Below are 56,472 nucleotides of genomic sequence, written 5' to 3'. Positions count from 1 at the left end.
TGGCCGGGGTGCCGGTGGCGGCCTCGCCCAGCGACCGGGCGGCGGTCCGGGCCGCGGTCGCCGACGTCGCCGGCTGCGAGGTGCGGCTGGTGGAAGAGCCGCTGGCAGCCGCCGTCGGCGTCGGCATCGACGTGCTCGATCCGCGTCCCTGCCTGCTGCTGGACGTCGGGGCGGGCATCGTCGAGGCCGTGGTGATCCGCGCGGGAGTCGTGACGGACGCGGCGGCACTCCAGCTCAGTGCCACGACCGGCGCGGGGCTGGCCGCGTACGCGCTGGAGAGCGTCGTCGACATGACGGCGAGCCTGCGACGCCGCCTGCCCGAGGACGCGCGCCCGGCCGCGCAAGCCAGGGGGCTGCTGGTGACGGGCGGTGGTGCGCAGCAGGAGTTGTTACTGCGCCGGCTGCGCGCCGCGCTGCGGCTGCCGGTCAGCGCGGCGCCCCAGCCGCAGCACGCCACCATCCGCGGCCTGATGCGGCTCTGCCTGCAACCGGAGCTGGCCTCCGGCCTGACCCTGTCCACCCGCTGACCGGCCGCGACGCGGGACACCTTCGCGGGCGGGGCACCTCGCCCCGCACGTACGTGACGCATACCCTTCGCAGAAAGGACCACCTGGTCATGACCGACAGTCACACGACGCCACACCTCAGCACCGTCCAGCTCCAGGCGCTCCGCCAGGACCTGGAGGAGCAGCTGGAGCAGCGGACGAGACAACTGAGCAGCCTCCGCGTCCAGGAGCAGGACGGCAGCGGCGCCGACGGCACCTGGCAGGAGCTGATCGTCTCGATCACCACCGCCGAGCGGGCCATCGCCGAGCTGTCCCAGGCCTTCGCCAGGCTGACGAACGGCGAGTACGGCCGCTGCGCCAACTGCGAGAGGGCCATCCCGTTCGAGCGGCTCAAGGTCCGGCCGCTGGCCCGTACCTGCATCGACTGCCAGCGGCGGCGCGAAGCCGCCTGACCTCACGGAAGGGGGCGGGGAGCCCCCGCCCCCTTCCGGCGACCCGGAGCTGATGATGATCACATTGGACCGTCTGGTGAACGTGCTCGGCGGCTACGGCGTGCGCCTGTGCGGCCGTCCCGAGGCGCGCACGATGTGGCTGCGCGGCGTGGCGATGCCGGAGACCGCCGACCGCCACGCCGCGGGCGACCTGCTGCTGGCCGTCGGTGCTCCCGGCCTCGGCGAGGCCGTACGGTGGGCGGCCGCGGCCAAGGCCACGGCGGTCCTGGTCCGCCCCGAGGCGGCCGCCGCCGGAGAGGAGGGAGACCTCGAACGGGAGGCCGCCGCGCTCGGCGACCGGCACGGAGTGGCCGTGCTGCTGGCCGACCCCGCCGTCTCGTGGAGCCAGCTGGCCGGCATGGTGTACGGCCTGGTGCTGGAGAGCCGCGAGACCGCCTCGGGCCGGGGCCCGACCGACCTGTTCGCCCTGGCCGACAACCTGGCCGACGTGGTCGGAGGCGCGGTCACCATCGAGGACCGGCACTCGCGGGTGCTCGCCTACTCCCGTTCCCAGGAGGGCGGCGATCCGGCCAGGCTGGAGACCATCCTCGGCCGGCGCGTCCCCGACCGGCTGCGCGAGCTGCTGCAGCGGCGGGGCGTGTTCGCGCACCTGGCGGCGACGGACGAGCCCGTGTTCGTGCCCGCCGACGCCGCGAACGGCCTGACCGGGCGGATGGTGGTGGCGGTCCGGGCCGGCCGCGAACTCCTGGGCTCGGTGTGGATCGGCTGCGCCAGTCCGCTGACCGGCGCCCACCGCCGCGCCCTGGCCGACGGCGCGCGTACCGTCGCCCTGCACCTGCTGCGCTCCCGCGCCAGCGCCGACCTCGAACGGCAGGTGGAGTCCGACCTGGTCATCCGGCTGCTGGAGGGCAGCGCCGACGCCGCGACGACGGCCAGCCGGCTGGGCCTGGCGCCGCAGGGGCTGCGCGTCATCGCCGTACGCGCCGACACCGCCGACGACCGGCACGCCGCGCTGCTGCTCGCCTTCGAGCAGGCCACCACCGGCTTCGGCTGGTCGCGGCCGGGACGCAGCGCGCTGCTCGGCGACACGCTCTACACCGTCCTGCGCGCGGAAGAGGCCGGCGCGGCCCGGCAGTGGATCACCGCGCTGCGCGCCGAACTGCCCGCCTGGGTCCGCGTCGCGGCCGGGATCGGCGCGCCCGCCGAGGTGGCGGAGCTGCCCGCCGGCCGCCAGGAGGCGGACGAGTGCCTGGCACTGCATGAGAGCGCCGCACCCGGCTCCGTCCCGCCCGCCTATGACGAGTCCTGGGACGACCTGCTGCTGCGCCGGCTCCGCGCCGCCGCGCGGACCGGCAGGACGCCCGCGCGCGGGCCGGTCAGCACGCTGCTGCGGCACGACACCTGGCACGGCACCCGTTTCGTCCCCACGCTGCGGGCCTGGCTGGAGTCCCAGGGGGACCTCACCCTGGCGGCCGAGCGCCTCCAGGTGCATCCCAACACCGTCCGCAACCGGCTGCGCAAGATGGCCGAGCTCACCCCGCTCGACCTCGACGACGCCCGCCAGCGGCTGGCCATGACGATCATGCTGGCGGCCATGGAGGACGAACTCCGGTTGTAGCCCGTCCACAACGGCGGCGCCGCGATTGTCGTCCGCCCACAACGCCGCCGGCCGCCGCCGGGGTGATGCTGTCCACGGCAGCGGTAATCACCTGGAGCGTTGGAGGACGTCATGAGCGGCAACTGGCCGCGGTCGGTGGTCGTGGTGGGCGCGGGCATCGTGGGCCTGTCGACCGCCTGGTTCCTGCAGGAGCGTGGCGTGCGGGTCGACGTGGTCGACCGCGGCGGCGTGGCGGCCGGCGCGTCCTGGGGCAACGCCGGCTGGATCGCGCCGGGCCTGGCCGTCCCGCTCAACGAGCCCGCCGTGCTGCGTTACGGCCTGCGCTCGCTGCTCAACCCGGCGGCGCCGCTGCACGTGCCCGCCAGCCTCGACCCCGGCCTGTGGGCGTTCCTGGCCCGGTTCGCCGCCAACAGCCGGTGGGCGTCGTGGACCCGCGCGGCGCGGGCCAACCTGCCGCTCAACGACGAGGCCGTCGAGGCGTACGAGGTGCTCGCCGCCAACGGCGTGTCCGCGCCCGTCGTCGCGGCGCCCATCACCGCCGCGTTCCGCACGCCGCGCCAGGCCGGTAGCCTGCTGCGCGAGCTGCGCCGGCTCCAGGACGCCGGGCAGCGGGTCGAGCACACCGTGCTCGACCGGGACCGGCTGGCCGAGCAGGTCCCGCTGGCCGGCGAGGCGCTGACGGCGGGCGTACGCCTCGACGGGCAGCGTTACGTCGACCCGGGCGCGTTCGTGCACGCCCTGGGCCAGGCCGTGATGAAGCGCGGCGCGACCGTGTACGCCGTCGAGGTCGACGAGGTGCGCACCGACGACAGGAAGGCCGTCGTCCGCTCCGCCAAGGGCACGGTGCTGTCCGCCGACGCGGTGGTGCTGGCCACCGGCGCCTGGCTGCCGCGCCTGGCCAGGCAGTGGGGCGTGCGTGTGCCGGTGCGGGCGGGCCGCGGCTACTCCTTCACCGTGCCGGTCGACCACCCGGTGCCCGGCCCGATCTACCTGCCCGACGTGCGGGTCGCCTGCACGCCGTACCGCGACGGGCTGCGGGTGGCGGGCACGATGGAGTTCCGCGACCCCGACGCCCCGCAGGTGCCCGCCCGGCTGGACGCCATCATCGCCTCCGCCGAGCCGCTGCTGCGCGGGGTGCGCTGGGAGGAGCGTACCGACGTCTGGGTCGGCCCCCGCCCCGTCACCCCGGACGGACGGCCGCTGGTCGGCGCGACGATCGCCCCCACCGTGTACGTCGCGGGCGGGCACGGCATGTGGGGCATGGCCCACGGCCCGATCACCGGCCGGCTGCTGGCCGAGCAGATCACCACCGGCAAGCAGCCCGCCGCCCTGGCCGACTTCGACCCCCTCCGCTGAGGATCCCGTCCGCGTGCACAGCGCGGCCGGCCTCCTCAGCCCTTGATGGCGCCCTGGGTGATGCCGCTGACGAAGCTGCGCTGGAAGACGAGGTACACGACGACGATCGGCGCGATGACGATCAGGCAGGCCGCCGCCAGCAGCGGGATGTCCGTCGTGTACTGGCCGACGAAGAGCCCCAGCCCGCTCGGCGCCGTACGCCGGTCCGGGTCCTGCATCATGACCAGCACCAGCATGAACTGGTTCCACGACCACATGAAGTACAGCACGGACAGCGTGGTGACCGCGGGCCACGAGATCGGCAGCAGCACCCGCGCCAGCACCACGAGATCCCTGGCGCCGTCGATGCGGGCCGCCTCGATCAGCTCCTCGGGCACGTTCGAGAAGTGCGTCTGCATCCAGTACACCCCGAACGGCATGAACAGCGCCGCCTCGGCCAGGATGACGCCCACGTACGAGTCGGTGAGGCCGACCTCGCGCAGGTTGAAGTAGAGCGCCACCACGATGACCTCGATCGGCAGCGTGAGCCCCATCACGAACGCGAACGACAACGTCCGGTGGCCCCACACCCTGAGCACCGCGAGACCGTAGCCGGCCAGCGTGGCCATCACCACCGCGAGCGGCACCACGAAGACCGCGATCAGCACGCTGGAGCGCATGAGGTTGGTGAAGTTGCCCCGCTCCCAGGCCAGCGCGAAAGTCTCCCACGACCACCGGTCGGGGATGCTCAGCCCGTCGAGCTGCGCGCCCGACGGATGCAGGGCGGCCAGCACGATGCCGGCGAAGGGCACCAAGACCATCACCGCCAGCAGGACGAGGACGCCGTACCGGAGACTGACACCGCCGCGCATGCTCAACGCTCCTCATCCCTGGTGAAGTATCGGACGGCGGAGACGACCGCGATCACGATGACGGTCAGCACGACCGCCAGGGCGCTGGCGCCGCCGATGTCGCCCTCGTTGAAGGCCAGCCGGTAGACGAGCAGGCCGGGCACGTTGGTCTGCCCCGCCGGGCCGCCGTTGGTGGTGACGAAGACGAGGTCGAAGCTGGCCAGGGCGGCGATCGTGGTGATCACGCCGGCGACCGTGATCTCCCTGCGCACCCCGGGCACGGTGACGTGCCGGAACTGCCGCAGCGCGCCCGCGCCGTCGAGCCGGGCCGCCTCGTACAGGGACGGGTCGATCTTCTGTGCGCCCGCCAGGAAGAGCATCATGCACAGGCCGCTCATGACCCACGTCCCGATGAGGCCGAGCGCGATCAGGGCCAGGCCGTAGTCGCCCAGCCAGGCGCGGGTGACGGAGGCCAGCCCGATCGCGTCGAGGAGCTGGTTGACGGCGCCGTTCTCGCTGTAGAGCCAGCGCCAGGTGATGCCGACGGCGACGAGCGGCAGGACCTGGGGGAGGAAGAAGACGATGCGGAAGAACGTCATGCCCCGGCGCACCTTGCCCATCAGCAGCGCCGTCATGAGCAGGCCGACGCCGATGGGGATGACCGAGAAGAAGACGATCAGGGCGAGGCTGTGCAGGATGGCCTCGTACAGCGCCTCATCCTGAAAGATCTTGACGTAGTTGGACAAGCCCGCCCAGACCGGCGGCAGGATGCCGTCCCAGGTGAGGAGCGACAGGCGGAGCGTGTTCAGCGCCGGCCAGATGGCGAAGCCGAGGTAGACCGCGAGCGCGGGCAGCACGTAGAGCCAGCCCCGCGCCCGCCGTCCCAGCCGGCGCGGCGGGCGGGCGGGGCCGCCGGCCGTCTCCGCGCCGCGGGCGGGAGCGGCCCGCGGCGGGGAGACGGCCGTGCTCGGCTCACGAGCCATGATGCGCTTCCCACGACTCCTGGAGGGACGTCAGGAACGCGTCGGGCGTCATCTTGCTGTTGATCAGGCCCTGGATGCCGGGAGTCAGCTTGTCGATCATGCCGGGGGAGGCGTAGTCGGGGAACGGCACGATCCCGTTGCCCTGCGCCACCGGCGCGAAGACCTTCGCGATGTCGCCGCGCAGCCCTGTGGCCCCGAGTTCGGCCTTCGTGTCGACCGGCATGAACCCGCCGTCGAACTCGATCTTCGCCGCCTCCGGCGAGCTCAGGTAGTCGAGGAACGCCGCCGCCACGTTCGGGTGCTTCGACTTCGCCGAGATCGCGTACGCCACGCTCGCGCCCGAGGCGACCTGGGCCGGCTTGTCCGCGGACGGCGTGGGCATCAGGAAGAAGCCCACGTCGTCCTTCATCTCCGTCTCCAGCGTCTGGGCGGCCCAGTTGCCGGTGATGACGAACGCGGTGTCGCCCTTGGCGAAGCCGGCCAGCGCGTCGGGGTCCGACGTGGCGCTCGCCCCTGAGGGGATGTATCCCTTCTTGGCCCAGTCGGTGATGGTCTGGGCGGCCTGCCGCGCGGCCGGGTTCACGATCGTCCCGCCCGGCTTGCCGTACACCCACGACCGGTAGGCGTCGACGTCGCCGGTCACGTTGAGCAGCGCGTTCCACAGCTGGAAGCCGCCCACCTGGAGCGCGCCCATGCTCAGCGGGGTCCGGCCGGCCTCCTTGGCCTTCGCCATCGCGGTCTCGAAGTCGGCCAGCGTCTTCGGCACCTCGGTGACGATCTTCTTGTTGTAGAAGACGCCGAGCACCGACAGGCCGCCGGGGACGGCGTACAGGCTGCCGGTGCCGAACTGCTTGGCCGACTTGTCGGAGCTGAGCACCTCCAGGCTGGCCGGCGGGAACTTCCCGCTCCAGCCGTACGCCTGGGACCACGGGCTCAGGTCGAGGATGAGACCGGCCGGGACCAGGGAGTTCATCGCGCCCGGGTTGTACTGGGCGATGTCCGGCGCCGAGTCGGACGACATCGAGAGCTTGATGGACTTGATGTAGTCGTTGAACGGCGTCATCTGGGGCTTGATGGTGACGTTCGGGTGCTTCTTGGTGAAGCCGTCGATGAGCGTCTTCGTGGGCGGGTCGTTGCTGTAGGCCAGGGTGAGCGTCACCGGGTCCTGCGGGATGGTGGTCGACACCTCGATCTTGGGCGCCGTACCTCCTCCCGAGCTGCTCGCGCCCGCGCAGGACGTCAGCGCGAACGCCGTCGTGACGCTGAGCGCCACGGCCGCCGCGCGCCTGGCCGGTCTCGTCATCCTGGGCATGACTTCTCTCCTCAATCCGGTCTCCTCAATCGGGGGCGCGTCGTGCGCGCGACGGTGCTCATGACGGGGGCGCGTCGTTCGCGTGACGGTGCTCATGACGGCCGTTCCTCACCAGGCCGAGCCCGGTCTCACCAGGCCGAACCTGGTCCGTTCGATCTCGGCCAGCGAGTGGAGCAGCGCCCCGTGGACGACGGCGTCCTGCCGCAGCGCCGAGACCTCCAGCGCCGGCTGGTCCAGCGGCTCGCCCGCCAGATGCCGCCGCAGCGCCGCGAGCAGCGGCTCGCCGCACCTGGCCAGGGGCCCGCCGATGACCACGAGCCGCGGGTCGAGGATCGCCCTGATCGCGGCGATGCCCTTGGCGAAGCGGCGGGCCACCACGTCGATCGCCTCCAGCGCCGCCGGGCTGCCCGTGACGACGGCGTCGAGCACGGCTTCGAGGGCGTGCTCGCCCATGGCCTCGATCCGGGACAGCAGCGCCTCGTCGCCGGCGCGTCCCGCCGCCGCGGCGGCCTGGCGGACGATCTCCGCGCCGCCGACCCGATCCTCGAACGGCCCCAGACCCTGCGGGGACCGGGCCGTGCCGGGCGAGTCGGCGCCGAGCAGGTCGAGGAACCCGACGTCGCCGGAGTCGTTGGACGCGCCGCGGTAGAGCTCGCCGTTCAGCACGATGCCGGCGCCGACCCGTTCGCCCCAGTGGATCATCACCAGGGAGTCCTCGCGCCGGTCCGCGTCGCGCCGCCGCTCGCCCTGCGTGGCCAGCTTGACGTCGTTGTCCAGGTAGACGGGGCAGCCGAGCGCCTGCGTCAGCCGGCGGACGAGGAGGTCGCCGGCCAGGCCGGGCATGCTCGGGATGAGTTTGATGAGGCCGGCCGCCGGGTCGACGATGCCGGGGGTGCCGACCGAGGCGAACCAGAGGCCGCCGGCTGTGATGCCCGCTGCGACTCCGGCCGTGCGCAGGGTGCCGTCCACCGTGGACAGGAGCGTCTCCACGACCTCCGCACCGCCGAGGCCGGCGGCGAGCTGCACCGCGTCGGTGGCCGTGACCGCGCCGGACAGATCCGCCACCGCCACGCGCACGTCCTGCGGGCTGATCGACACGCCGAGCACGTGACCGGCCTCGGCCCTGAACCGCACGAGCTGCGCCGGCCGCCCCGCCCGGGTGGAGTCGCGATCGACGGGGCCGAACTCGACCAGGCCCTCGGCGGCGAGCGCGTTGAGCGAGCGGGTGACCGCCTGGCGGGAGAGCCCCACCGCCTTGGCCAGCGCGGAGACGCTCATCCTGTCCTCGGTCCGCAGCCGGCGCACGACGGCGACGGAGTTGACCTCACGCATGAACTGCGTGCCTGCGGCCACGACCTGTTCCATGCTCTGTCTCCTCGCGTCCGGGTGCCGTAGGGTAATAATTATGGACCGTACGGAACTAATTAGTCGAGGGGTGTGAGCCACAGATGTCGTCAGGTGACGGCCCGGCGTGGGCGGACACCGTCCGCGGCCTGGCCCGCCGCGTGATCGGGCCCGCGGCCGAGCCGGTCCGGTTCGCCGCCCGCGACGGCGGCGAGCGCGCGTACGCCTACGAGGCCGCCGCGGGCGTGCTGACCATCGCCGCCACGGACGGGGTGAGCGCCTCGGTGGCGCTGCACCACTACCTCCGCGAGCGCTGCGGCGTCTCCGTCGGCTGGGACACGGTGCTGCCCCTCGGCCTGACGGCCCTGCCCGACGCCCCGCCGAGGGAGGGCACGGCGCGGGTCGGGGAGGGCTACTACTTCAACTTCTGCACCTTCAGCTACACGATGCCGTACTGGGACTGGGCCGACTGGGAACGCGAGATCGACTGGATGGCCCTGCACGGCATCACCATGCCGCTCGCCGTCACCGGGCACGAGGCCGTGCTGCACGCCGCCTACTCCGCGCTCGGCCTCGACGACGAGCGCATCCGCGCCTTCCTGGGCGGTCCTGGCTACCTGCCGTTCCAGTTCATGGGCTGCCTGGACGGCTTCGCCGGCCCGCTGCCCGCGTCCTGGCTGGACGGCCACCGCGAGCTCGGGGCGCGCGTCCTCGACCGCGAGCGCGCCTTCGGCATGACCCCCGTGCTCCCGGCCTTCACCGGGCACGTCCCGCCCGAGCTCGCGGCCACGGCACGGGCCGGCCGCCGCACCTGGCAGGGGTTCGAGACCTGGGTCCTCGACCCGGCCGACCCCCTGTACGAGCGGATCGGCGCCGAGATCACCCGCGCCCAGATCGAGCTCTTCGGCACCGACCACCTGTACGCCGCCGACCCGTTCATCGAGATGATCCCCATCGACGCCGACCCCGCCTTCCCCGGCGCGGTCGCGGCGGCGACGCTGGCCGGCCTCCAGGCCGCCGACCCGGACGCGGTCTGGCTCATGCAGGCCTGGCCGTTCTCCTACCAGCGGGACTTCTGGACCGAGGAGCGCGTCAACGCCTTCCTCGACGCGATCCCGGACGAGCGGATGCTCGTGGCCGACCTGTGGGCGGAGTACGACCCGCTGTGGGGCCGCTTCCGCGAGTTCTCCGGCAAGCCCTGGCTCTGGTGCGCGCTGCTCAACTTCGGCGGGCGCACCGATCCGGGGGCCGACCTGCGGAGCCTGCCGACCGGGGTGGACGGGGCCCTGGCGGCGCCGAGCCCGCCGGTGGGGATCGGCCTGTCCATGGAGGCCACCCGCAACAATCCCGTCTTCTTCGAGCTCGTCGCCGACCAGATCTGGACCGAGGTGCCCGATCTCGACGCCTGGCTCGACGCCTTCGCCGCCCAGCGGTACGGCACCGGGGGACGGTGGGCGGAGGAGCTGCGGGCGGCCTGGCACGGGCTGCTCGGGACCGTCTACGACGCGCGGGGCGTGCGGATCGCCCCCGACCAGTTCAAGGGCGTCATCACCGCCGCCCCCTCCTACGCGTGGATCCCGGACGGGCCGGCCGAGCTGCGTGCCGACGCCGCCCGCGTGCTCTGGTACCGCCCGGAGGCGCTGGCGCGGGCCTGGGAACGGCTGATCGAGGTGGCCGAGCACGACCGCGACCTGCTGGCCGGTCCGCTCGGGCACGACCTCGCCGAGGTGGGTGTGGCCTATATGGCCAGGGTCGCCGACCGCTGCCACCTCGACGCCGTCGAACGGTCGATCGAGCTGGGCGCGGCCGCCGGGCCCGAGCTCGACCGGTTCCTGCGGGTCTTCGACGACCTGGACCGGATGCTGGCCTGCCGTCCCGAGTACACCTTCCAGCACTGGGAGTCCAAGGCGCTGGCGCACGCCGCCGACGCCGCGGAGCGCGAGCTCCTGGCCGACAACGCCCGCCGCATGATCACGGTGTGGGGCACGTCGGACAACCCGCTGCTCGACGACTACGCCGGGCGGCACTGGAGCGGGCTCGTCGGCGGCTACTACCGCGACCGCTGGGCGTTGTGGGCGACCGGCCTCGACCAGGCCCTCCATCGCGACCCCGGCCGGGCTCTCTCCGGGCGTGACGCTCCGGAGGCCGAGCTGCGGGAACGGCTGCGCGAACGCGCCGAGCTCTTCCTCCGGGAGGGCCCGCCACCGGCGCCGCGCGACCTGGGCGACCTGGCCACGGAATCACGCCGCCTCTTCACCGCGTACGCGGGCCAGACCAGCCCGCTCGCCCGGCCCGCAGACCACGACCGATGAGCACGATGCCCGCGGGCCATGACCGATGAGCACCATGTTCCCTCCGGACCTCGACCGATGAGGAGCCCGATGCCTCCGCACCACGACCGATGAGGAGCCTGATGCCCGAGCCGGCCCCACCCACCGAACGCCGCAACCCGCGCACCACCGGGATCGACACCCTGGAGCCAGAAGCCGTCCTCCGGCTGCTGCTCGACGAGGACACCAGGGCCGTCGAGGCCGCCCGCGCCGCCACCGGGCCGCTCGCCCGGGCGGTGGAGGAGACGCATCTCCGGCTGACCCGCGGCGGCGACGTGCACTACTTCGGCGCCGGCGCGTCGGGACGGCTGGCGGTGCTCGACGCCACCGAGATCACGCCGACGTTCGGGGTGGCCCGTGACCTGTTCACGGCCCACTTCGCCGGCGGGCCCGGAGCGCTCACCGACCCGTCCGTCGATCGGGAGGACGCCGCGGAGCTCGGGGCCGCCGACGCCGCCGGCGCCGGGCTCGGCCAGAACAGCGTGGCCGTGGGGATCACCGCGTCGGGCACCACCCCGTACGTGGCCGGGGCGCTGCGGGCGGCCCGCGCGGCGGGCGCGCTCACCGTGCTGATCACCTGCGCCCCCGGCGCGCCGCTGCGCGAGTCGGCCGACCTTCTCGTCCTCGCGGACACCGGCGCGGAGGCGCTCACCGGCTCCACCAGGCTGAAGGCGGGCACGGCCACCAAGGTCCTGCTCAACGCGTTCTCGACGGCACTCATGATCAGAGCGGGACGTACGTACTCGAACCTCATGGTCGGGCTCGTCGCCACCAACGCCAAGCTGGAGACCCGAGCCGTGAACCTGCTCGTCGAGGCGACGGGAGAGGACGCCGAGGTCTGCCAGGCCGCCCTGGCCGAAGCCGGCGGCCGCATCCCGGAGGCGCTCGTCCGGCTGCTCACAGGCTGCCCGCCCGACCAGGCCCGGGCCGCGCTCGCCGCCCACCCCGGCGTCCGCGTGGCCGTCGCCGCCCTGGGCGGGCACGCCGGATGAGCGGCCTCGGCCTCGCGGGCGTGGACGTCGGCGGCGGCGGCATCAGAGCCCGCATCGAGACCGACGACGGGCCCGCGTACGGCGAGAACACCTCACCGGCGCCCCGCACCGGAGGCCGGGTGGACCTCGAACGACTGGCCGCCGAAATCACCACGGTCATCGAGAACGCCACCCGCGCCGGCGAGCAGAGGGACGCCGGCCGGATGACCGGCGGCCGGGCGGACATGACCCGGGGGCCGGAGCGGTTGGCCGGGATGGCCATCGGGGTGACCGGAATGCCCGGCCTGGTCAGGGAGCCCGAGCCGCTGTGGCACGCTCTGCGCGAGCGCTTCGAGCTGGGCGCGCTCGCGGTCGCGGGCGACACGGTGACCACGCACGTCGGCGCGCTCGGGTTCCGGCCGGGAGTCGTCGTCGCCGCCGGGACCGGCGTCATCACGCTGGGCACCGACCTGGCCGGCGTCTGGAACCAGTCCGACGGCTGGGGACACCTGCTCGGCGACCACGGCAGCGGCGCGTGGATCGGCATGAACGGGCTCCAGGCCGCCCTGCGCGCTCACGACGGCCGCGGCGGCGGGTCGCCCGCCCTGCTGGACCGCCTGACCGCCCGCTTCGGCCACCCCCTGGACCTGGTGGCGCTCGTCTACGAGTCGGCCTCGCCGGCCCACCACCTGGCCTCCTTCGCCCCGTCCGTGGCCGACGCCGCCCACGAGGGTGACGCGGTCGCGCGGGCCATCTGGGACGAGGCCGGACGGCAGCTCGCCCAGGCCGCCGTCGCCGCCGCGACCGGGATCGAGCCGGTCATCTCCTGGGGCGGACGCCTCTTCGACGCCGGTGATCTGCTGATGGAGCCGTTCCTGGCCACCGTACGAGCCCTGCTGCCCGAGGCTCGCCCCACACCGCCGCTGGGCACCTCGGTGGACGGGGCACTCGCCCTGGCCAGGGCCGCCGCCCGGGGCGAACTGCGTTCGCGCCACCCGTACCTCTACGTCTTCACCGCCGACCGCAGCGCGGATCGCAGCGGCACGCCCTCGCCGCGCACCCACTGATCAGCGCTACCCCGCTCATCACTCGGCGATCTCATCCACCAGTCGAGTCCAGAACGACGTCAGCTCGTCGCCGATGTAGCGCTGATAGTGGATGCGGACATGGCCGCCGCCGTCACCCGCCCGATAGACCGACACCTCCGTGTACGGCGTGCCGTCGTCGACGAAGCCCGTGTACAGGTGGGCCCAGTCGCCGCTCTGGGGCGTCCAGTCCGTGAACGCGAGCTGGGCGGCGTGGTTGCGAAGGGCGCTGAGCCACCGATCTTCCCTCGATGTTCGCATACTCCACGGTGGCAGGACAGGCACCAAGAGCAGGCAAAACACGGCCGTCCGCAACACCAGCCGCCGAAGAACGGCCCGGACGGAAGTGACCAAGGTCCCGGCCCGCGCGGGCTGTACGGCACTGCCGCGCGGGCCGCGCGCGGGGTGTGCTTGGGGTGACAGCGAAACGGTAGATCACCCCTTGGAAAGGGGGCCGTCATGGCCGCCACCATCAACAGCCCCGTCGTGAACGCCACCACCGCGACGCCCCGCCCCGCCGCCGGCTACGTCTGGGCGCTCGCCCGGATCTCGCTCGGCTGGATCTTCCTGTGGGCGTTCCTGGACAAGACCTTCGGCTGGGGCTTCGCCACCCCGGCGGCCAAGGCCTGGATCAACGGCGGCAGCCCGACCACCGGCTTCCTCAAGGGCACCGGCGAGAACGCGCTCGGCGGCCTCTTCTCGGCCCTGGCCGGACAGGCGTGGGTGGACTGGCTGTTCATGGCCGGTCTGGCCGGCGTCGGCCTGGCACTCATCCTGGGCATCGGCACCCGCATCGCGGCCGGCGCCGGCACCGCGATGCTGCTGCTCATGTGGGCCGCCGAACTGCCCCTGACCACCAACCCGTTCATGGACGACCACATCGTCTACGCCATCGTCCTCGTCGGCCTCGCCCTCACCGGCGCCGGCACCACCCTCGGCCTCGGCAACCTCCCCATCGTCCAGCGAAACGGCTGGCTGAAGTAGTGCGGATGACCCCACGCCCACCCCCGGTTTCCGGAGGTGGGCGTTCGCCTTGTCCGGTGCTTCGGCGTTGACCGGCGTCGTAACGCGGCGGGTGCGGTGCGGTCATCACCGTCGCCGTCTTCGGTGCTGCGAAACCCATCGCCTATGACTCCTCCCGATCAACGCCACGAACGGCCACTTATAGACGTAGAGCGGGACTTCGGTATCCACCCCCTCCGAACCCCCGTAAGGGAGGTACACCATGGATCCCGTCCAAATAGCCGCCGCTGTGTCGGCCGTTCTGGTCGCCGGTGTCACGGTCGTCGGCGCGTGGCTGCGCAGCGTCGTCAGCCGCGAGAAGAGCAGGGAGGTGGCGCGGCGTGACCTCGTACGCCGGCTCCCTGAAGGCAGTCGCATCCTTGATCTGGGCAAGCACGGCATTCTGATCGAGTTCGGTCCTGTCTCCCACGCGAAGGCCTCCGACGATGGCGACCGATGATCAACACCTGCCCCTTCCGATGGAACATCTCCCCGATCCGGCGGAAGACGGCATCGCGGCGCGCGGGGACTTCCTCGACCTCTACGATCGCGAATACCACCTGGTCGTGAGATTCCTGCTGTGCTGTGGTGCTCCGCAGGCGGAGGCGGAGGACGCCACGCAGGAGGCCTTCCTGGAGGTATGGGCACGCTGGGGTTGGGTTCGGGACACGGTCCGCAGCCCTTCGCTCTACCTGCGCATAGTGGCGCACCACAAGTATCTGCGTCCGCCCGGCCCGCGCCGCCGCCTGTTCCTGGTGACCATGGGGGAACGGGAGCCGCCGGAGCGATCAGTGCCTGACCACGCTGTTCTGACCGATGAGTCCCTGGACGTGCTGGCGGCGCTCCGCGAGCTGGACGCCAACAGCATGATCGCGATGGCCCTGCGCGTGGACGGCTTCACCGCTGTCGAGATAGCCGATCATCTCGGCCTGAGCGCCCAGCAGGTACGCGACCTACAGAAGAAGGCACGAAAAGCGCTGAGAGCGCGACTCTATCCGGCACGCGCGAAGGAGGGAGGCGCACCACAGTGAGCACCGACGATGAGGCCCGCCACGACGAGCTGTCCGAGGAGGAGCTGGACAGCGTGCTGGCTCGCACCGCGGAGAACCTGCTGGGCCACGTCCACCAGGTCACCGACCCCACGGTCACGCTGCTGGCCATCATGGCCGGTCAGGACTCGCTGCCCGCGTTCGGGCCATGGCTCGACCCGGAAGGCGGCACTCAGGACCCCGAGCGGGACATCTGCCTCTATCGCCGTCTGGCGCTGGCCCGCCGGCGGATGGACGCGACGCTGGCCGGTGCGGTGCTGCCGGAGACCGTCCTCGACGAGTGGGAGGCGCGTACGGTCCGCCACGGTGAGCAGTACGTCACCGCGACGGCGCCACTCGAACTGCTCACCGACGTCCTGGTGGACTTCGGAGAGGTCAGCCGGCTGTGTGAGCAGCGGCATCCGATCGACTGTCATCGTCGCCTGCATCGGATCGCGGCGAGATTGGCCGGCCTCATCGGCATGCTGCTGATCAATCTGGGCCTGTGGGACTCGGCCGGCTCATACTTCGACACGGCTCGCCGGGCCGCGGAGGAGACGGAGGATCCCGCGCTGCGAGCCTGGGTCATGGTCCGTCAGTCCATGCTGCCGCACTACTACGGTGACCCGCTCGACAGCTTGAAGCTGGCGCGGGCGGCCGGCGACCTCGCAGACAAGGAGGTGTGCGCGGTGAGCGCCATGGCGCCCGTCGCCGAGTTGCGGGCCGTGGCGCGGCTGGCACAGCAGGGACGCGGCACCGGCTTCCCGGCCCGGGACGACGTACGGGCCGCCGCGGAAGAGGCGCGGAGCAGAGGGGAATCGGTGCTGGCGACGGTGAAGGGCAGCGACCCGGTCTTCGGCTACACGCGCAGGCAACTGCTGTTCCACCTGGGCGAGGCCCTGGTCGAGCTGGGCTGCTTCCGCGATGGTTATGCCTATCTGACCAAGGCGCTGAAGCTGTACGACCGACATGAGCAACTCGACCGTACGCTGATCCAGCTCGACCGGGCCTTCTGCCGGGTGGCGGGAGGCGAACCGGAGGAGACCCTCCGGCAGGCCACCCGGGCCACGCGGGAGCTGCCGCCGGAGTATCGCCGGAACATCGTCCAGCGGCGCGTCCGCCAGCTCGAGTCCGCGGTCGCACGACTGGCCGCCGAAGGAGGCACGCGACCCGCGCCCGGATGAGGGGACCCGTGTCCCGGTTGTCCGTGAGCCGGTGCGCAAAGAGGTAAATGACGTACTTATGCGGCCGGCTTGACGGTTGATCGGGGTGTGGGGGAACGGTGGCTTCCTAAGCTGGGCGGGGTGGCAAACCTGAAGCGGGTCGCGTGGCCGGGGCTGCTCGTCGCCCTGGTCGTGACCGCGGGCGTCGTCACTCTGTGCGGGATCGGGTTCTTCACCAGCGGGGAGAAGACACGTGACGGCAGCAGGATCGTGCGGTCGATCACCGGGTCCGGGTCGACCGCGCAGAAGGGGGCGATGGACGCCTGGCGGGCCGAGTTCCGTCGGATGCATCCCGACTTCCGGGTGGACTACCGCGCCAACGGGTCCGGGGCCGGGATCCGGGATTTCATCGCTGGCGCCACCGCGTTCGCCGGGTCCGACGTCGTCATGTCGTCGGAGGAGCAGGGGCGGGCCGACCGGCGTTGCGGGGGCAGGGCGCTGCATCTGCCCATGGTGATCGGTCCGGTTGCGGTGGCGTACAACCTGCCGTCCGTACCGGATCTGAGGTTGTCGCCGGGCACGCTGACCGGCATCTTCAGCGGGCGGATCACCCGATGGGACGCCAAGGAGATCGCCGCCGACAACCCCGGCGTGCGGCTGCCGGACGCGCGGGTGCGGCCCGTCCACCGGGCCGGTGAGTCGGGGACGACGCACAACTTCACCGCGTTCCTGCGGGCGATGGGCCGGTGGCCGCACGAGCCGTCGATGGTGTGGCGGGGCGCGGGGCCGGCGATCGGGGGGTCTGACGGGATCGTCCAGGTCATCCAGTATTCGGAGGGTTCCATCGGGTACGTCGAGTACGGCTACGCCAGCAACGCCCGCCTGCGCATCGCCAAGATCCGCAACGCCTCCGGGCGTTTCGTCGAGCTGTCGCCCGAGAGCGCCACCCGGGCGATGGAGGGCGCCAGGGTCGTGGACGGGGAGCACGGCCCGATCGTGCGGTTCGACTACCGGACCAGGATTCCGGGCGCGTACCCCATCGTCATGATCACCTACGAGATCGCCTGCGAGGGCGAGCCCGACCCGCTGGTGCGCACCTTCCTGAGCTACACCGCGGGCGACGCCGGCCAGTCCTACCTCGCCCTGTACGGCTACGCCCCGCTCCCGCACGACATCCTGGCCTCCGTGCGCACCCGGCTCGGCCTCAGCAGCTGAGCATGTTGTCAGATGACTTATGGATTTGTACGATGACGTACGAATCCTGCCGCCCCACGCCCGAGGACCACCATGGCTTCCGACCGCATCCGCCACGTCGCGCTCTCCTCCGTCACCCTCCCGCTCGACGTCCCCGTCAGCGACGCCAAGGTCCTGACCGGCCGGCAGAAGCCGATGACCGAGATCGCCTTCCTCTTCGCCGAGATCACGACCGAGGACGGCCACGGCGGCACCGGCTTCAGCTACAGCAAGCGGGCCGGCGGCCCGGCGCAGTACGCGCACGCCAAGGAGGTGGGGGAGAACCTGCTGGGTGAGGACCCGTCGGACATCGGCCGGGTGTACGAGCGGCTGTTGTGGGCGGGGGCCTCCGTGGGCCGGTCGGGGGTCGCCACGCAGGCGCTGGCCGCGATCGACATCGCGTTGTGGGACCTCAAGGCGAAGCGGGCCGGGTTGCCGCTGGCCAAGCTGCTCGGCTCCTATCGCGACTCCGTCAGGACGTACAACACCTCGGGTGGCTTCCTGCACGCGCCGATCGAGGAGGTGCAGGCGCGGGCCTCCCAGTCCCTGGCGGACGGCATCGGCGGCATCAAGATCAAGGTGGGGCAGCCGGACATGCGGGAGGATCTGCGGCGGTTGGCGGCGGTCCGGGAGCACCTGGGGGAGGGGGTGCCGTTGATGGTGGACGCCAATCAGCAGTGGGATCGGGCGAGTGCGTTGCGGTTCGGGCGGGCGGTGGAGGAGCTGGGTCTGGTGTGGATCGAGGAGCCGCTGGACGCCTACGACGCCGAGGGGCACGCTCAGCTCGCCGCCGCGCTCGACACCCCGATCGCCACCGGTGAGATGCTCTCCAGCGTGGCCGAGCACGTACGCCTCATCGAGGCCCGCGCCGCCGACGTCATCCAGCCCGACGCCCCCCGCGTCGGCGGCATCACCTCCTTCCTGCGCCTGGCCACGCTGGCCGACCACGCGGGGCTGCAGCTCGCGCCGCACTTCGCCATGGAGATCCACCTCCACCTGGCCGCCGCCTACCCGCGCGAGCCCTGGGTCGAGCACTTCGAGTGGCTCAACCCGCTGTTCGAGGAGCGGCTCGAGACCCGCGACGGACGCATGATCGTCCCGGACCGGCCCGGGCTCGGGTTCACGCTGAGCGAGCAGTGCCGCAAGTGGACCGTGGACAGCGTCGAGTTCGGAAAGGCGTAAGGCGTGCCCGGTACGCGGTCGCGCGTCGCGTCAGGGACCGTCGGCGGCGGGACTCGCGCCCGCCACCAGCCGAGCGGGCCGGTGGGGGCCATCGGCTCTGTGCGGTTCGGCCGGTACGCGGTGCCGCTGGACCGGCCCGTGAGCGACGCCAAGGTGGCCACAGGACGGCAGCGGCCGCTGTCCCAGATCGACGTCCTGACCTGCGAGATCACCACTGCCGACGGCCTGGAGGGGCTGGGCTTCTCCTACACGACCAGGGCCGGCACGCCGGCGCAGTACGCGCACGCCAAAGAGGTGGGGGAGAACCTGCTGGGTGAGGACCCGTCGGACATCGGCCGGGTGTACGAGCGGCTGTTGTGGGCGGGGGCGTCGGTGGGCCGGTCGGGGGTGGCGGCGCAGGCGCTGGCCGCGATCGACGTGGCGTTGTGGGATCTGAAGGCGAAGCGGGCGGGGCTGCCGCTGGCCAAGCTGCTCGGCTCCTACCGCGACTCGGTACGGGTCTACAACACCTCCGGCGGCTACCTCCAGGCCCCGATCGAGGAGGTCAAGGAGAAGGCTGAGCGCTCGCTCGCCGGCGGCATCGGCGGCATCAAGGTCAAGGTCGGGCAGCCGGACATGCGGGAGGATCTGCGGCGGTTGGCGGCGGTCCGGGAGCACCTGGGGGAGGGGGTGCCGTTGATGGTGGACGCCAACCAGCAGTGGGATCGGGCGAGTGCGTTGCGGTTCGGGCGGGCGGTGGAGGAGCTGGGTCTGGTGTGGATCGAGGAGCCGCTGGACGCCTACGACGCCGAGGGGCACGCTCAGCTCGCCGCCGCGCTCGACACCCCGATCGCCACCGGTGAGATGCTCTCCAGCGTGGCCGGCCTCGTCCGCATGATCGACCTGCGCGCCGCCGACTTCCTCCAGCCCGACGTGCCCCGCGTCGGCGGCATCACCCCCTACCTCAAGGTCGCCGCCCTCGCCGACCACGCCTGCCTCCAGGTCGCGCCGCACTTCGTGATGGAGATCCACGTGCACCTGGCCGCCGCCTACCCGCGCGACTCCTGGGTCGAGCACATCGAATGGCTCTCGCCGCTGTTCGAGGAGCGGCCCGAGATCGCGGACGGGCGCATGCTGGTGCCCGACCGGCCCGGCCTCGGCCTCACCCTGGCCGCGCACGCGCGGGACTGGCGGCTCGACGGCGTCCTCCTCGGAGGCGGGTAGATTGTCAGCCGTGCCGCCAGACCACCAGCCCGACCGCGACACCGGGCCCAAACCCGACCAGGACACCGGGCGCAGGCTCGATCGTGACAGCGGGCGCGGGCTGGCGCACGAGCTCGTCGAGCGGCTCAAGGCCCGCATCCTGGCCGGGGAGATCCAGCCCGGCCAGAAGCTGCCCACCGAGTCCTCCCTCATCCAGGAGTTCGGCGTCAGCCGTACCGTGGTCCGCGAGGCCGTCTCGCGGCTGCAGGCCGCGGGTCTGGTGGAGACCTTCCAGGGGCGCGGGTCGTTCGTGCTCGCGCTGCCCGCCTCCACGGCCTTCTCCGTGGAGGCGTCCGGCATCCGCACCCACCGCGACGTGCTCGACATGATCGACTTCCGGATCGGCGTCGAGTCGGAGGCGGCCGGGCTGGCCGCGGAGCGCCGGACGGACCTGCAGCTCAAGGCGATCGAACGGGCCCTGATCGACCTCGGGCGCACCGGCGAGCAGCCGGGCAACGCCGTCGAGGCCGACTACGCCTTCCACCTCAAGATCGCGCTCGCGTCGGGGAACCGGTTCTACTCCGACCTGCTCGCCTCGCTCGGGCCGATGATGATCATGCTGCCGCGTACGCGGCTCCCGCACGTCTACACGGTGTCCGACGCCACCCACTTCACCAGGGTGACCCTGGAGCACGAGAACATCTACCGCGCCGTCGCCGACCGGGACGCCGCGGCGGCGCGGGCGGCGATGCGGCTGCACCTGTCCAACTCCCGCGCCCGCCTCCAGGCGCCCTAGAAGACCGGCCGCGACGCCACGACCGGCCCTTCAGGCGTCCCGGAGGGCTGGCCGCGAGCCACGGCCGGCGCTCCAGGCGTCCCGGAGGGTCACGTCACCAGCGGGCCGTGTTCGGGGTGAAGCCCGGCACGATCGACCGCATGTACGCGGTGTCCTCCCGCCCCCGCTGCCCGCACTTCACGTACTGCTCGTGCAACCCGGCCAGCGCGTCCTCGTCCAGCTCCACGCCCAGCCCGGGCCCGGTGGGCACGGCCACGCTCCCATCCCGGAACTCCAGCGCCCCCGGCTTGACGACCTCCTCCGTCTTCCACGGATAGTGGGTGTCGCAGGCGTACGTGAGGTTCGGGGTCGCCGCCGCGAGATGGGTCATGGCGGCCAGGCTCACGCCCAGGTGCGAGTTGGAGTGCATCGACAGCCCCAGCCCGAACGTCTCGCAGATGCCGCCCAGCAGCGCCGAGCGGCGCAGCCCGCCCCAGAGGTGGTGGTCCGACAGCACGACCTGCACCGCGTCGGCGGCGACGGCCGGCTTGAGGTGCTCGAAGGCGATGACGCACATGTTCGTGGCCAGGGGGATCGACGTCTGCCGGGAGACCTCCGACATGCCGGAAATGCCGGGCGTCGGGTCCTCCAGGTACTCCAGCACGCCCGACAGCCGCTCGGCCGCCTTCACGGAGGTCTCGACGGTCCAGGCGCCGTTGGGGTCGATCCGCAGGGCGTGGCCGGGGAAGGCGGCGGCCAGGGCCTCGACGGTCTCGAACTCGTGGCGCGGCTCGTACACGCCGCCCTTGAGCTTGAGCGCGGTGAAGCCGTACTCGTCGACCATCCGCCGCGCCTGGGCGACCAGCTGCTCGGGCGTGCGGCCCTCGCCCCACGAGTCGTCGTCGTGGCCGGGGTGGCCGGCCCACTTGTAGAACAGGTAGCCCGAGTAGGGGACGCGGTCGCGTACGGCGCCGCCGAGCAGGTCGCTGACCGGGCGGCCGAGCGCCCGGCCCTGGAGGTCGAGCAGCGCCACCTCGAACGGTGCCACCACCGTGTCCACGGCGCTGGAGACCTCCAGCATGCCGCCGAAGCTGGCGCCCGCCCCGCCGGTGCCCTCTCCGAGCGTCTTCACCACGATCGCGCGCAGCGCGTTGAGGTCGAACACGTCCGCGCCCGGCAGCGCGGCGGCCACCGCGCCGAGCCGGTCGAGATGGGACTGGTCGGCGTACGTCTCACCCAGGCCCATCAGCCCCGCATCGGTGTGCACCTGGACGATCGCGCGCAGCACGTACGGCTGGTGCACGCCCACGACGTTGAGCAGCGGCGGGTCACGGAAGGCGACCGGCGTGACGACCACCCTGCTCACCCGCCCGGCCTCGCGCGGGCTCACAGCTCGGCTCGCACGGCAGGCGCCTTCACGCTGAGAACGGGCACGCTGGCCTCCATGAGGATCCGCTGGGCCTCGCTGCCCAGGATGAACTTGCCCACCAGCGAACGATGCCGCAGCCCGATGACGATGAGCGTGCCGCCGCATTCTCTGATCAGTTCTTCGAACGTCCCGGGCAGGTCGTCGTCGTGCAGCGGCTGACGCAGCTCCGCGTCCACGCCGGCCTCCCTGGCCCGCCGCAGCAGCTCCGTGCCGGCCGCGTCGGAGATCTTGCGCTCGTCCACGGGCGCGCCCCGCCGGGGGGAGTTGACGATGATCACGCGCTCTCCGCGCAGCCTGCCCTCGCGCAGGCCCGCGTCGACGGCGGCCTCGCCCTCGGGTGTCGGCAGGTAACCGACGAGGATGGTCATGTGATCTTCTCCTCCACACGATCGGGGGTCTTGCGGCGCAGCGCCTTGCGGATGAGCGGCCAGGCCGCGACGATCACGACCAGCGCGAGCACCGTCCCGGAGATGGGGCGGGTCAGGAAACCCGCCGGATCGCCGCCGAAGATCAGCAGCGACTGCCGCGACGAGTTCTCGATCATCGAGCCCAGCACGAACGCCAGCACCAGCGGCCCCGGCTCGAAGCCGAACTTCTTCATCAGATACCCCAGCACGCCGAACACGATCACCAGGTAGATGTCGTATGCGGAGTTGTTCACCGTGTACGCGCCCAGCAGCGTGATGAGCACCGTGATCGGGGCCAGGATCGCCGGCCGCACCCGCAGGATCCGGACGAACACCCCGACCATCGGAATGCTCATGATCAGCAGCAGGATGTTGCCGATGTACATCGAGTTGATGACGCCCCAGAACACGTCGGGATGCTCGGTGACCAGCTGTGGCCCCGGCTGGATGCCCTGGATGAGCAGCGCGCCGAAGATCAGGGCCATGGTCGCGTTCGCCGGGATGCCCAGCGTCAGCAGCGGGATGAACGAGGAGGTGGCGGCGGCGTTGTTGGCCGTCTCGGGCGCGGCCACGCCCTCGACCGCGCCGCGGCCGAAGCGCTCGGGCTGCTTGGCGCGCCGCTTCTCCAGCGCGTACGCGGCCAGCGAGGACAGCACCGCGCCACCCCCGGGCAGCACGCCGAGGACGAACCCGATCAGCGACCCGCGCCCGATCGCGCCCTTGGCCTGCCCGAGGTCCTTGCGCGACGGCCAGACGTTGCCGACCTTGGCGGGGGAGTGGACCTGGTTGTGCCGTTCCTCCAAGTTGTAGAGGATCTCGCTGAGGCCGAACAGGCCCATGGCGATCGGGATGAAGTCGATGCCCTCGGCGAGGTTGAGGCTGCCGAAGGTGAAGCGCTCGGCGCCGGTGAACGTGTCGCGGCCCACGGTCGCGAGCAGCAGGCCGACGCAGGCGGCGATGATGGCCTTGAGCCGGTTGCCGTTGCCGACCGAGGAGATCAGCAGCACGCCGAGGATGCCCAGGGCGGCGTACTCGGGCGGGCCGAAGTCGAGCGCGAACCCGGCCACGACCGGGGCGACCAGCGTCAGGGCCAGGATCGAGACCGTGCCGCCGACGAACGAGCCGATGGCCGCGATGCCCAGCGCGGTGCCCGCCCGGCCCTGCTTGGCCAGCGCGAACCCGTCGAAGACGGTCACCACCGAGGACGCCTCACCGGGCAGGCGGAGCAGCACGGAGGTGATCGTCCCGCCGTACTGGGCGCCGTAGAAGATGCCCGCGAGCATGATGATCGCCGACACGGGGCCGATGCCGTACGTGATGGGCAGCAGGATCGCGATCGTCGCGCCGGGACCGAGGCCGGGCAGCACGCCGATGAGCATGCCGATGATGACGCCGATCAGGCAGTAGAGCAGGTTGGCCGGTTCGAGGACGACGCCGAAGCCGTCGAGGATCGGGGAGATGTCCATGTGACTTTCTCAGATGAGTCGCGGGAGCGGGATCTGCAGCAGCAGCACGAAGAGCACGTAGAACGCGGCCACGGCGCCGACGCTGATCACGATGGACGAGCGCCACGACTCCCTGCCCAGCCAGCGCAGCCAGACGAACATGAGCAGCAGCGAGGGGATCTCGAAGCCGATCACCGGCAGCAGAGAGGCGAGCCCGACCAGCGTCACCAGGCCGACCACGGTGAGCAGGCTCGACCGGGAGAACCGCTCGGTGTCCTGGAGCCCGCGGCCGGTGAAGGCCAGCGTCGCCGACAGCACGATGATGATGACGCTGATGGCGAACGGCCACAGGCCCGGACCCGGCTGGGTGAGCCGCCCGAGACCGAGCGTGGACGACACGACGACCCCGAACACGCCCGCGGCCAGGGCCACCACGGCCGCGCCGAGCTGCGCGTACGGGCCCGCGTGCGGCGGCCTGGCCTCCTCCAGCTCCGCCTGGAGCCGGTCGGCCTCGGCCTGCAGCACGTCGGCGTCGTCCAGCGGCGGCGCACCGGGCGGGTCCGGCTCGGGCCGGGTGGGATCGGGCCGGGTGGGATCGGGCGGGGACATGCACACTCCTTAGCGGGGGCCGGAGGTCGCGGTCAGCCGGCCAGGCTGATGCCGAACTTGTCCAGCTGCGCCTTGTACGTGGTGGAGTCGTTCTGCAGCGAGGTGAGCACCTCCTGCGGCGCGACCTCCATCGGGGTGAGCGAGTTCTCCTCGTTGAACTTCTTGTACTCCGGCGTGGCGAACACCTTCTTCGCGGCGTCGAGCAGCTTGGTCTTGACGTTCTCCGGCGTGCCCTTGGGCGCGGTCAGGAAGCGGTACTGCGTCACCAGGACGTCGAAGCCCTGCTCCTTGGCCGTCTTCACGTCCGGCAGGTACGGGATGCGCTCCTGCGAGAAGACGGCGAGCGGGACGAGCTTGCCGGCCTTGACGTTCTCGATGGCTTCGCCGATCTGCATGGTGGAGACGTCGACCTGGTTGCCCAGCAGGGCGGTCAGGGCGGGCGCGCCGCCGTCGAACGGCACGGCCGTGGCCTCGATGCCGGCGGTCTTGAACGTCAGCGCCGAGGCGAGCTGCGCGCCGGTGCCGACGCCGGTGGTGCCGTAGCGGATGGTCTTGCCGGCCTTCTTCATGTCCTCGATGGACTTGTAGCCGGACTCGGCGTTGGTCGCCATGACGTAGTCGTCGCGTGAGATGCCGGTGATGACGTCGAACGAGTCGATCTTCGTGGCCTCGGCGGCCGACACCGTGAGCGGGGTGATCGTGAAGAGCGAGGCGTTCTGCACGGCGATCTTGTAGCCGTCGGCCTTGGCCGACTGCAGCTCCTTGGCGTTGAGCGCGCCGTTGGCGCCGGGCTTGTTGAGCACGGGCGCGGAGACGCCGAGCTCCTTGGCCATGCCCTGGGCCAGCGCCCGGGTGATGAGGTCGGTCGAGCCGCCGGCGGAGGCGCCGACGCTGAACTCGATGTTGCCGGTCGGATATTCGCCGTCGCCGCCACCGGAGGAGGTCGTCTTGACGCCGCCGCACGCCGTCAGTGCGATCGCGGCGGCAGCGCCGGCGACGCTCACGAGGATGCGGCGGGAGGCTGGCCGAGATGTCGGCATTGACTTCTCCTTTGCCCGGGCGGAAAGCCGCCCGTGGTGTGCTATGGAGCGGAGTGAGGGGGTTGCGTAAGGTTACGGCAAGGTTTCCGCTCGTCAGTCCCCGGAGACTATGGACGTGCCTCGATGCCTGTCCAGGCTTAATTTGGTATCGAATGATACTCTACGCGCATCATGCTAACACTGGATCAGATCCGGGCTTTCGTGGCGGTCGCCGAGGAGCTGCACTTCGGCCGCGCGGCCGACCGGCTGCGGATGACCCAGCCGCCGCTCAGCCGCCACATCCAGAAGCTGGAGCGCTCGGTCGGCGTGGTCCTGCTGGAGCGTGACAACCGGCGCGTGGTCCTCACCGACGCCGGCCGCGCCTTCCTGGACGACGCGCGACGCATGCTCTCGCTCGTCGACACGGCCGGCGACCGGGCCCGCCGGATCGCCAGCGGCGCCGCGGGCACCGTACGCCTCGGGTTCACCGCCGTCTCGGCGATCAGCATGCTGGGCGCGCTGCTGCGGCGGCTGTCGGAGCGGCTGCCCGAGATCGACGTCATCCTGCACGAACGGGTGACCGCCGGGCAGGTGGACGGCCTGCTGCGCGGCGAGCTCGACCTGGGCCTGGCCCGCCCGCCGTTCGACATCGCCACGCTCGACTCCCGCGTGGTCTTCCGCGAGCCGCTGTGCGCGGTGGTGCCGGCCGGGCACCGGCTGGCCGAGCTGCGGCGACCGCTCACGCCCGACGACTTCGACGGCCTGCCGGTGGTCAGCTACAACCCGGTCCAGTCGCGTTACTTCCACGAGCTGACCGTCCGCTTCCTCACCAACGCCCACCCGCGCATCGAGCAGCAGGTGCACCAGATCCTCACCGCCGTGCTGCTGGTGGCGGCCGGCCGCGGCGTCGCCCTGGCCCCGGCCAGCGCGCGCTCGCTCGGCGTGGACGGCGTCTCCTTCTGCGACCTGGTCCGCGGCGGCGGCGACCCCCTCGACGACGGCGGCGGCACCGGCGAGCCCGTCGAGCTGCACGTCATCTGGGACCGCACCTCGACCAACCCCGCGCTCGCCCGCGTGCTGGAACTGCTGCCCGACCTGGGAGCATGATGCCCTGGGGGTATCACCGGATTCAGAATCGCACTTGGACAGGAATTGTCCCACCTCCTTAGCCTGGCGAGCGTCAGACCTTACCGGCGGTGCGGGGGAATCCCACAGCCGCATGTGAAGCGAGGAGCGCCCGCGATGCCCAGTTACTCCCCACAAGAGCTCGCCACGCGGCTCAAGAGCGGCCTGCTGTCCTTCCCCGTCACGCATTTCACCGCCGGGCTGGAGTTCGACGAGGCCGGTTACCGCGACCACCTGTCCTGGCTGAGCGGATACCCGGTGGCCGGCCTGTTCGCCGCCGGCGGCACCGGTGAGGGCTTCTCGCTGACCGCCGCCGAGATCGACCGGGTGGTACGGGTGGCGGTGGACGAGGTGAACGGCAGGCTCCCGGTCGTGGCCCCCGCCACCGGCGGCACCGCGAACGCCGTGGCCCAGGCCAGGGCCGCCGAGGCGGCCGGGGCCGACGGCGTGCTGCTGATGCCCCCTTACCTCACGGAGGCCGGTCAGGAGGGCCTGATCGAGCACGTCTCCGCGGTCTGCGCCGCCACCGGTCTGGGCGTGGTCGTCTACAGCCGGGCCAACGCCGTGCTGAACGACCGCTCCGTGGCGGCCCTGGCCGAGCGGAACGAGACGCTCGTGGGCTTCAAGGACGGCGTCGGCGACATCGAGAACCTCACCCGCATCTACGCCGCCGTCGGCGACCGCCTGGCCTACATCGGCGGCCTGCCCACGGCCGAGACCTTCGCGCTGCCGCTGCTGCAGCTCGGCATGAGCACGTACTCCTCGGCGATCTTCAACTTCGTCCCGCAGTACGCGCTCGACTTCTACGCCGACGTCCGCGCCCAGGACCGCGAGGCCGTCTACCGGCGCATCCGCGAGTTCGTCATCCCCTACCTCGACATCCGCGACCGGATGAAGGGGTACGCTGTGTCGATCATCAAGGCGGGCCTGACCGCCGTCGGCCGCCCGGCGGGGCCGGTGCGCCCGCCGCTGCAGAACCTGAAGGACGGCGAGCTGGCCGAGCTGACCGCCCTCATCAACAAGATCAGCTAGGGGCGGGGCGCATGTCACCCACCATCCGGAGCGTCGAGGTCGTCCCGGTCGCCGGGTACGACAGCATGCTGCTCAACCTCAGCGGCGCGCACGGGCCGTTCTTCACCCGCAACGTCGTCATCGTCACCGACTCGGGCGGCCGCACCGGGCTGGGCGAGGTGCCCGGCGGCGAGGCCATCCGCGCGACCGTCGAGGAGGCGGCCGAGCTGCTGACCGGCCGGCCGGTGGCCCGCTACCGCACGCTGCTGCGCTCGGTCGCCGAGCGCTTCGCCGGCCGCGACGCGGGCGGGCGCGGGCAGCAGACCTTCGACCTGCGCACCACCGTCCACGCCGTCACCGGGCTGGAGTCCTGCCTGCTCGACCTGCACGGCCAGTTCCTCGGCCTGCCCGTGGCCGACCTGCTCGGCGAGGGCCGGCAGCGCGACCGGGTGCCGATGCTGGGCTACCTGTTCTACGTCGGCGACCCGGGAAGGACCGACCTGCCCTACCTCGTGGACGACGGCGCCGGCGACCGCTGGTCCGAGCTGCGCCGCCGCGAGGCGCTCACCCCTGACGCGGTGGTCGCGCTGGCCGAGGCCGCCCAGGAGCGCTACGGCTTCACCGACTTCAAGCTCAAGGGCGGCGTGCTGGCCGGCGAGGAGGAGATCGAGGCGGTCACCGCCCTGGCCCGCCGCTTCCCCGGCGCCCGCGTCACCCTCGACCCCAACGGCGGCTGGCTGCTGGCCGACGCCGTCCGGCTCTGCCGGGGGCTCGGCGGCGTCCTCGCCTACGCCGAAGACCCGTGCGGGGCGGAGGGCCGCTTCTCGGGCCGGGAGACCATGGCCGAGTTCCGGCGGGCCACCGGGCTGCCGACGGCGACCAACATGATCGCCACGGACTGGCGGGAACTCGCCCACGCCGTGCGCTCGGACGCCGTGGACATCCCGCTCGCCGACCCGCACTTCTGGACCATGGCCGGGTCGGTGCGGGTGGCCCAGCTCTGCCACGACTTCGGGCTGACGTGGGGATCGCACTCCAACAACCACTTCGACATCTCACTCGCGATGTTCACCCACGTCGGGGCCGCCGCTCCGGGCGAGATCACGGCGCTGGACACGCACTGGATCTGGCAGGACGGCCAGGCGCTGACGACGAAGCCGTTCCAGATCAGCGACGGCGCGATCGACGTGCCGACCACGCCGGGGCTCGGCGTCGAGCTGGACCGGGAGGCGCTGGACCGGGCGCACGAGCTCTACCTGCGCCACGGCCTCGGCGCCCGCGACGACGCCGTGGCCATGCGCTACCTGGTGGAGGGCTGGGTCTTCGACCCGAAGCGCCCCTGCCTCGTGCGCTGAGACGCAGAAGCTGACGGCTCAAAAGCTGACGGCTCAAAAGCTGACGCGCAGAAGCCGACGGCTCAGAAGAGGGTCAGCGGCTCGTCGGGGCTCTCCAGGGGCATCGGCTCGGGCAGCGGGGCCAGCGCGGGGACGCGGGCGCGCACCTCGTCGTGGAACCGGCGGGCCAGCCGCGGCGCCTCCGCGTTGTCCGGCGTGTGCACGAACACGGTGGGCGAGCGCCCCTCACGCAGCCACTCCGTCACCGTGTCCACCCACGGCCGCCAGCCCTCGACCGTCCGCTCCTCGTCGTCGCGGCCGAGGTAGCGGACGATCGGATGCCCGGTGAGGGCCCGGCTGCGGCGGGGCACGCGCGGCTTCTTCGTCCAGGCGTCACGCTCGGCGTCGCTGGTGGGCGGGCTGGCGAACATCACGGTCGTGTCGAACGGGACCCACTCGGCCGACACGGTGGCCAGCACCCGCTCCAGCAGCCGCGCCGAGCGCTCGTCCGCGAAGAAGGCGCGGTGCCGGACCTCGACGGCGTAGCGGTGCCCGCCGGGCAGCGCGCGCAGGAACGCGGCCAGGGCGCCCACGTCGGCGGGGGAGAAGGAGCCGGGAAGCTGGATCCAGAACGCGTGCACGCGCGGGCCCAGCGGCTCCATGACGTCCAGGAACGCGGCCACGTCCGCCTCGGCGCCCCTGAGGCGGCGTTCGTGGGTGATCGGCTTCGGCAGCTTGATCACGAACCGGAAGCCGGGATCGGTCTGGGCCGCCCAGGACTCCACCGTCGCCCGTGACGGGGTCGCGTAGAACGTGGTGTTGCCCTCCACGGCGTCGCACCAGCTCGCGTAGCCCCGCAGCCGGTTGGCCTGGTCGAGGTGGCCGGGCAGGAGACGTCCGCGCCAGCGCGCGTGCGTCCACATCGCGCATCCCACGTGAAGCCGCATGGATCCGACGTTAGCCGAGATCCGGCGACGGGACGCCGGGGCACTGACGGACCGGTGTCCCCGGCCGTCGTAAGGTGGGCGCATGGGCATGATCGGGACGGTCGGGCTGGTGCTGCATCCCCGGCGCGACTCCAAGCAGGCGATCGACACCATCCTGCGCTGGGCCGCCGGCAAGGGCGCCACCGTGCTCGGCCTGCCCGAGGAGGTGGGGCGCATCGACTGCACCGCCGTGCCGGTCGACGCCGCCAGCATGGTGGAGCGGGCCGACCTGATGGTGGGGCTCGGCGGCGACGGCACGATGCTGCGCACCATGCGGCTGCTGGCCGGGCGGCCGACCCCCATCCTGGGCGTCAACCTCGGCCGGCTCGGCTTCCTGGCCGAGATCGACGTGGACGAGCTGTCCGAGACGCTGTCGGCGATCGACGCGCACGAATACTCCATCGAGCCGCGCATGGCCATCCGCTGCACGGTGGCGGGCGCGAGCATGACGGCCTTCAACGACATCGCCCTCGTGCGGACGCCCGGCGACGGGCTGGCCGGAGTGTCCGTCACCCCGTCGGGGAGCCCCTTCGTCCGCTACGCCGCCGACGCCGTCATCGTGGCCACCTCCACCGGCTCGACCGCCTACAGCTTCTCCGCCGGAGGGCCGATCGTCTCGCCCAGGGTCGAGGCGATCCTCGTCGTGGCCGCCGCCGCCCACTCCTCCTTCAACCGGGCCCTGGTGCTGCCCGCGGACGAGGAGGTGACGCTGCAGGTGCTGTCGAGCAGCGGGCGGCTGGCGGTGGAGGTCGATGGAGCCGTGATGGGGCATCTGTGCCCCGGCGACAGCCTGACGGTCACCGCCTGGCCCGGCGCGGCCAACGTGGTCCGGGTGGGCACCACCTTCTACGAACGCGCCCGGCGCAAACTCCGGGTGGACGGCAGCGCCGAGGCCTACTGACGCCGGCGGGGCGTGAAGAAGCCGGTGTCGTCCGGCTGCGGCGCGAAGAAGCCGTCGTCTTTCTGCGGCGCGAAGAAGCCGTCGTCGTCGTCCTTCCGCGCCCGCCGATGCGAGCCGGCCCGTTCCCTGGGAGGCTCGTCGGGCGCGGACTCGGGCAGGTCGCGGTGCCGGGAGGCCGTCAGGGCGGCCAGGGCCGTGGTGATGGGGACGGCCGCGATGAGGCCGAGCGTGCCGACGATGCTGCGGACGATCTCCTGGGCGATGACCGGCGTCGTCATCACCTCGCCCAGCGGCTGCCGGCCGATGCTGAACAGCAGCAGCAGCGGCAGCGACGCACCCGCGTACGCCAGGATGATCGTGTTGATCACCGAGGCGATGTGCGCGCGCCCGATGCGGCCGGCCGCCCGGTAGAGGCGGGCGAAGCCGTAGGACGGGTTGGCGCGGGCGAGTTCGGCCACCGTCACCGCCTGGGTGACCGTGACGTCGTCGAGCACGCCGAGCGCGCCGATGATGATGCTGGCCAGCAGCAGCCCCTGCGTGTCGAGGGACAGGCTCATGTCCAGGGCGAGCGCGCTGTCGTCGGTGATCCCGTTGAGCCGGGCGAACCCCAGGGCCCCGTACGACAGCAGCCCCGTGAGCGCCAGGCTGGCCAGCGTGCCCAGCACCGCCACGGACGTGGACAGCGAGAACCCGTGGGTCAGGTAGAGGACCGCCAGCATGATCGCCGCCGCCCCCACGATGGCCACCAGCATGGGCGGCCGTCCCTCCAGGATCCCGGGGATGACGAACGTCAGCAGCAGCACGAACGTCACCGCCAGCCCCACCAGCGCCGTCACCCCGCGCCAGCGCCCGAACGCGATCACCGCCAGCGCGAACGCGGCCCCGAACAGCCACAACGGCGTCGCCCGGTCGTGGTCGGAGAGCTGGTAGGCCCCGTCCGGCCCGCGCAGCAGGATCACGTCGTCGTGCACGGTGAACCGCTGTGCCCCCGGCCCGCCGGGCAGCCGCAGCTCGACGTCCTTGCCCGCGTCGGGACCTTCGGAGACCTTGACGACGGCCCGGCCGCAGGTGGCGGGGTCGGGCGCGGGCAGCCCCTCGGAAGGCGCGGGGCAGCGGCCGAGCGTGACACCGACGACGGTGCCGGTGAGCCGCTCGACACCGGCCTCGGCGGGGACGGTGTCCTTGCCGCCGTCGGGCCACAGCCACAGCAGCGCGGTCAGAGTGATGACGGCCAGCGGCACCAGGACGGCAAGCCCGGCCACCACCGTGCGCCGCGAACCGGGTACGGCGGTGCCGTGGACGTGATTGGCGCCCATCGCGTGAAAGGTCCTCCTCGGCTGACGACGCAAGGACAGTACTGCACCCGGGCGTCCTGGGTAGGGCCAACGGCATGACCTGGCTGGTGGGCACCTCCGGATGGCAGTACAGGGACTGGCGCGGGCCCCTCTATCCGAAGGGCGTGCCGCAGCGGCTCTGGCTGGAGACGTACGCGGCGGAGTTCGCCACCGTCGAGAGCAACAACGCCTTCTACCGCCTGCCGAGCCCCGAGTCGTTCGCCGCCTGGCGCGACCGCACGCCGCCCGGCTTTGTGATGGCGGTCAAGGCGAGCAGGTTCCTCACCCACATCAAGCGGCTGGCCGACCCCGAGGAGCCGGTCGCGCGCCTGATGGGCGCCGCCTCGGAGCTGAAGGACAAGCTCGGCCCGATCCTGCTGCAGCTGCCGCCGACGCTGAAGGCCGACCCCGGCCGCCTCGACCGGTGCCTGTCCTGCTTCCCCGCCCACGTCAGGGTGGCCGTCGAGCCGCGCCACCCGTCCTGGTGGAGCGAGGAGGTGCGCGCGATCCTGACCGCCCGCTCGGCCGCCCTGTGCTGGGCCGACCGCCGCAGCCGCCCCACCGGCCCGCTCTGGCGTACGGCCGGCTGGGGCTACGTCCGCCTGCACGAGGGCCGCGCGGGCTACGAGTACGGCGAGCGCGCCCTGCGCACGTGGGCGGGCCGGATCCGCGAGGCCGGCTGGCCGGACGCCTGCATCTACTTCAACAACGACCCGGGAGGGGCTGCCGTGCGTAACGCGAGACGATTTGCCACACTCCTCTAGTGCTGCACACGCGTCTCTACCGGAACGGCGTCCTCGAGAAGGAAGGGTTCCCCGTCGAGGAGGTCTCCGACCATGTCCCGGACCGCGGCAACACGGTCTGGTTCGACCTGTGCGCCCCCACGCCGGCCGACCTCGCCCTGATCAGCGAGGAGCTGGGCCTGCACGAGCTGGCAGTCGAGGACGTCTTCTCCGACCACCAGCGGCCGAAGGTGGACGTCTACGACAACCACCTGTTCATCACCGTCTACGGGGTGCACTGCGTGGAGGGCAGGCTCCGCCCCGTCGAGGTCGACATCTTCGTCACCGCCAACGCCCTGGTCACCATCAGGGAGAACGCGAACTTCCCCATCGAGGAGGTGGTCAGGCGCTGGGACGCCGACTCCCGCATGGCCCGCCACGGCGTCACGTTCCTGCTGCACGGCCTGCTCGACTACGTCGCGGACAGTCAGTTCGAGCTGGTGCAGGACCTCGACGCGCAGGCGGAGGCGCTGGAGGACGACCTGTTCGAGGGCCAGGTGCGCGACCCCATGGAGCTGCAGCGCTCCATGTACGTCCTGCGCAAGAACACCACCAAGCTGCGCAAGATCGTCCTGCCGATGCGGGAGGTGATCGGCACCCTGATGCGCCGCGGCCAGGACATCGTCGCCGATCCCCAGATGACGCCCTACTACCAGGACGTCCTCGACCACGTCCTGCGCGCGACCGAGTGGGTGGAGGCGGTCCGCGACATGCTCGCGAACGCCGCCGATACCCGCCTGGCCCAGCAGGGCTTCCGGCTCAACGAGATCATGAAGCGGCTCACGGGCTGGGCCGCGATCATCGCGGTGCCCACCATGATCACCGGCTTCTACGGGCAGAACGTCCCCTATCCCGGCTCGGGGACGTCCTGGGGCTTCTGGGTGTCCACGGTCCTGGTGGCGGTGACGTCCGTGGCGCTCTACTCGGCGTTCAAGAAGAAGGACTGGTTGTAGGGCGGGGCGCAGGAGCCGCCCCGCGCGCCGGGCGTGAGCCGCAGCGTCAGGAGCACCTCGCCGCCGGCGGGGAAGAGGGGCAGGCAGCGCCCGCCGGAGATCACGGTCCTGCGCCCGATCGACGTCGTGAGCAGCGACAGCGACTCGTACGCGGCGGGCTCGGCCAGCACCAGCTTCCACAGGCCGCCGGGGAGCCGGACGCGCTCGCCCGGCACCGCGTAGTAGTCGAGCACGCCCTCGTTGCGCGAGAGCACCGCCCGCATGGTGAACCGGCGGCCCTCCACGGTGAACACCTCCGCGGAGGGCGCGCGGTAGATCGAATGCACGTACCCGATCGAGAAGCGGCCCCGGACGACGGGCAGGCCGTTCACGGTCAGGTGACCGGCGCCGCCGCCGGCGCCGAGCGCGGCGACGGCGGCCAGCGTCACGAGCAGCCGGGTCAGGCCTTCTCCTTGTAGTAGCGCGCCGCGCCGGGGTGCAGCTCGACCGGGGCCACCTGCTGGCCCAGCGCCGGGTCCAGCTTCTCGGCCTCCGGGTGCACGGCCGTCAGCTCGGCCTTCTTCTCGAAGAGCGTCTTGGTGATGTCGTAGGCGAGCTGCTCGTCCATCGAGTCGGGCACCAGCAGCACGTTCGCGATGCCGACCGTCTTGACCGCGCCGGTCAGCTTGTAGACCGTCAGGTCCACGTCCAGCGGGACGTACTGCTGGCCGTAGGTGGCCTGCATCTTCTGCAGCACGTCGGTGGTGTCGAGGATCTTGATGTCCGGCTTGCTCGCGGCCAGGTCGGTGATGCCCGCCGTGGGCAGGCCGCCGACCCAGAAGAAGGCGTCGATGGTGCCGTCCTTGGCGGCCTGCACCGACTCGTTGATCGACAGCTGCTGCTTGGTGATGTCGGCGTCGGGGTCGAGCCCGGCCGCCTCCAGCACGCGCCGCGCGATGACCTGGGTGCCGGAGTTGGCCGGCCCGAGCGAGACACGCTTGCCCTTCAGGTCGGCGACCCTGTTGGCGGCGACGCCGGGGGCGACCACCAGGTGGGTGTAGTTGTCGTAGATGCGGGCCAGCGCCTTGATCGGCTGCTTGCCGGTGAAGGTGTCCTTGCCGTTGACGGCGTCGGCGGCGGTGTCGGCCTGGGAGAAGCCGAGCTGGGCCTTGCCCGAGACCAGGAGCTTGATGTTCTCGACCGAGGCCGAGGTGACCGAGGCGGTGGCCTGGGTGCCGGGAATGTTCGCCGATAACTGCTTGGCCAGGCCGCCGCCGTACACGTAGTAGACGCCGGTCGTCCCTCCTGTGGCGATGAAGATCCGGTTGCCCGAGCCCCCTCCCGCGCCACCGCCTCCGCAACCCGCCGCCAACAGGACTGCGGCGGCGACGATCGTGAGTATCCGCTTCACGCTGGGTCCCTTCTCCTTCTTCTGACGAGATGCACGACGGCGGCCACCGCCAGGACGGCCAGACCGGCGACGATGGGAACGGGTTCGAGGAAGAGCAGGAGCACGGCGGCCACCGCCGCCAGCAGGCGTTCCGGCCAGGCGGCCATCCCGCCCGTGGCCACGGCCAGGGCGGCGACCGCGACCGCGGAGACGGCGGTCATCAGCAGCACGGTCCCGATCGGTCCCTGCCCGAGCAGCGCCTGCCCGTTCGGCGTCAGCACGAAGGCGAACGGCACCAGGAAGGCGGGCAGCGTGTACCGCCAGGTCATCATCATGGTCTTGTAGGTGTTGCCGCCGGTGATCGCCGCCGCCGCGACGGCCGACAGCGCGGTCGGCGGGCTCACCTCCGACAGCACCGCGTAGTAGAAGATGAACATGTACGCCTCGGGCCGGTCCACCCCGAGCTCGAAGAGCGCCGGCGCGATGATGACCGCCGTGATGATGAAGCTGGCCGTCACCGGCACGGCCAGGCCGAGCAGCAGCACCGCCAGCGCCGCCATGACGGTGGTGATGACCAGGTTGCCCGCGCCGACGCCGATGATGATGTCGGCCAGCTGCTGGCCGAGGCCGGTCAGCGTGATGGCGCCGACGATGATGCCGGCCGCGGCGCAGACCGCGGTCACGGGCAGCACCTCCAGGGTGCCCTTGGCCAGCGCCTGCCCGACCCGCTTGGGGCCCATCCGGTGCTTCGGGTCGAGGAACGACAGCAGGAACGCGACGGCCGTGGCGATCACCACCGACTGGAACGCCGAGCGTTCCATCGCCATCAGCACGACGATGAGGATGAGCGAGCTGAAGTGGTAGCCGAAGCGCAGCAGCAGCCGCCCGATCCTGGGCGCGTCCACGTCCACGGTGTGGGTGCCGAAGCGGCGCGAGTCGATCTCGATGGCCAGGAAGATGCCCAGGTAGTACAGGATCGTGGGGATCGTCGCGTACAGCAGGACCTGGAGATACCCCGTACCGAGGTATTCGGCGATGATGAACGCCGCCGCGCCCAGCGTGGGCGGCGACAGGATGGCGCCGATGCCCCCGGCCGCGAGGATCCCGCCGGCCGCCTCCTTCGGATAGCCGGCCCGCCGCAGCACGGGCCAGGCCACGCTGCCCAGGCTGACCGTGGTGGCCACGCCCGAGCCGGAGACGGTGCCGAGCAGGAATCCGGCCGTGGTGACCGTGCGGCCGGGGGCGGCCCGTGATCTGCGGAAGGCGGCGAAGCTCAGGTCGATGAAGAACTTGCTCGCGCCCGAGTGGTCGAGCACCGCGCCGTAGATCGTGAACAGGATGATGTAGCTGGCGGCGACCTGCATCGGCACCCCGAAGAAGCCCTCGGTGCCGGTGTAGAGCTGCGAGACGATCCAGTCGATCGGCAGGGCCGCGACGTAGTAGGTGTAGAGCAGGAACAGCACGCAGATGACGGAGAAGATCGCGCCGACGGTCCTGCGCACGGCCTCCAGCAGCAGCACCGTCAGCACCACGCCCGCCACGATGTCCAGGTCGGTCATCGCCGCGCCGGAGCCGCGCTCGCGGAAGGCGTCCATGTCGGCCAGCGGATGGAGCAGCACCGCCAGCGACGCCGCGGCCAGCAGCCAGTCGGCCACGGTCGGCCACTCCGTCCCGTCCTCGCGCGGGGCGGGCGCGGGACGCCGCAGCAGCCGGCGCACCCGCGCGGCCAGCCCCGAGCGGTAGCAGAGGAAGACCAGCGGCAGTGCCACCGCCAGGAACGTCATCCGGTGCTCGATCGCCTCCACCGGGCGGAACACCACCAGCAGCGAATAGACCGACAGCAGGCCGCCCACGACCCACACGCCGAGCCGGAGCGGCCCGGCCAGCCGCCGGGCCGGACGCTCCTGCTCGTGTGCCGAAAGTAACTCGGCCTCGCGGTCGCTCAGCTCGGTCAAGATCTTCCTCCCCGACACGGCGTTGCAGGGACTGTACGAGCCGGTTACGCGCTCAGGGAACCCTCCGTTATTAGATTGATCTCCAGCGATCAGCCGAACGGCCGTGATCTCGCGGCGAGCTGCTCGACCGGCACCTCGCCGGCCTGGCTCCCGTCGCGCATCCGCACCGACGCGCCCCCGCTCGCCGCCTCACGCGGTCCCACCACGAGCTGGTACGGCACCAGCCGGTGTGCCCTGATCCTGGCCCCCAGGCTGCCCCGGTCGGCCGGCGCCAGCTCCGCCCGCAGCCCCGCCGCCAGGCAGCGGCGCAGCACCTCGTCCGCGGCCGGCCGCTCGGCGTCCGACAGCGGCAGCACCACGGCCTGCACGGGCGCCATCCAGGCGGGGAACGCGCCGCCGTGCACCTCGACCAGATGCGCGACCAGCCGCTCGATGCCGCCGACGACGCTGCGGTGCACCATGACGGGCCGCCCGCCGCCCGCGTAACGCAGGTCGAAGCGCTCCGGCTGGAAGTAGTCCACCTGGACGGTCGACAGGGTGGACTCGCGGCCGGCCGGATCGGTGATCTGGATGTCGATCTTCGGGCCGTAGAAGGCGCCCTCGCCGTGCTCCTCGTCGTACGCGCGGCCCCGTTCCGCCAGCACCTCGCGCAGGAGCGACTCCGAGCGCGCCCACATGGCGGGGTCGTCCACGAACTTGGCGCCCTCGCCGCCCAGCGACAGCCGGTAGCGGGCGGCCTGGATGCCCAGCCGGTCGTGCGCCGCCTCGATCAGGTCGAGCGCGGCCGACACCTCCCGCGCGGCCTGCTCGGGCGCGCAGAAGACGTGGCCGTCGTTGAGCTGGATGGCCCGCACCCTGGACAACCCGCCGAGCACGCCGGACGGCTCGGAGCGGTACATGCCGCCCAGCTCGGCGATCCGCAGCGGCAGGTCACGATGGCTGCGCGGGCGCGAGCGGCAGATCAGCGCGTGGTGGGGGCACAGGCTCGGCCGCAGCACGAACTCCTCCCCGCCCACCCGCATGGGCGGCCACATGTCCTCGGCGTAGTGGGCCCAGTGGCCCGATCGCTCGTACAGCTCCCGTTTGCCCAGCACCGGCGAGTTGACGTGCTGGTAGCCGTTGCGGCGTTCCAGCTCGTACACGTAGCCCTCGATCGCCTTGCGCACCGCGGCGCCGGCGGGCAGCCAGTAGGGCAGGCCGGAGCCGATCAGCGGGTCGGTGTCGAAGATGCCCAGCTCGCGGCCGAGCCTGCGATGGTCGTTCATGATCATCCTTTCCAGGGAAAGGGCGAACGACCAGGCTCCCGGGCGTCCGCCCGGGAAGCATGCGATCAGCGCGCCGGGACGGTGTCCGGCGTCGTCGTGACGAGAGCGCGCTGCATGGGTACGACCCTAGCACCCGGCCTCCGGGGTTGTCCTCGGCCGGGATTCGGCAAAGCCACGGGCTGATTTCGGCAAATGATATAAAGAGCTGCATGAGCCGTAGCGGCGGAGGCCACAGCGGCGTGCACCGTGGCGGCGCGGACGGCGGGATCACCGTGGACGCGCGCCAGGTGCGGGCGTTCGCCGAGGTCGGCTACCAGGTCGCGGGCGGCGGCGGGGCCCACGGGGCGATGGCGGCGCTGCGCCGCGTGATCCCGCTCGACGCCTACGAGTTCGTCGCCTACGACCCCGCCACCGGGCGCCACCACAGCGTCGTCTCCGACGGTCATCCGCGCATCGACCACGACGCGGCGGAGGAGTACGCCGGACTCGAGGCCTGCCGCAGGGCCAGGGCCACCCGCGCGCCGGTCGGCATGCCCGAGCCGGGCACCGAGCGCTACTTCCGCCGCCACCTGGCCCCCTACGGCTGGCGGGCCGGGCTGACGGCGCCGCTCTTCCTCGACGACGGCCGCTACACGGGGCTGCTGCACCTCGCGACCAGAGACGCCTTCCCCCGTCGCACCGGAGCCCTGGTGAGCGCGGTCAGCCCGATGCTGGCCCACCTCACCGACCTCAACCGGTGCGTGATCGACCCGGTGGGGCTGCCGCCCGACTACCGCGCGGTGGCGTTCGACCGGCTCGGCACGCGGCGCGAGGTGCCGGGCCGCGAGCTCTCGGCCGCGCTGTGCGACGACCCGGCGATGGCCGCCTGCGCGCGGGAGTTCATCGACTCGCGCGAGCTCAGCCGGCACGGGCTCTGGCTCGGCGCCGACGGCCGCTGGCACGAGGTGCGGCTGCTGCGGGCGGGCGTCGGCTACCAGGGCACGCTGCAGGGGGCGGTGGCGGCCGAGCGGCCGTGCGTGCTGCCGTACGAGCTGACCGGCCGTGAGCTCGACGTGCTCACCCGGGTGGCGGCGGGCGACTCCAACCCGCAGATCGCGGCGGCGCTCGTGCTCAGCGTCCGCACGGTCACCACGCATCTGGAGCACATCTTCGCCAAGCTGGGCTGCGACAGCCGCACGCGCTTGACGACCAAGGCGCTGGCCGAAGGGCTGTGCCGGCTCGACGGCTGAAAACTTCTTCCCGGGCCTGTCCTTCTGCCGGGGCGCCGTTCGTCGTCATAGGGAAGCGGCGGACGGCGCCGTACGATCGACGACACGAGGAGAGCCGATATGAAGTACATGCTGCTCATCAACAGCCCCGCCACGCCGCAGGACGAGCCGGACCCCGAGGCGGCGTCGTTCGAGGAGTGGGTGACCTACGACAAGAGCGTCAGGGAGTCGGGCGTCCACGTCTCGGGCCACTCGCTGGCCGACCTGACCACCGCCACCGTCGTCCGGGTGAACGCGTCGGGGGAGCGGGCCGTCACCGACGGGCCGTTCGCCGAGACGCGGGAGGTGCTCGGCGGCTACTACGTGATCGACGTGCCCGACCTCGACGTGGCGCTCGACTGGGCGGCCCGCTGCCCGGGGGCGCGCGGCCGCGGCTCGGTCGTGGTCCGCCCGATCGCCGACTTCGACTGACGCGACCTGGCCGGAGGCGTGGGGGTGACGGCGGTGGTGGGCGAGGACCCGATGGACGCGACGGGGCCGGTCGAGGAGGTGGGGACCTCCGTCGAGGCGGTCTTCCGTGAGGAGCGGGGGCGGCTGCTCGCCGCCCTGGTCCGCCGCTTCGGCGATCTGGACCTGGCCGAGGAGGTCGCCTCGGAGGCGATCGAGGCGGCGCTGGTGCACTGGCCGGCCGGCGGGGTCCCGTCGAAGCCGGGCGCGTGGCTGCTCACCACCGCCAGGCGCAAGGCCGTCGACCGGCTGCGGCGCGACCGCGCGTACGCCGCCCGCCTCGCCGTCCTCCAGGTCGAGGCCGACCGCGCCGCCCCCGCCCCGGCCGCCGACGCCGGAGAAGAGCTGCCCGACGAGCGGCTGCAGCTCTTCTTCACCTGCGCCCACCCCGCCCTGCCCGCCGAGGACCGCATCGCGCTGACCCTGCGCTGCCTGGCCGGCCGTACCACCCCGGAGGTCGCGCGCGCCCTCCTGCTCCCGCCCGCCACCATGGCCAAGCGGATCGTCAGGGCCAAGAAGAAGATCCGCGAGGCGCGCATCCCGTTCCGCGTGCCGGGCGCGGACGAGCTGCCCGACCGGCTGCCCGGCGTGCTCCAGGTGATCTACTCGATCTACACCGAGGGGTACGCGGCCAGCTCGGGGCCCGGCCTGCTCCGGGTCGACGTGGCCGAGGAGGCCATCCGGCTGGCCCGGATCCTGCGCCGGCTGCTGCCCGGCGAGCGTGAGGTGGCCGGGCTGCTCGGGCTGATGCTGCTCACCCACGCCCGCCGCGCCGCCAGGATCGGCCCCGGCGGCGAGCTGGTGCTGCTCGGCGACCAGGACCGCGCGCTGTGGGACCGGCCGATGATCGAAGAGGGGCAGGCGCTGGTGGTCACCGCCCTCACCGGCGGCTCGCCAGGGCCGTACGGCGTGCAGGCCGCCATCGCCGCCCTGCACGACGAGGCCCCCGACTGGCCGGCCACCGACTGGCCGCAGATCGTGGCCCTGTACGACGTGCTGCTCGCGCTCGCGCCCTCCCCGGTGGTGGCGCTCAACCGGGCGGTGGCGGTGGCCATGCGCGACGGGCCGGAAGCGGGGCTCGCGTTGCTCGACGAGCTGGCCGGGGAGCAGCGGTTGCGCGGTTACCACCCGTACGCGCTGGCCCGGGCCGACCTGCTGCGGCGGCTGGGCCGCCGCGACCAGGCGGCCGCGGCCTACCGCGAGGCGCTCGCTACGGCCGGCACCGAGCCCGAGCGGGCCCATCTGCGCCGCAGACTGCGGTCCTGCGAGTGAGCATCCGCCCGGTCAGCAGTGGGCGACGCCGGGGTACGGGTCGGTCGACGTCCACACGTTGACCGCGGCCACGTAGCCCCAGCGGCCGTTCACGTCGCCGTAGGTGTAGTACCAGATGCTGTTGCCGCCGCCGTGCCGCTGGCCGGAGACGTAGCACTTGAAGTAGCTGAACGTCGTGAGCAGGCGGTCGACCACGGTCTCCGGGTTGCCGCCGGGCTTGGTGTAGCCGGCCGACGCGTAGATCAGCGCGTTGGCCGCGTTGCCGCAGTAGAGGTTCCCGCTGCTCGCGTAACACTCCGCGGCGGCCGCGCTGCTCGTCTCTGTGCCGGTCGCGGCCTGTGCCGGCGACGCGCAGGACGCCGCCAGCGCCGCGCCCGAGACGACCGCCGCGAGAGCCGCTTTGCCGAACTTCCCCATCGTTGTCTCCCCACCGTAGGACCGGACGGGAGGCAACGCTACGACGCGCCCCTCGGGCCAGGAACCCCGGAGAACCGGGGTGAAGCGGCCATGAAGCCGATCTGAAACCCCGGCGCTCGTTCTTCGTGTCAGGGTGGTTCCGGTCGCCCACCCGTCTCGCGAATCCGGGGAAACCGATGAAGAGAATCCTGCCGGCCCTCGTCCTCGTCCTGGCGGCCCTGGCGGCGCCCGCGCAGCCGGCCCTGGCGGGGGATGCTCGGGCGATGCCCCGGCCTCCCGCCGTCATCTTCGACACCGACATGGACTTCGACGACGCGGCCACCCTGGCCTACCTGTCCCAGGAGCACAGGGCCGGGCGGATCGACCTGCGCGCCATCACCGTCACCGAGGCCGGCGCCGGGTTACCCGGCCGGGCCATCCGGCACGCGAGGTGCCTGGCCCAGCGGCTCGGCCTGCGCGGCGTGGCCGTCGCCGACTCCCCGGCCACCGGCCCCGACTCCTTCCCCGCCGACCTGCGGCAGCTGTTCGACCGGGTGCTCACCGCGGCCACCCCCGGCTGCGCCGGCGACGAGACGCCGTCGCGGACCCGTGCCCCCGAGCTGATCAGGCGGCTGGTGCGAGCCGAGCCCTCGATCCAGATCATCGCCACCGGCCCGCTGACGAACGTGGCCGCCGCGCTGCCGTACTCCGCCGCCCGGCTGACCACGATGGGCGGGGCCGTGGCCGTCGGCGGGAACCTGTGCTGCGGCACGCCGCCCGAGTTCGACGGGAGCCAGGAGTTCAACTACTGGCTCGATCCGGCCGCCGCGCGGGCCGCACTGACCCGCAGCCGCGGGAGCGTCCGCATGGTGTCGCTCGACGCCGCCAACCAGGTGCCGATCACCGCCGCCTTCCTGGACCGGCTCGCCGCCGACCACGCCGCCGCGGCCGCGGACACCGTACTGGAGATCGTCACCCATCCCGAGGTGCGGCCGCTGATCGACGCCGGCCTGCTCTACTGGTGGGACCCGCTGGCCGCGATGAGCGCCGTGCACCCCGGGCACGTCACGTTCACCGCCGGCCGGGTGGACGTGGTGACCGACGGCCCCTCGGCCGGGCGCACCGTCCTGTCACCTTCGGGCCGCCTGCTCCAGTACGGCACCGCGGCCGGCACCGCCGCCTTCGAGCGGCGCTTCCTCGACACCCTGAACGGCCGCACCTGACGCGTCGGCACAGTCAGACGGCCACGCCGGCGGGCACGTGGGCGTGCAGCAGTTCGAACCAGACGGTCGTGGTGCCGGACTCGCGGGTGAAGCCCCAGCGGTGGCTGAGCGCCTCGATCAGCGGCAGGCCGCGGCCGCTGGTGGACTGCGTGCTCGTCCGGCACACGCACGGCGGCCCGTCGGAGCCGGCGTCCGACACGAACACCCGCACCCCCGTCTCCGAACTGGCCACCGTCACCGTGAACAAGCCCCCGGCGCCGGACCTGGTGTGCAGGATCGCGTTCGTGGCCAGCTCGCTGGTGAGCAGCACCACGTCGTCGTAGAGCGGATGATCGCGGCCCAGTACCGCCGTGACGAGCTCCCTGGCCCTGGACACCTGGGAGGGCACCCCGCGCAGCCGGACCACGTGATCACCTGGATCTGGCCGGTCGTCCTCGTCTGCGTGGTGCGGAATCGGCGCTGCCACGGTGACCTCCCCCAGAACCGGCGACGTTATGAGACGCGCCAGGGGTGGGGTGGAGATTATCGCGAAAAGGTAGGAATGGGCTTTCCCAAGGTCCGTATTTACCCCCGGGGAGGTCGGTTTCGCGGGTGGGGACGCCGACCGAGTACGCTGCGATCGACGAGTCGTCTAGGCCCGTGGGGGAACAGGAGGTCGCGTGAGCAGCCTGGAGGCCGTCTGGGTGCAGCCGTACGAGCTGCCGGGAGCGGCGGTCGTGACCGGCGTCTTCGACATCCTGCACGTGGGCCATGTGCGCTACCTCGGCGCGGTGGCGGCGCGCGGGCTGCCGCTGGTCGTGGGCGTCGAGGACGATCCGCGCGTGCGCGCGTGGAAGGGGCCGACCCGCCCGTTCAACCCGTCGGCGGAGCGGGCCGAGGTGCTCGCCGCGCTCCGGTTCGTGACGGGGGTCTTCGTGGTCAAGGGCCCGCCCGAGGCGCACGGGCCCGACGACTACATCGACCTGCTCGCCCCGATGCGCCCGGCCGCGCTCGCCCACACGGCGGGCGACCCGCACGCCGGCGCCCGCGCGGCGGCGGCCGCGATCCTGGGGGCGGAGTGCTGGGAGCTGGAGGCCATCCCCGACCGCTCGACCACCCGCATCGTCAACGCCGCCGGCAAGGGCTGACCCGCGTTCCCACCACCATGGGGCGGGTTGCTCGGCAGCTCATCGGCCATGATCGCGTAATCTGTCGTGACATGACAGCCGACCTCGTAGCCAGACGGGTGACGAACCTGCTGGCGCCCCAGGTGCTGGTGATCGTCATGCCACCGCTGGTCGGACTGCTCGCCCAGGGGTGGAGGGGCGCCGCCTGGGGCCTGGTGGCGTCGGCGTTCTGCGGTGGCGTGCCGGCGGCGGTGATCGCGCTGGGCGTGCGCTCGGGACGCCTCGACTCCCACCACATCGTCGACCGCGCCCGCCGCACCGGCCCGCTGCTCGCGGCCGCCGCGGCCGTGCTGGTGGCACTGGCGCTGCTCGTCCTGATGGGCGCGCCCACCCTGCTGGTGGCGACCGTGACCGCGATGCTGGTGGCGCTGGCGGTGACCGTCCCCATCACCCTGCGGTGGAAGATCTCCTTCCACGCCGCCGTGTCCGCCGGCACGGTGGTGGTGTTCGCGCACGTCCTGCCCGTGTGGCCGGCCGTGCTCGCCGGAGCCGCCGTCGTGGCGCTGGTGTGCTGGGCCAGGGTACGGCTCACGCACCACACCTGGCCCCAGGTCGCCGCCGGCGCCGCCGTGGGCACGCTCACCACCTGGGCCACTCTGAGCGCCTTCGGCCTCAGCTGATTCCTTCCCGGAATAGGGAGGGAGCCGCCGGGGTTGCCGCGAACATGGATGTCACGAACCGCGGCCGGGTGCGCGTGGAGCGCACCGCCAAGCGTGTGCGGACCTACCTCGGCGGCCGGGTGGTGGCCGACACCACCTCCGCCCTGCTCGTCTGGGAAGTCCCGTACTATCCCGCCTACTACTTCCCGCTCGCGGACGTGGACGAGTCCGCGCTGAAGCCCACCGGGGCCACCCAGCACTCGCCGAGCAGGGGCGACGCGGTGGTCTACACGGTCACGTCCGGGTCCTCCGAGGCCGTGGACGGGGCGCTGGCCTATCCCGACTCGCCGCTGGAGCAGATCCGCGGCCACGTCCGCTTCGACTGGGACGCCATGGACGCCTGGTTCGAGGAGGACGAGGAGGTGTTCGTCCACCCGCGCAACCCGTACACGAGGGTGGACATCCTGAGCAGCTCGCGCCACGTGCGGGTCGAGGTGGACGGCGTCACCGTCGCCGACTCCCACAGCCCGCGCATCCTCTTCGAGACGGGCCTGCCCGCCCGCTACTACCTGCCGAAGACGGACGTACGCCTCGACCTGCTCGAGCACACCGACACCGTCACCCACTGCCCGTACAAGGGCAGCGCCGAATACTGGACGGTCAACGGCCAGAAGGACCTCGCCTGGTCCTACCGCACACCGCTGCCGGAGAGCGAGAAGGTGGCTGGGCTGGTCGCGTTCTACAACGAGAAGCTCGACATCTACGTCGACGGGGAGCTTGAGGAGCGCCCGAAGACGATGTTCTCCTGATCAGAGCGCTGTTCCCGCTGGTGACCGTACCCGTGAACCTCGCCGAGTGTTCGGAGGGTCCAGCGCCACCAACGGTTCCGCGCCGGGCTGCCCATGACGAAGGGTTCCGCCGCCGCTCGGAGGAGGTGACGGCGCCCATCGGTGCCGAGACCCCAAGGGTCACCACCGGACGGGGTCTCGGCTCCGGGGCCGCTCTCGGCGTCCGGCCACGCCGCCCACCGCCGGGCCTGCAGCGCTGAGGTGATGCGGTCAGGCGGGCAGGTCCCACCGCAGGCTGGGCGCGGTCACACGTCCAGGGAAACCCACTGCCGCTCAGGCGTCACCGTAAGGGTGAACTCCGACGGATGGGGCTTCCCGGCATCGAGCCACGCCGTCAGGACCTCCTCGACCGCGTCCCACGAGCGATGCGGTCCATCCTGGTGCACCACCCACTCACCCGCCCCTGACGGCTCGACATCGGCGTGTGACCCGCTCTCCACATCATGAAGGGCCAGAATGCTGCCGTTGGCCCAGCCATGTTGCGCCTGGGGGACGGCGAGCTGGGCCACGAACAGCGCCGTGTCATCCCGCAGTAGCTCCGGGTCGAGCATGGTGCGACTCACCTCGCCGACGCCCAAGGTCATGACTCCAGCGGCGGCGCGGCGTGCGGCCGGGCCGGCATGAAGAACACGGTGTCGGGCAGGAACCGCCCGCTCGCGGTGCCGTCCTGCGCCACCCGCAGGTGCGCGAACGCGGCCCCGCCGGTCCAGCCGAGCATCGGTGTGGTGATCGTCCCTCCCGGACGGATCTGCTCCCAGGCGAGCGGGATCGTCCGCACGGCGCAGGTGGCGATCAGCCGGTCGTACGGGGCGTTACACGGGTGGCCGTTCAGCCCGTCGCCCTCGACGAGCGCGGGCCGGTAGCCGGCGAGCGTGAGCGCCGTCCTGGCCCGGCCGGCGACATCCGCGTCGTACTCGATGGAAGTGACGGCGCCGGCGCCGAGCCGGTGACAGATTAGCGCCGTGGAGTAACCGGTGCCGGTGCCGACCTCCAGCACCTGGTCACCCTCGGCGACGCCGGCGTCTTAAAGCATCCGTACGACCAGGCTGGGCTGAGTGGACGACGACGTCGGCCGCTCGACGGGTACAGGGACGGGCGCGGCGTCCCCGGCCATGACGCCGGCCACCTGGGTCACCCACGTCCTGTCGGAGTAGGCGAGAGCCAGCCACTCCGCCCGGCTCATCTCGGACCGGCGGACGGGCGCCCAGCCCTCGGCGCCGTCGCGGTAGAGGGCGTCGCCGAGGAACAGCTCGCGTGGCACCGCATCGACCGCCCTCCTCCAGGCCGCGCAGCCATCGATGGCGGCCGCGAGGTCAGCACGCGGTTTCGCGGCCTGATCGTTCATCCGGCCCATCCTTCCAGCAGCGTGTCCGCGAACGCGGCCTAGAGGCCGCGTGGGTCCGACGTGTCTTCCCGATCTTCACGGGTGTGTCGGTGAAGCCGGTCAGGCACGCGCTCCGGAACGGGAAGCGGCCCCGTGATCGCGGGGCCGCTTCTGTCTTGTCTGCTTCGCCAACGGCGTCCCACGCGGGTGGCCGGACGCTCCGGACTTCTCAGGAGGCGGTCCAGTGGGGGTCGCGGCCGAGGTAGCGCAGGAGGGCCGCCACGTCGTCGTCGCCCTCCTCCGGCGTGAGGGCGGCGGCGTAGGCGCCCCACGCGCGCAGCGGCTCGACGATCTCCTCGGCCACCTTCATCAGCGGCCGGGCCAGCTCGGGGGTGAGCGGCGATGACTGGCCGGTCGCCATGGCGATGTCCCAGGCGTGCACGCCGGCGTCGAGCGCGCACGCCGCCGAGCCGGACCAGGGCGACATCTTGTGCGGCGGCACCGGCGTCGGCACCTCCTCCGCCTCGCGGTCCACCCCGGCCCACGCCCGCGCCGAGCGGCCCAGGGCGTCTTCCAGGACCGCCGCCGGGTCCCCGTCCAGCTCGCCCGAGGGCTCGAACGGGTTGAACGCAGGGCCGGGCTCGCCGGTCAGGGCGGAGGCGAAGCCGATCTGGTCGCCGACGGCGTGCTGGAAGACCTGGGCGAGGTTCCAGTCGGCGCAGGGCGTCGCGCGGGTCCAGTCGTCCTGGCCCACGCCGCTCACGGCCTGGCGCAGCGCGTCGTGGGCGGCGTCGAGGGCGGTCCAGCCGGTGACGATCTTGCTGCTCATGAGGAGCCCCTTCCGTTCGTGTGTCTTCACTTTATCAGAACGGAATGCTTTGTTCCACTCTTTGACGCCGCCGGTTCGGCGCCGGTGCGCGGGTGGAGTGGAGCAAACGTCCGCTGAGTCGGGCATGCGGTGCATGCCCGACTCAGCGTGGGGGCAGATGATGTGCCTTAGGCGTCTTTTTCGGTTTTTTCGAACTGTGGGGATCAGGTGAGCAGGCGGGTGAGGACCCGGGTGCCGAACTCCAGGCCCTCCACCGGCACCCGCTCGTCCTTGCCGTGGAACATCCCGAAATAGTCGAGATCGGGCCGGAGCATGAGAGGCGCGAAGCCGTACCCCTTGATGCCGATCCTGGCGAACGACTTGGCGTCCGTGCCGCCCGCCATCACGTACGGCACCGGCCGGGCCCGCGGGTCCTCGGCCACGAGCGCGCCCGCCAGCTCGTCGAAGAACGCCGACGGGTACGGCGCGTCCGGCGCGTCCTCCAGGTTGACGAACTCCCGGGTGATCTTCGGGCCGAGCAGCTCGTCGATCGTCTCCAGGAACTCCTGCTGCAGCCCCGGCAGGTAACGCCCGTCCACGTGGGCCCCGGCCGTCGAGGGCACCACGTTCACCTTGTAGCCGGCGTCCAGCATCGTCGGGTTGGCCGAATTGCGGATCTGGCTCTTGAACAGATTGCCGAGCTGCCCAAGCCGGGCCGCCTCGGCGTCCAGGCGGTCGAGGTCGATCGGCTGCCCGGTGATCTCCGACAGGCTCTCGACGAGCGCCGCGACCGACGGCGTCAGGCGTACCGGCCACCGGTGGGCGGCCACCCGCGACAGGGCGTGCACGAGCGTCGCGACCGGATTGTCCACGGGGGGCCTGGAGCCGTGGCCGGCCACGCCGTGCGCGGTCAGCCGCATCCAGGCGGTGCCGCGTTCGCCCACCGCGATCGGGTACACCCGGTGATCGCCGGCGGCCACGCTGAAACCGCCGGACTCGCTGATCGCCTCGGTCACGCCGTCGAACAGCTCGCGGTGCTCGGTGACCGCGTGCCGGGAGCCGTAGTCGCCGGTGGCCTCCTCGTCCGCCAGGAACGCCAGCACCAGGTCCCGCCGGGGCCGCACACCCCTGGCCGCCAGGTCCAGCACCGTGGCCAGGGTCATCGCGCACGAGCCCTTCATGTCGACCGCGCCCCGGCCGTACACGCAGCCGTCCGTGATCTCTCCCGAGAACGGGTGCATCCGCCACTCGGACGGGTCGGCGGGCACCACGTCGAGATGGCCGTGCACGAGCAGCGCGTCGGGGGAGTCGCCGGCGATCCTGGCCACGACCGTGGTCCGCTTCGGCGCCGACTCGAACACCACCGGCTCCAGCCCGGCGTCGGCCAGCAGCGTGGCCACGTACTCCGCGGCCGGGCGCTCCCCCGAACCGGGATTGGTGGTGTCGAACCTGATCAGATCCGAGCAGATCTCGGCGACGCTCTTCACTCTCTTCCCTTCAGTGTCAGTGGCGGCACCCCGGGCGTCTCCATGTCGAAGATCAGCCCGTAGAAGGCCAGCTCGGCCTCCAGCACCGCGACGATGGTCTCCTCCCTGCGCCAGCCGTGCTGCTCGCCGGGGAAGGTCAGCAGGGCCCACTCCTTGCCGTGCCGGTCGAGCTCGGCGGTGAACCGCTCGGCCTGGCCGACGTCCACGATCGCGTCCTCCAGGCCGTGCAGCATGAGGCACGGGCCGGACGCCTTGAAGGCGTTCAGCAGCGGGGAGCGTTCCGTGTAGCGGTCCCGGGTCTCCGGCAGCGGGCCCACCAGGCCGTCGAGGTAGCGGGACTCGAAGTCGTGCGTCTCGGCCGCCCAGCTCTCCGGGTCGGTGATCGCGTAGTGCGCGACGCCGCCGGCGAACACGTCACTGTGAACGAGCGCCGCGACGGTGGTCCAGCCGCCCGCGCTGCCGCCCCTGATCGCGAGCTTGGCGGCGTCGGCCCGGCCCATCTCCACCAGGCCGCGCGCCACCTTGGCGCAGTCGTGCACGTCCACCACGCCCCACTGGTGGCGCAGCCGCTCCCGGTAGGCGCGGCCGTAGCCGGTCGAGCCGCCGTAGTTCACCACGGCCACGCCGATGCCTCTGCTGGTGAAGTACGCGATCTCCAGGTCGAGCATGATCGGCATGTTCCCCGTCGGGCCGCCGTGCACGAAGATCACGTACGGGCTCGGCCCCTGCTCACCGGCCGGCGGATACAGGTGCGCGTGCACGCCCTCGACGGTCACGGCCTCGGGAGTGGGCAGCAGGTCGCGGTCGGGGAGCGGCTTGGGCGCCGACACCACCTCGTGCGCGCCGTCGTCCAGGCCGACGAGCGTCACCTCCAGCGGCGTGTACGGCGTCGCCCCCACCGCCGCCGCCCGGCCGCCCGCCACGGACACCGTCGAGGCCCAGTGGGTGGCCGCCTCGCCCAGCTCGCGCAGCTCGCCGCTGGCGGGGTCGAGCACGCCCAGGCGGCGGCGGTCGGCGGTGCCGTGCACGACGACGAGGCGGCCGTCGTCGGCGACGGCGAAGCAGGCCAGTCCCGGTTTCCAGGCGGCGGCGCCGAACTCCAGCTCCATCGGGGTGAGGTTGCGGGCGGGGGAGCCGTCCAGGGGGATGAGATGGACATTCCACCAGCCGGTGGGGTCCGTGACCGCGTACAGGGCGGTGGCGTCGCGCCACTCGGCCTGCGTCACCGACTCGGCCGGGCCGCCCGCCAGCACTCGGTACGGGCCGGCGGTGTCGTCCTCTCGCAGCTCGGCCACGCACAGTTCGGTGCCGTCCCAGGGCATGTTGGGGTGGTTCCAGCCGATCCAGGCGACATGATGCCCGTCGGGCGAAATACGGGGATTCATCAGGAAATGTTGGGCTTTGGTGATGACTCTGGTCGGGCCCCCGTCCAGCGGGACCGCCACCAGGTCGCGCGCGTCGTCGATCTCCCTGACCGCCCACACCTCGTCCCGGCCAGGCGGGAGGTAGAGGTCGCCGTAGCGGGACGGGCCGGCCTCCGTCAGCGGCACGGGGGTGTCCCCGTCCAGGCGGTACAGGCGCTGGTCGGACCAGTTCGTGAACACCAGGCCGCCGCCGGGCAAGGGGCGCCATGAGCGGCCGCCGTACTCGATGAGGCGGTTGCGCGCGTTCCACCCCTCGGGCAGCGCGTCCACGCGGGAGCCGTCCGGCAGGCGGCGCACCACGCAGCGCCGGCCGCCCTCGTGCGGGCGCGGCTCGTCCCACCAGACCTCGACGCCGGAGGGCGTGTCCACCGCCTCGACCCACTGGGGGCCTCCGTCGGTACGGGCCACGTCGATCGGTCGAATGCTCATCAACTCACCAATTGCCGTTGGTACAGGGAGGAAGGGGGAACTCGGGTGGATGCACGACGTACACGATGCCGCCGCTGCCCGAGCTCCTGAGCCACACGTGCTCGAACGCCGCCCTCGGATAGACCCGGCGCACCTCGGAGTCGCGGGGCGCGGCCGGGTCGTTCACGATCACGTCGCCCTCGGCGGTGAAGCCGGTGACGACCATGATGTGGCCGCTGGTCGTGTAGCAGGAGCCGGGCAGCTCATGGGCCTTGAACGACTGCGAGGTGATCACCGGGATCCCGGCCCGGACGAACCGCTCCAGCTCCGCCGCCGACCGCAGCCGCGTGACGAATCCGGACAGACCGTACCGGCCCGCGTAGGCCACGTTGAACGCCCAGTTGCCGGTGCCCTGGTAGCTCACGTCGTACGTGCCCGCCGCCGCGTGATCCACACCCGGCGCCGGATCGCCGTCACCCACCCAGGCCAGCTCGCCTGGGCTCGGCCCTCGTCCCCAGAACTCCAGCACCATCGCCGTCGAGGCGGGAGCACACCAGTTGGCGCCGCCGCCGTCGAGGTGGGGGTGGTGACCGGCGTGCGTGTGCTGCGACCGCCGCGGCACCACCAACTCCACGGCCCCACCGACCGCTGACCCCGGACCGGGGGGCCCAGGGTCGGGTACCGCTGGACCGGGCATCCCAGGATCGGGCATGCCAGGACAGGACACCGCTGGACCGGGCGTCCCAGGACGGGGCACCGCTGGACCCGGTACCGCAGGACCGGGCACCTTCGGATCGAGCGTCCCAGGGGCTGGTATTGCTGGACCGGGCATGCCAGGACGGGACACCGCAGGACCGGGCACCCTCGGATCGGGCGTCCTAGGGTCTGGTACTGCTGGGCCGGGTATCCCAGGACGGGGCACCGCAGGATCGGGCACCGCTGGACCGGGCATGCCAGGACGGGGCACCGCAGGATCGGGCACCGCTGGACCGGGCATGCCAGGACGGGACACCGCTGGACCGGGTACCGCAGGACCGGGCAGCCTCGGATCGGGCGTCCCAGGGTCGGATAGCGCTGGGCCGGGCACCCCAGGGCCGGGCACCCCAGGGCCGGGCACCCCAGGACCAGGCACCCCAGGACCAGGCACCCCAGGACCGGGCATCGCAGGACCGGCCGGTCCTTGATCGGGGAAGCCTGTGCCGGGTGCGACTGAATCGGGAAGGTTCGTGCCTAGGTGGGGCGGATCGGGGAGGTCCGTGGCGGGTGGGGCTGGGGCGAGATCGGGCTGGTGTCGTGGGGGCGCAGAGGCCATCGCGCCCAGCCCGGTCAGGCGGGCGTCCGTGCCGTGCAGGGTCACCCGCAGTTGGTACGCCACCACCGGTCGCCTGGCCACGAACGTGTCCACGGCCACGTCCCCGTCCTCGTCACCCTGGCCGGGCACCGAGGTACGCGGCTCGCCGTGTTCGGACCAGCGGCCCATCACGTACCACTTGGTCAGCCCGCCGGCCGCGGTCCTGGCACGCAGCTCGACCTCGATCCAGGAACCGGGCGCGGTGCGCGCGGTCCACGACGGCACGATCTGGGTGGCCTCGAAGCCGATCGCGCGCTCCTCGCCGATCCACACGTGCGCAGGGGTCTCTGGCAGAGCGAACCGGGTGAAGGCGACGCGGGCCAGATCGACGGTGAGCACCAGGCACATTGTGCTTTCGTGCTCCATGTCGCACATCGGATGTTTTACGTACCAGCCGGTCATACGCCGGCCCGATTGTGTCAGTGATCATCTCTATGGTGCCGGTCATGACATCCGCACTGCAGACACACCCCTACGCGGGCCCCGCCATCTCCGGCGCTGGCCGCACCACCCTCTCCACCGGCCGCACCGCCTCCTGCCCGAGCCGCACCGCCTCGTGCGCGGACCTTGCCGCTTCATGCACGGGACTCTCCTCCTCCTGCGCGGGCCCTTCCACGCTGACCGGTAGCAGACCCGGAAGCTCGCATCCCGGCGACGCGGCGTTACCCGGCTCCCTGACCCACCCAAAGCCATCCGGTGCAGCGCTGCCATCGCCCGCATCCGGGCCGCCTGCCGTGGCCGGCACGGCACTCGGGGCACGAGCGGGCGAGAGCGCATGCCAGGGGTGGCACGACCCCAAGGGCTCATGCAGCGTGCACAAGCACGTGCTAACGACCCGGACCACGGCACGCACGGCGGTGGAGGCGACTCCGTGACCGCCGACCAGCCGACCACCCGCAGAACGACCACGGTGCCGGTGGGCCGGGGGGTGTCCGACCGGGAGGCGGGTGTCCGGGGGACAGCGGCTCGGAACACGGGGGCGTCGGCGTCGGCGGAAATGGGTGCGACTTCGCCGTCCACAGGGGCGACGGCGGGCTCGATCAGAGGGAGTTCAGCGGGGATGGCTTGGCGGGGCGGGATCTCGGCGGGGATGGGTTCGCAGCACGGAGCCTTGACGGAAGCAGGTTCGGGTGCTGCCGGCTCGGCAGGGACTGGTCCGAGTGATGTGCATTCGGCCGGGATGGGTTCGCGGCACATGGGCTCGGCCGGGGCGGGTTCAAGGAATGAAGGTTCGGCGGGGACTGGTTCGAGTGATGCGGGTTCGATAGGGATGGGTGCGCAGCACGGGGGCTTGGCGGGGACGGGTTCAAGGGACGGAGGTTCGGCCAGGACCGGATCGAGTCATGCGGGTTCGACTAGGACGGATTCGCGACAGGGGGGCTCGGCGCGGACGGACTTGAGAAGCGGAGGTTCGGCTGGGACGGGTTTGAGGCCTGTGGAGGTGGGCTGGGACGCCGTGGTGGCGGCCATCGATACCGGGGATCTGGAGTTGGTGGCCGGGCGCGTGCTGCGGCTCGATGAACGGGCCCGCCGGGAGGTGGCCACGGCGCTTCCTGGTTACCTCGCCGTGGCCAGGAAACGCGCGGAGGCCAGGCGTCAGGCTCGCGAGATCAGGCGGCAGCAGGTCACGGAAGCCGCCTGGCGGGAGCACGTACGCGCGGCCGCCCGCGCCGGCCGTACCGTATCCGCTCACGAACGCTGGCAGCGGGGCACCCCCTGGAACCCGCCCTGGACCCCGGCCGCGGACGAGAGCTGGGCGGCCCCCATGCTCGTCGCCGGAGCGGCCGCGATCGGCGGCGTGGCGGCCGTCGTCGCCTGGCTCAATCGGCGCGACCTCCAGGACCGCTGGGACGAGTACGGCGGCGACACCACTTCCGCCGTACTCGAACGCGTGCTGTCGGCCCGTCCGCCCTCCTGGCAGGCCGAGTTCGCCGTCCGCGCCGCGGTCAAGCTGCGCCCGGTCTCGCGCAGGAGTGCCGTCACCACGAGTCCTGTCTCGGGACTGGTGCTTGCCATGCTGCGGCGCAGTGGCGCCACCCCGCCCGAGCATGATCCTCTCGTGGTGGCCTGGGCCGCTCATTCACCCAGCGTGGCGAGCCTCCGTACGGACCCGCTGCTCGACCACCTCCTGCCACGGCTCTTCGAGGCGGAAGGCGTCGGCGCGGCCCTGCGCCACGGCCGCGGTTCCGGGCGGGCCGGGGCGGGGGGCGGCTGGCTGACCGCGCTCACGGCGTTGGACCGCGAAGGCGGGATCGATCGTGACGTGCTGCTCGATGGGTGCCTGCGGCGGTTTCTGCGTGGTGGGCATGCGGCTGATCTGCGTTTCTTCGTACGGCTGCATGATTTGCTCGCGCCGACGCGCGACGAGGTGAGGGAGCGCCATCGCGACTACCTGAGACTGTTGCCCGCCGCGCCAGGGGCCGTGGCGGAGACGGCGCTCAAGCAGGTGCGGCGGCTCGGGGAGGCGGACTCTGCGGAGGTGACGGAGGCGTTGCGGGCCCTGCTGGCCAGGGGTGAGCGCAAGCTGCTGACGGCGGGGCTGACGTGGCTCGACGAGTTCGCCGCCGCTGATCCGGACGCCGACCTCGATCCGCTGGCGGCGGCGCTGGGGGAGGCGTTCGGCTGTGAGTCCGGTGACGTGCAGGGCCGGGCGGTGCGGGTGGCGGTCAAGCATGCCGGACGGTTCACGGGCGCGGGGGCGCAGGCGCTGAGAGAGGCGGTCGCCGTATTGCCGCAAGGGGTCGGGGAGACGTTGGCTGAGCTGTTCGGGGAGAGGACGGGCCCTGATGCGCGGGACGGCGGCGGGTTCGTGCCAGTGTCGTTGCCTGAGCCGCCGCGGGTTCCCGATCTTCCCCCGCCCGTGATGTCGGCCGCGGACCTGAACGTTCGTCCGGTGGTGACGAGATGGGAGGTCGCGGAGGCGTGGCTGGCCGGGGTCGTGCGGCTGCACGGGCAGGACCGGGACGGCTTGGCGGCTCGCCTGTCGGAGGTCCCGCACGCGGCCGGCCCGCCGCCGGGGCCGTGGACGGAGGTCGCGCAGTGGGCCGAGGAGATCGCCCGCGCGATCGTGAACGGCTTCTCTGGTGCTGTGCCGGCCGGGAGGCCGGGTGCTGTGCCGGCCGGAACCGGGACCGGGGGTTCGGAACGATGGAGTGGGTGGGAGCGCTCCCGGTTGCCGGAGATCGGTGAGGTCGCGGGGCCGCAGCTCTTCCTGCTGCGGCGCCTGGCCGAGGTGCACGACGGGATCGTGGCGGGAACGCTGCCCCCGTACCTGCTGGCCGAGCCCACCGAGGGGACCGGGCATGTGGACGCCGGGCGGCTGGTCGAGCGGGTGGCCGGTTATGAGCGCGATGGAGTCGAGCCCATGCCGGCCGACCTGGCGCAGGCGCTGTTGCGGGTTCCGCGTACGGTCGCGCCGGACGTGGTCGTACGGGCCGGGCGGCTGACCTCGGCGGCGGGTCAGGCGTTGGCCCTCCGGCTGCGCGGTGGACAGCCGGAGCCCCGCGCCGAGATCACCTGGGTGCGCCTGCTCGTGGAGGGTTCGGGTGCGGGGGTTGCTGACGGCGATGATCGTGGGATGAGCCTGTCCGTGGAGGGTTCGGGTTCGGGTGCGGGGGTCGTTGACGGGGATGACTGTGGGGTGCGCGTGTCCGGGGGAGGGTCGGGTTCCGGTGCGGGGGTTGCCTATCGCGATGACCGTGGGATGCGGCTGCCCGTGGAGAGGGCGGGATCTGGGGCGGTGGCTGCGTATCGTGACGACCGCGAGCCGATCCAAGGTGGGGTGCACGCGCTTGTGCCACGGCTTCTTGGGGCGGAGCCGACGGGGGTGGCGATGGTTGATGAGTTGATGACCGGAGCCGTCGTTCGCGGAAGGCGGGGGGCCGGTGGTTGCATGCATTGGTGGCCGTATCTGATGCCGTCTCATCGGGAGGTCGTGGCGGCTCATCTCGTGCCGTATCTGCTCGAACGGTGGCGTCCGGATCGTGTCGAGCCGCGACTGGCTGAGGCGCTGGTGTCGGGCGGTGGGGTTGCGGGGGAGGCGGTGGCGCTGGTGCAGGCGTACTTCGTGGCTGATCGGAGCTGGTCCGGGGATCCACGGGAGCGGGCGCGGGCGGTGGTGGGCATGGCGGCCCGGAGGGATCTCGATGGTGAGCAGGTGGGGCGGCAGTTGGCGC

The 56,472-nt window shown here is 72.2% G+C and carries 53 protein-coding genes and 1 pseudogene (2 of these 54 only partly in view); 29 read left to right on the top strand and 25 right to left on the bottom strand.

The annotated features are described in order from the left end of the window. The 4 genes from B0I32_RS29500 to B0I32_RS29485 all read left to right on the top strand — a co-directional run. Positions 1-527 carry the 3' portion of a rod shape-determining protein gene (locus tag B0I32_RS29500; protein WP_106245301.1) on the top strand. It extends 250 nt beyond the left edge of the window, so only the last 527 of its 777 coding nucleotides appear in the window; its start codon lies off the left edge, out of view; it ends in the stop codon at positions 525-527. Positions 528-616: 89 nt separating this feature from the next. Then, complete coding sequence (locus B0I32_RS29495; RefSeq protein WP_106245299.1) at positions 617-958, top strand: TraR/DksA family transcriptional regulator; 342 nt, start codon at positions 617-619, stop codon at positions 956-958. Between the two features lie 55 nt (positions 959-1,013). Continuing rightward, on the top strand, positions 1,014-2,576 hold the full coding sequence (locus B0I32_RS29490; RefSeq protein WP_106245432.1) for a PucR family transcriptional regulator: 1,563 nt from the start codon (positions 1,014-1,016) through the stop codon (positions 2,574-2,576). A gap of 111 nt (positions 2,577-2,687) precedes the next feature. Then, positions 2,688-3,932 carry an NAD(P)/FAD-dependent oxidoreductase gene (locus B0I32_RS29485; RefSeq protein ID WP_106245430.1) on the top strand — a complete coding sequence of 415 codons (1,245 nt, stop codon included), beginning with the start codon at positions 2,688-2,690 and terminating at the stop codon, positions 3,930-3,932. Positions 3,933-3,967: 35 nt separating this feature from the next. Here B0I32_RS29485 and B0I32_RS29480 read toward each other — a convergent pair whose 3' ends face one another. The 4 genes from B0I32_RS29480 to B0I32_RS29465 form a co-directional block, all read right to left on the bottom strand. Beyond that, positions 3,968-4,783, bottom strand: coding sequence for a carbohydrate ABC transporter permease (locus B0I32_RS29480; protein ID WP_106245297.1), 816 nt, complete (start codon positions 4,781-4,783; stop codon positions 3,968-3,970). 2 nt (positions 4,784-4,785) lie between these two features. Then, positions 4,786-5,745 carry a carbohydrate ABC transporter permease gene (locus tag B0I32_RS29475; RefSeq protein ID WP_106245295.1) on the bottom strand — a complete coding sequence of 320 codons (960 nt, stop codon included), beginning with the start codon at positions 5,743-5,745 and terminating at the stop codon, positions 4,786-4,788. After that, positions 5,735-7,057, bottom strand: coding sequence for an ABC transporter substrate-binding protein (locus B0I32_RS29470; RefSeq protein ID WP_106245294.1), 1,323 nt, complete (start codon positions 7,055-7,057; stop codon positions 5,735-5,737). The genes B0I32_RS29475 and B0I32_RS29470 overlap by 11 nt, the downstream gene beginning before the upstream one ends. 108 nt (positions 7,058-7,165) lie before the next feature. Next, on the bottom strand, positions 7,166-8,422 hold the full coding sequence (locus tag B0I32_RS29465) for an ROK family transcriptional regulator (protein WP_106245292.1): 1,257 nt from the start codon (positions 8,420-8,422) through the stop codon (positions 7,166-7,168). Positions 8,423-8,505: 83 nt separating this feature from the next. On the opposite strand from B0I32_RS29465, the gene B0I32_RS29460 reads away from it, so the two are divergent. The 3 genes from B0I32_RS29460 to B0I32_RS29450 all read left to right on the top strand — a co-directional run bounded on the left by B0I32_RS29460 (position 8,506) and on the right by B0I32_RS29450 (position 12,769). Next, positions 8,506-10,713, top strand: a complete 2,208-nt coding sequence (locus B0I32_RS29460) for an alpha-N-acetylglucosaminidase (protein WP_106245290.1) — start codon at positions 8,506-8,508, stop codon at positions 10,711-10,713. A gap of 101 nt (positions 10,714-10,814) precedes the next feature. Then, positions 10,815-11,723, top strand: a complete 909-nt coding sequence (locus B0I32_RS29455) for an N-acetylmuramic acid 6-phosphate etherase (protein ID WP_106245429.1) — start codon at positions 10,815-10,817, stop codon at positions 11,721-11,723. Then, complete coding sequence (locus B0I32_RS29450) at positions 11,720-12,769, top strand: N-acetylglucosamine kinase (RefSeq protein WP_106245288.1); 1,050 nt, start codon at positions 11,720-11,722, stop codon at positions 12,767-12,769. Before B0I32_RS29455 ends, B0I32_RS29450 begins: the two co-directional genes overlap by 4 nt. 18 nt (positions 12,770-12,787) lie before the next feature. Here the strand turns inward: B0I32_RS29450 and B0I32_RS29445 are convergent, their stop codons facing one another. Beyond that, positions 12,788-13,048 carry a hypothetical protein gene (locus B0I32_RS29445; RefSeq protein ID WP_106245286.1) on the bottom strand — a complete coding sequence of 87 codons (261 nt, stop codon included), beginning with the start codon at positions 13,046-13,048 and terminating at the stop codon, positions 12,788-12,790. A 198-nt stretch (positions 13,049-13,246) separates the two neighbouring features. Between B0I32_RS29445 and B0I32_RS29440 the strand changes: the two genes are divergently transcribed. The 8 genes from B0I32_RS29440 to B0I32_RS29405 all read left to right on the top strand — a co-directional run bounded on the left by B0I32_RS29440 (position 13,247) and on the right by B0I32_RS29405 (position 20,373). Next, entirely contained in the window at positions 13,247-13,771 is a 525-nt protein-coding gene (locus tag B0I32_RS29440; RefSeq protein ID WP_106245285.1) for a DoxX family membrane protein, read from the top strand. Between the two features lie 241 nt (positions 13,772-14,012). Continuing rightward, positions 14,013-14,249: a hypothetical protein gene (locus B0I32_RS29435; protein ID WP_146178352.1), complete on the top strand. Its 237-nt coding sequence runs from the start codon at positions 14,013-14,015 to the stop codon at positions 14,247-14,249. Then, positions 14,236-14,820 carry an RNA polymerase sigma factor gene (locus B0I32_RS29430; protein ID WP_106245282.1) on the top strand — a complete coding sequence of 195 codons (585 nt, stop codon included), beginning with the start codon at positions 14,236-14,238 and terminating at the stop codon, positions 14,818-14,820. The genes B0I32_RS29435 and B0I32_RS29430 overlap by 14 nt, the downstream gene beginning before the upstream one ends. Beyond that, the gene (locus tag B0I32_RS29425) at positions 14,817-16,001 is read left to right on the top strand and encodes an NsdA family TPR-like regulatory protein (protein WP_106245280.1); all 1,185 of its coding nucleotides are present in this window, start codon (positions 14,817-14,819) and stop codon (positions 15,999-16,001) included. Before B0I32_RS29430 ends, B0I32_RS29425 begins: the two co-directional genes overlap by 4 nt. Before the next feature lie 120 nt (positions 16,002-16,121). Then, positions 16,122-17,195, top strand: a complete 1,074-nt coding sequence (gene pstS / locus B0I32_RS29420) for a phosphate ABC transporter substrate-binding protein PstS (protein WP_181307909.1) — start codon at positions 16,122-16,124, stop codon at positions 17,193-17,195. A 72-nt stretch (positions 17,196-17,267) separates the two neighbouring features. Continuing rightward, on the top strand, positions 17,268-18,395 hold the full coding sequence (locus B0I32_RS29415; RefSeq protein WP_106245276.1) for an L-talarate/galactarate dehydratase: 1,128 nt from the start codon (positions 17,268-17,270) through the stop codon (positions 18,393-18,395). A gap of 3 nt (positions 18,396-18,398) precedes the next feature. Beyond that, complete coding sequence (locus tag B0I32_RS29410; protein ID WP_425438118.1) at positions 18,399-19,598, top strand: L-talarate/galactarate dehydratase; 1,200 nt, start codon at positions 18,399-18,401, stop codon at positions 19,596-19,598. Between the two features lie 10 nt (positions 19,599-19,608). Continuing rightward, on the top strand, positions 19,609-20,373 hold the full coding sequence (locus tag B0I32_RS29405) for a FadR/GntR family transcriptional regulator (protein ID WP_245956105.1): 765 nt from the start codon (positions 19,609-19,611) through the stop codon (positions 20,371-20,373). Between the two features lie 94 nt (positions 20,374-20,467). Here the strand turns inward: B0I32_RS29405 and B0I32_RS29400 are convergent, their stop codons facing one another. The 5 genes from B0I32_RS29400 to B0I32_RS29380 are packed head-to-tail and all read right to left on the bottom strand — an operon-like array spanning position 20,468 to position 25,282. Then, positions 20,468-21,742 (bottom strand): glucarate dehydratase family protein, encoded by a 1,275-nt coding sequence (locus tag B0I32_RS29400; protein WP_106245273.1) that lies wholly within the window; start codon positions 21,740-21,742, stop codon positions 20,468-20,470. Beyond that, on the bottom strand, positions 21,739-22,149 hold the full coding sequence (locus B0I32_RS60115; RefSeq protein WP_106245271.1) for a universal stress protein: 411 nt from the start codon (positions 22,147-22,149) through the stop codon (positions 21,739-21,741). The genes B0I32_RS29400 and B0I32_RS60115 overlap by 4 nt, the downstream gene beginning before the upstream one ends. Beyond that, the gene (locus B0I32_RS29390; protein WP_106245269.1) at positions 22,146-23,654 is read right to left on the bottom strand and encodes a tripartite tricarboxylate transporter permease; all 1,509 of its coding nucleotides are present in this window, start codon (positions 23,652-23,654) and stop codon (positions 22,146-22,148) included. Before B0I32_RS29390 ends, B0I32_RS60115 begins: the two co-directional genes overlap by 4 nt. A gap of 9 nt (positions 23,655-23,663) precedes the next feature. Beyond that, entirely contained in the window at positions 23,664-24,242 is a 579-nt protein-coding gene (locus tag B0I32_RS29385; RefSeq protein WP_106245267.1) for a tripartite tricarboxylate transporter TctB family protein, read from the bottom strand. Positions 24,243-24,274: 32 nt separating this feature from the next. Continuing rightward, positions 24,275-25,282, bottom strand: coding sequence for a tripartite tricarboxylate transporter substrate binding protein (locus tag B0I32_RS29380; protein ID WP_106245265.1), 1,008 nt, complete (start codon positions 25,280-25,282; stop codon positions 24,275-24,277). Between the two features lie 171 nt (positions 25,283-25,453). Here B0I32_RS29380 and B0I32_RS29375 point away from each other — a divergent pair, with 171 nt between their 5' ends. The 3 genes from B0I32_RS29375 to B0I32_RS29365 all read left to right on the top strand — a co-directional run bounded on the left by B0I32_RS29375 (position 25,454) and on the right by B0I32_RS29365 (position 28,752). Further along, on the top strand, positions 25,454-26,368 hold the full coding sequence (locus B0I32_RS29375; protein WP_106245264.1) for a LysR family transcriptional regulator: 915 nt from the start codon (positions 25,454-25,456) through the stop codon (positions 26,366-26,368). 135 nt (positions 26,369-26,503) lie between these two features. Next, positions 26,504-27,418: a 5-dehydro-4-deoxyglucarate dehydratase gene (gene kdgD, locus B0I32_RS29370; RefSeq protein WP_106245262.1), complete on the top strand. Its 915-nt coding sequence runs from the start codon at positions 26,504-26,506 to the stop codon at positions 27,416-27,418. An 11-nt stretch (positions 27,419-27,429) separates the two neighbouring features. Then, a complete protein-coding gene (locus B0I32_RS29365; RefSeq protein ID WP_106245260.1) occupies positions 27,430-28,752 on the top strand; it encodes an enolase C-terminal domain-like protein in 1,323 nt (440 codons plus the stop codon). 62 nt (positions 28,753-28,814) lie between these two features. Here the strand turns inward: B0I32_RS29365 and B0I32_RS29360 are convergent, their stop codons facing one another. Beyond that, on the bottom strand, positions 28,815-29,678 hold the full coding sequence (locus B0I32_RS29360) for a DUF72 domain-containing protein (RefSeq protein WP_106245258.1): 864 nt from the start codon (positions 29,676-29,678) through the stop codon (positions 28,815-28,817). 82 nt (positions 29,679-29,760) lie between these two features. On the opposite strand from B0I32_RS29360, the gene B0I32_RS29355 reads away from it, so the two are divergent. After that, a complete protein-coding gene (locus tag B0I32_RS29355) occupies positions 29,761-30,618 on the top strand; it encodes an NAD(+)/NADH kinase (RefSeq protein WP_181307907.1) in 858 nt (285 codons plus the stop codon). Here the strand turns inward: B0I32_RS29355 and B0I32_RS29350 are convergent. Further along, a complete protein-coding gene (locus tag B0I32_RS29350) occupies positions 30,612-31,934 on the bottom strand; it encodes a YibE/F family protein (RefSeq protein WP_106245256.1) in 1,323 nt (440 codons plus the stop codon). The genes B0I32_RS29355 and B0I32_RS29350 overlap by 7 nt on opposite strands. A 74-nt stretch (positions 31,935-32,008) precedes the next feature. Between B0I32_RS29350 and B0I32_RS29345 the strand changes: the two genes are divergently transcribed. Both B0I32_RS29345 and B0I32_RS29340 read left to right on the top strand, forming a co-directional pair. Then, positions 32,009-32,716 (top strand): DUF72 domain-containing protein, encoded by a 708-nt coding sequence (locus tag B0I32_RS29345; protein ID WP_106245255.1) that lies wholly within the window; start codon positions 32,009-32,011, stop codon positions 32,714-32,716. Beyond that, entirely contained in the window at positions 32,716-33,687 is a 972-nt protein-coding gene (locus B0I32_RS29340) for a magnesium transporter CorA family protein (protein ID WP_106245253.1), read from the top strand. Before B0I32_RS29345 ends, B0I32_RS29340 begins: the two co-directional genes overlap by 1 nt. On the opposite strand, the gene B0I32_RS29335 is transcribed toward B0I32_RS29340, so the two are convergent. The 4 genes from B0I32_RS29335 to thrS all read right to left on the bottom strand — a co-directional run bounded on the left by B0I32_RS29335 (position 33,654) and on the right by thrS (position 38,291). Then, entirely contained in the window at positions 33,654-34,115 is a 462-nt protein-coding gene (locus tag B0I32_RS29335; protein ID WP_106245251.1) for a DUF1850 domain-containing protein, read from the bottom strand. The two genes, B0I32_RS29340 and B0I32_RS29335, sit on opposite strands and share 34 nt — an antisense overlap. An 11-nt stretch (positions 34,116-34,126) precedes the next feature. Then, entirely contained in the window at positions 34,127-35,077 is a 951-nt protein-coding gene (locus tag B0I32_RS29330) for a TAXI family TRAP transporter solute-binding subunit (RefSeq protein ID WP_106245249.1), read from the bottom strand. Next, the gene (locus tag B0I32_RS29325) at positions 35,074-37,011 is read right to left on the bottom strand and encodes a TRAP transporter permease (protein WP_219912045.1); all 1,938 of its coding nucleotides are present in this window, start codon (positions 37,009-37,011) and stop codon (positions 35,074-35,076) included. The genes B0I32_RS29330 and B0I32_RS29325 overlap by 4 nt, the downstream gene beginning before the upstream one ends. An 89-nt stretch (positions 37,012-37,100) precedes the next feature. Then, entirely contained in the window at positions 37,101-38,291 is a 1,191-nt protein-coding gene (gene thrS, locus B0I32_RS29320; protein WP_281262625.1) for a threonine--tRNA ligase, read from the bottom strand. A gap of 194 nt (positions 38,292-38,485) precedes the next feature. Here thrS and B0I32_RS29315 point away from each other — a divergent pair, with 194 nt between their 5' ends. From B0I32_RS29315 to B0I32_RS29305, 3 genes are all read left to right on the top strand, one after another. Further along, positions 38,486-39,505: a helix-turn-helix transcriptional regulator gene (locus tag B0I32_RS29315; protein WP_106245244.1), complete on the top strand. Its 1,020-nt coding sequence runs from the start codon at positions 38,486-38,488 to the stop codon at positions 39,503-39,505. A gap of 99 nt (positions 39,506-39,604) precedes the next feature. Continuing rightward, on the top strand, positions 39,605-39,955 hold the full coding sequence (locus tag B0I32_RS29310) for a YciI family protein (RefSeq protein WP_106245242.1): 351 nt from the start codon (positions 39,605-39,607) through the stop codon (positions 39,953-39,955). Positions 39,956-39,979: 24 nt separating this feature from the next. Continuing rightward, entirely contained in the window at positions 39,980-41,263 is a 1,284-nt protein-coding gene (locus B0I32_RS29305; RefSeq protein ID WP_245956103.1) for an RNA polymerase sigma factor, read from the top strand. Positions 41,264-41,275: 12 nt separating this feature from the next. Here the strand turns inward: B0I32_RS29305 and B0I32_RS29300 are convergent, their stop codons facing one another. After that, the gene (locus B0I32_RS29300; protein WP_106245240.1) at positions 41,276-41,680 is read right to left on the bottom strand and encodes a hypothetical protein; all 405 of its coding nucleotides are present in this window, start codon (positions 41,678-41,680) and stop codon (positions 41,276-41,278) included. 176 nt (positions 41,681-41,856) lie between these two features. On the opposite strand from B0I32_RS29300, the gene B0I32_RS29295 reads away from it, so the two are divergent. Further along, complete coding sequence (locus B0I32_RS29295; RefSeq protein WP_106245238.1) at positions 41,857-42,882, top strand: nucleoside hydrolase; 1,026 nt, start codon at positions 41,857-41,859, stop codon at positions 42,880-42,882. 13 nt (positions 42,883-42,895) lie between these two features. On the opposite strand, the gene B0I32_RS29290 is transcribed toward B0I32_RS29295, so the two are convergent. Then, the gene (locus tag B0I32_RS29290) at positions 42,896-43,348 is read right to left on the bottom strand and encodes an ATP-binding protein (protein ID WP_245956102.1); all 453 of its coding nucleotides are present in this window, start codon (positions 43,346-43,348) and stop codon (positions 42,896-42,898) included. A 193-nt stretch (positions 43,349-43,541) separates the two neighbouring features. Here B0I32_RS29290 and B0I32_RS29285 point away from each other — a divergent pair, with 193 nt between their 5' ends. The 3 genes from B0I32_RS29285 (at position 43,542) to B0I32_RS29275 (ending at position 45,456) form a co-directional block, all read left to right on the top strand. Then, positions 43,542-44,009 (top strand): adenylyltransferase/cytidyltransferase family protein, encoded by a 468-nt coding sequence (locus tag B0I32_RS29285; RefSeq protein WP_106245235.1) that lies wholly within the window; start codon positions 43,542-43,544, stop codon positions 44,007-44,009. A 71-nt stretch (positions 44,010-44,080) separates the two neighbouring features. After that, positions 44,081-44,668, top strand: a complete 588-nt coding sequence (locus B0I32_RS29280) for a hypothetical protein (protein WP_106245233.1) — start codon at positions 44,081-44,083, stop codon at positions 44,666-44,668. A 44-nt stretch (positions 44,669-44,712) separates the two neighbouring features. Continuing rightward, positions 44,713-45,456 carry a DUF427 domain-containing protein gene (locus B0I32_RS29275; protein ID WP_106245231.1) on the top strand — a complete coding sequence of 248 codons (744 nt, stop codon included), beginning with the start codon at positions 44,713-44,715 and terminating at the stop codon, positions 45,454-45,456. Between the two features lie 284 nt (positions 45,457-45,740). On the opposite strand, the gene B0I32_RS57935 is transcribed toward B0I32_RS29275, so the two are convergent. From B0I32_RS57935 to B0I32_RS29250, 7 genes and pseudogenes are all read right to left on the bottom strand, one after another. Next, positions 45,741-46,079: a hypothetical protein gene (locus B0I32_RS57935; protein ID WP_181307906.1), complete on the bottom strand. Its 339-nt coding sequence runs from the start codon at positions 46,077-46,079 to the stop codon at positions 45,741-45,743. Then, positions 46,076-46,495 (bottom strand): annotated as a pseudogene (locus tag B0I32_RS57930) (methyltransferase domain-containing protein); the annotation flags it as partial. The pseudogene B0I32_RS57930 and the gene B0I32_RS57935, both read right to left, overlap by 4 nt. 24 nt (positions 46,496-46,519) lie before the next feature. Further along, the gene (locus B0I32_RS57925) at positions 46,520-46,840 is read right to left on the bottom strand and encodes a methyltransferase domain-containing protein (RefSeq protein ID WP_181307902.1); all 321 of its coding nucleotides are present in this window, start codon (positions 46,838-46,840) and stop codon (positions 46,520-46,522) included. 208 nt (positions 46,841-47,048) lie between these two features. Beyond that, on the bottom strand, positions 47,049-47,648 hold the full coding sequence (locus B0I32_RS29265) for a TIGR03086 family metal-binding protein (protein ID WP_106245230.1): 600 nt from the start codon (positions 47,646-47,648) through the stop codon (positions 47,049-47,051). Between the two features lie 203 nt (positions 47,649-47,851). After that, on the bottom strand, positions 47,852-49,114 hold the full coding sequence (locus tag B0I32_RS29260) for a M20/M25/M40 family metallo-hydrolase (RefSeq protein WP_106245228.1): 1,263 nt from the start codon (positions 49,112-49,114) through the stop codon (positions 47,852-47,854). Continuing rightward, positions 49,111-50,967, bottom strand: coding sequence for a dipeptidyl-peptidase 5 (locus B0I32_RS29255; RefSeq protein ID WP_181307900.1), 1,857 nt, complete (start codon positions 50,965-50,967; stop codon positions 49,111-49,113). The genes B0I32_RS29260 and B0I32_RS29255 overlap by 4 nt, the downstream gene beginning before the upstream one ends. Positions 50,968-50,971: 4 nt before the next feature. Then, positions 50,972-51,568, bottom strand: a complete 597-nt coding sequence (locus B0I32_RS29250) for a peptidase C39 family protein (protein ID WP_245956101.1) — start codon at positions 51,566-51,568, stop codon at positions 50,972-50,974. A 2,155-nt stretch (positions 51,569-53,723) separates the two neighbouring features. Between B0I32_RS29250 and B0I32_RS29240 the strand changes: the two genes are divergently transcribed. Next, positions 53,724-56,472: the 5' portion of a DUF6493 family protein gene (locus B0I32_RS29240; RefSeq protein ID WP_146178351.1), read on the top strand. Its footprint extends 299 nt past the window's final position; the window shows 2,749 of its 3,048 coding nt (coding positions 1-2,749); the start codon lies at positions 53,724-53,726; its stop codon lies beyond the right edge, outside the window.

The organism is Nonomuraea fuscirosea (assembly GCF_003001935.1).
Taxonomy (GTDB): Bacteria; Actinomycetota; Actinomycetes; order Streptosporangiales; family Streptosporangiaceae; genus Nonomuraea; species Nonomuraea fuscirosea.
Note: the sequence above shows the minus strand (reverse complement) of the source record. Positions and strands in the feature narration are given on the sequence as shown.

Coding starts and splice junctions, on each gene's coding strand:
- B0I32_RS29495 (WP_106245299.1), top strand. CDS start 617: ATGACCGACAGTCACACGACGCCACACCTCAGCACCGTCCAGCTCCAG.
- B0I32_RS29490 (WP_106245432.1), top strand. CDS start 1,014: ATGATCACATTGGACCGTCTGGTGAACGTGCTCGGCGGCTACGGCGTG.
- B0I32_RS29485 (WP_106245430.1), top strand. CDS start 2,688: ATGAGCGGCAACTGGCCGCGGTCGGTGGTCGTGGTGGGCGCGGGCATC.
- B0I32_RS29480 (WP_106245297.1), bottom strand. CDS start 4,783: ATGCGCGGCGGTGTCAGTCTCCGGTACGGCGTCCTCGTCCTGCTGGCG.
- B0I32_RS29475 (WP_106245295.1), bottom strand. CDS start 5,745: ATGGCTCGTGAGCCGAGCACGGCCGTCTCCCCGCCGCGGGCCGCTCCC.
- B0I32_RS29470 (WP_106245294.1), bottom strand. CDS start 7,057: ATGCCCAGGATGACGAGACCGGCCAGGCGCGCGGCGGCCGTGGCGCTC.
- B0I32_RS29465 (WP_106245292.1), bottom strand. CDS start 8,422: ATGGAACAGGTCGTGGCCGCAGGCACGCAGTTCATGCGTGAGGTCAAC.
- B0I32_RS29460 (WP_106245290.1), top strand. CDS start 8,506: ATGTCGTCAGGTGACGGCCCGGCGTGGGCGGACACCGTCCGCGGCCTG.
- B0I32_RS29455 (WP_106245429.1), top strand. CDS start 10,815: ATGCCCGAGCCGGCCCCACCCACCGAACGCCGCAACCCGCGCACCACC.
- B0I32_RS29450 (WP_106245288.1), top strand. CDS start 11,720: ATGAGCGGCCTCGGCCTCGCGGGCGTGGACGTCGGCGGCGGCGGCATC.
- B0I32_RS29445 (WP_106245286.1), bottom strand. CDS start 13,048: ATGCGAACATCGAGGGAAGATCGGTGGCTCAGCGCCCTTCGCAACCAC.
- B0I32_RS29440 (WP_106245285.1), top strand. CDS start 13,247: ATGGCCGCCACCATCAACAGCCCCGTCGTGAACGCCACCACCGCGACG.
- B0I32_RS29435 (WP_146178352.1), top strand. CDS start 14,013: ATGGATCCCGTCCAAATAGCCGCCGCTGTGTCGGCCGTTCTGGTCGCC.
- B0I32_RS29430 (WP_106245282.1), top strand. CDS start 14,236: ATGGCGACCGATGATCAACACCTGCCCCTTCCGATGGAACATCTCCCC.
- B0I32_RS29415 (WP_106245276.1), top strand. CDS start 17,268: ATGGCTTCCGACCGCATCCGCCACGTCGCGCTCTCCTCCGTCACCCTC.
- B0I32_RS60115 (WP_106245271.1), bottom strand. CDS start 22,149: ATGACCATCCTCGTCGGTTACCTGCCGACACCCGAGGGCGAGGCCGCC.
- B0I32_RS29390 (WP_106245269.1), bottom strand. CDS start 23,654: ATGGACATCTCCCCGATCCTCGACGGCTTCGGCGTCGTCCTCGAACCG.
- B0I32_RS29385 (WP_106245267.1), bottom strand. CDS start 24,242: ATGTCCCCGCCCGATCCCACCCGGCCCGATCCCACCCGGCCCGAGCCG.
- B0I32_RS29380 (WP_106245265.1), bottom strand. CDS start 25,282: ATGCCGACATCTCGGCCAGCCTCCCGCCGCATCCTCGTGAGCGTCGCC.
- B0I32_RS29375 (WP_106245264.1), top strand. CDS start 25,454: ATGCTAACACTGGATCAGATCCGGGCTTTCGTGGCGGTCGCCGAGGAG.
- kdgD (WP_106245262.1), top strand. CDS start 26,504: ATGCCCAGTTACTCCCCACAAGAGCTCGCCACGCGGCTCAAGAGCGGC.
- B0I32_RS29365 (WP_106245260.1), top strand. CDS start 27,430: ATGTCACCCACCATCCGGAGCGTCGAGGTCGTCCCGGTCGCCGGGTAC.
- B0I32_RS29360 (WP_106245258.1), bottom strand. CDS start 29,678: ATGCGGCTTCACGTGGGATGCGCGATGTGGACGCACGCGCGCTGGCGC.
- B0I32_RS29355 (WP_181307907.1), top strand. CDS start 29,761: ATGGGCATGATCGGGACGGTCGGGCTGGTGCTGCATCCCCGGCGCGAC.
- B0I32_RS29350 (WP_106245256.1), bottom strand. CDS start 31,934: ATGGGCGCCAATCACGTCCACGGCACCGCCGTACCCGGTTCGCGGCGC.
- B0I32_RS29345 (WP_106245255.1), top strand. CDS start 32,009: ATGACCTGGCTGGTGGGCACCTCCGGATGGCAGTACAGGGACTGGCGC.
- B0I32_RS29315 (WP_106245244.1), top strand. CDS start 38,486: ATGAGCCGTAGCGGCGGAGGCCACAGCGGCGTGCACCGTGGCGGCGCG.
- B0I32_RS29310 (WP_106245242.1), top strand. CDS start 39,605: ATGAAGTACATGCTGCTCATCAACAGCCCCGCCACGCCGCAGGACGAG.
- B0I32_RS29300 (WP_106245240.1), bottom strand. CDS start 41,680: ATGGGGAAGTTCGGCAAAGCGGCTCTCGCGGCGGTCGTCTCGGGCGCG.
- B0I32_RS29295 (WP_106245238.1), top strand. CDS start 41,857: ATGAAGAGAATCCTGCCGGCCCTCGTCCTCGTCCTGGCGGCCCTGGCG.
- B0I32_RS29280 (WP_106245233.1), top strand. CDS start 44,081: ATGACAGCCGACCTCGTAGCCAGACGGGTGACGAACCTGCTGGCGCCC.
- B0I32_RS29275 (WP_106245231.1), top strand. CDS start 44,713: ATGGATGTCACGAACCGCGGCCGGGTGCGCGTGGAGCGCACCGCCAAG.
- B0I32_RS57935 (WP_181307906.1), bottom strand. CDS start 46,079: ATGACCTTGGGCGTCGGCGAGGTGAGTCGCACCATGCTCGACCCGGAG.
- B0I32_RS57925 (WP_181307902.1), bottom strand. CDS start 46,840: ATGAACGATCAGGCCGCGAAACCGCGTGCTGACCTCGCGGCCGCCATC.
- B0I32_RS29265 (WP_106245230.1), bottom strand. CDS start 47,648: ATGAGCAGCAAGATCGTCACCGGCTGGACCGCCCTCGACGCCGCCCAC.
- B0I32_RS29255 (WP_181307900.1), bottom strand. CDS start 50,967: ATGAGCATTCGACCGATCGACGTGGCCCGTACCGACGGAGGCCCCCAG.